Source organism: Niallia sp. 01092 (genome assembly GCF_052318935.1).
In the GTDB taxonomy this organism is placed as follows: domain Bacteria; phylum Bacillota; class Bacilli; order Bacillales; family Cytobacillaceae; genus Niallia.
Genome location: NZ_JBQRKO010000021.1, coordinates 1 through 57,671, shown reverse-complemented (window position 1 = coordinate 57,671; position 57,671 = coordinate 1). Strand labels below are relative to the sequence as shown.

Below are 57,671 nucleotides of genomic sequence, written 5' to 3'. Positions count from 1 at the left end.
TTAATTTTGCAAGCTGTTCACTAGTCAAATTCAATTGTGCTGCTGCTAAATTTCCTTTCACTGCTTGAATATTCGTCATCAAATCATCTGAGACCGAAGAATCAGCAATATTCATTGAATAATAAGTAGCAGTTGGAAGCTTTTCCTTATTATAATCGATTACTAATAATCCTTCATATTTTTCATTTTCGACTGCTTTTTTCCCGTTCTCTACACTATTTTTATATTTTACGAGCTCCATATCACTGTTTGATGCTTTTGATGCTTGTTTAACCTGTGAAAATAATTCATTTGTCTGATCAATGACTGCAACTTTTGTGCTATCTTCTCCGTCAAAGGTTTTGATAATCGTTTGCATATTCGATAATGCTACAATAAGCACAAGGGTGATCGCAGTTGTAATAATAAAGGACTTTGTTTTCAGCTTTGTTGCATACGTATGAAATAGAATCGTCCAAAAGTTATTCAAGAGAAGCACCTACCTTTTCAATAAAAATATCATTAAGCGACGGCTCTTCTAGTGCAAACTTTCGAATAAATCCTTTATTAACGATATCCTTCAAAATCTTCTCTGCAATTTCCTCTCCTTCTATTTGCAAAGAGACACCTTCTGTTGTTTGTTTTAATTTAACGACGCCAGGATAGTCAGCTAAAAAAGCAAGGTCAAAATCAGCATGTATCGTTACATTCTTTTTTCCAAAGCTTCTTTTTACTTCTTTTAAGGAGCCATGTACTACCGGTTTTCCTTTATGCATAATACAAAGATGTTCACACATTTCTTCCACATGCTCCATGCGGTGACTCGAAAACACGATCGTGGTCCCAGCATTTTTTAAATCGATAACCGCACTTTTTAACTGCTCTACATTTACAGGATCAAGACCGCTGAAAGGCTCATCGAGAATTAACAACTGCGGCTTATGCAACACAGCACTAATAAACTGAATCTTTTGCTGATTCCCTTTTGAAAGCTCCTCTACCTTTTTATTCAAATAATCGGGAACTTTAAAGCGGTTAAGCCAATATTCCAGCTCTTGCAATGCTTTCTTCTTGTCCATACCTCTTAACCTTGCTAAGTAGACAAGCTGATCTTTTACTTTCAGTTTTGGATACAATCCTCTTTCTTCCGGAAGATATCCGATATAAGGACTTGTTTCATAATCAATCTTTTTATTGTTCCATGTAATTTCCCCTTCACTGTTTCCTAAAATCCCAAGAATCATACGAAAGGTAGTCGTCTTTCCTGCCCCGTTTCCACCTAAAAATCCAAACATCTCTTTTTCAGGGATGGAAAGAGATAAGTTGTCAACAGCAAGAAAAGACCCAAATTTTTTCGAAACATTTTTTAATTCCAACGTCATGCCGCTCTCCTCCTCACTCTTTTTTTACGAAAAAACATAGAAAAGGTTTCAAGGTTTTGGAAACTATTGCGAAAAAGATGTTTTCTACTCCCATCACGCAGTTTTCCTTATTGCCGGATAGATTATTTAATCATAAAAAATGGGAATAAATCCACAATAAGTCTTATTATATGTTAGAGTTGCAGTATAGAAATATGATTATTTATATTTCTAACTCAAACTTCGCACCTTCAAATTCGTTTGCAAATCTTGATAGGACTTGGTTTAGAACAATAAAAAGTAAGGCTTGGTTTTTATTGTTGAGGTTGCTTTCCACTACGGGTTGCTTCGCTTTCCGCGGGGTGGGAGCTGAGCCTCCTCGGCTTTGCCTTGCGGGGTCTCAGCCTTCCCACATTTCCCGCAGGAGTCTTCGCACCCTCCGTTACAAGCAACTTGTTTTAAAATAAGTTCTTGTTTTCGAATTTTATTACAAGGTATTATTGCTAAACAATAGTAGCGTTGATTTTTTTCATGTTATTATTCAACGTTGTTCTACCAAAATGTGCCGCTTGAGTCTATTTCTATAAGGTGGGTGTTTTCACCAGTTCAGCGACAGCAACTAATTGATCAAACGGCTTGATTGGAGTGGAAGGTGCGAGACTCCTGTGGGATTAGCGGGTTAGATGAGACCCCGCAGGCGCAAGCGCCGAGGAGGCTCATCGCACGCCCCACGGAAAGCGAGCATCCTGAAACGGAAAGCAAGCCCCTATTTGTAAGGAATAATGTTTGCAAAAAAACACCCTAGAAGACTAATCAATCACCCTTTTTTAATTGCCCTAAACCAAGTTATAGCAATACATGAAGAGGAATTTATAACTGCGAAGTTTGAGTTATAATTATTAGATTAATGAAGAAATAGGAGAATAATAGACGATTAATGAAAGAAATTTACTGAATAAAATAAAAATAGCACCAACTTCTATTAAATTAGAAATCGGCACTTCGTTTATTCGCTATACGTTTAGCGTGACGCTTTTGGCGGTTGGCACACGTCACATTTACGTTGGTGATTATTTTTAAATTTCGTAAATGTTCTTTCAAAACTGCTACCACATGCACATTTAAAAAGTAACTTTTGAGAAAAACCGTGATATTCCGTCGTTAGCAACTTACTTTCCGAATTGTTCTCAACAAATTCTTTAATTTTACCTATTGTCCATCGTTTATTCATTCTCTTACACCTCCATATTTTATCGCTAGGCGGAGGCTTCTCTTGGCATCCGTTCAATTATGAGCAAAAGTCGTAATTATCCTAAGTTTTTCATTATAACATGAGCTGGCACACAATTAAACAGATCGTTATTTTCTTTATTGCTCAAGTAAGTTAAGTGAAATCATATAAAATGAAAGGATTCTTGACTATATTTATGATCCGCTAGTAATTTTCTACTCAAATAAAACGGTATTACTTTCAGATTTTCCGAATGTGAGAGTACTTCCTTTAGGGAGGAACCTTAACACTTCTTGTCTTCCTTATGAATACTTTTGATATGAAATTTAACTTCTTTTACTTCCTAAAAAAGAATCAATTTCTTTGAGTGCTAGTTCTACCCCTCCACAATCATGGAAACTATCATTAATTTTTTTGATTCCTTCTTTATATTCATTTTTTAATAGAACTTCATTTACTGCATCTTTCAAAGACTGAACCTGAATATTATCTTTTGATAGTCTGTAACCAGCACTAAGCTCTGTTAATCGCTGAGCTACCATTGGCTGATCTTTGTCGTGAGGTATTACAACTAGAGGGACATTATAATGGATGCCTTCATTGACACTATTCATTCCGCCATGTGTAATAAAAACGTCTGATTCACTTAACACTTCTAATTGAGGGACATAGGAAGAAATAATAAAGTTGTCAGGTGCTTTTTTGATTTTAGAGAAATCAGCCCTTTCTCCAGCTGCTATGACAACCTTTCCTTGGAAATCCGAAAAGGCATCGATGCAAATGTTAAAAAATTCTTCCACTTGATCTAGAATCGTTCCCATTGAAATATAAAGTACTTTTTTATCTTTTAACTCTTCAAGAGGGAATTGATTCGTTTCCATTCTCTTTGGAAAGCTTGGCCCTATAAAAATATAGTTATCACCGAAAAGTTCGTTGTTAGGCTGAAAATATCTACTTGTGTATACAATCGTTAATTCCCCATCATTATTCATGAATTGAAGCATGTTCTCTGGTGAAACACCGAACCTTTTTTGGATTTGATCCAATAATTTTTCAGCATGTTGATCAGGATGGAATGGAGTTTCGGAATCTGGATGAAAAGGATGCTTTTTGAAAAATTCATTTGGCACTAAAAATGAAGGAGATGAAGATATACCCGGAACATTTAAATAATCTCGCACTAATTTACCCGCTCCAAATCTATCATAAAAAATAAAATCAAACTGAATGCTTTCTGATAATTGTTTCGTGATTTCTAGTGTGTCTAAGGAAGTTTGAATATGAATGTTCAAAAATGTTTGCACCCCTGAAAGAGTGGAAGCGTTAATGGAGGTTTTTCTAAGTAGATCTGGATGAAGATGAACTTTCGCTCCAACACCTTCAAGTCTTTCCTTAAATTTTTCAGTAGTAATATAGTGTACATTGTCTCCTCGTTCAGCAAATGCTTTTACAATGCCGAGAGTAGGGTTCACATGCCCTTCTGCTGGAAAATTAATAAACAATATATTTGACATTACCGATCACTCCTCCAAGTTTTTTCTATCTATAGTCCCATTGTTGCTGGTTTTCTATTTTGCTTCATCCTTTCTTATATTTTTGATAATTAAATCATATCTAGTTATTTTCCAAGATGCAAACCTATTGATCAATACTCTGTAATTTTCTTACATCAATTGTCAAGTCAATATATTTAAATCATGAACGTTAATTGAAATATCATAAAAACCTTTTAATAAATGGAATATCTATAAAAAGAAAGGAATCCATTTTGATCAATCTTTTTTCAAAATGGATTCCCTTTATATCCCTTATTATAAGGATTTGTGGGCTATTTTTGACCAAACTTTACTCAATTGCTATATCAAGGGCTGTCATCATAATCAATTATACTTTGTCTACAATTTAGTTTACTTCTTCCATAAAAAAATGTTCATTTAACAAGTTAATTTTTCTGTCTGTATATTCTTTAAAGCTATCATTGTATGTTTTTGGATCTTTTGGATTGGAAAACTGTGTGATTTTCCCTGTTACAGGGTGAATAAATTTGCTGGAAGCTCCACAGCCAATGCCGATGACTGTTTGCAATTCTTCCATCATCATAATATTGTAAATACTTTCTTGATTGCGTTTTGAGTAGCCGACATTTTCTAAATTTCCTAAAATATTTTTTTGGCGATATAAATAATACGGAACATAGTCGAATTGTTCTGTCCAATCTTCTGCCATTTTCATCATCTGTTCGATTTCGCTTCTTTCTGCCACTTTGTACTTTGCTTTATTTCGTGTCATTTCAGAAGCACGTTTAAACGATAACGTATGAACCGTTAATGATTCTGGCATCAGTTCTTCTGTTTTGTCTAATGTGTGCTGAAACTCCTTAATCCCTTCTCCTGGCAGACCGATAATTAAATCCATATTAATATTATTCATTCCATGCTCTCGCGCTAAATAATATTTATCGATCGTCTCTTCTACCGTATGATGTCTGCCAATTGCTTTTAGCGTTTCTTGCGTATAAGACTGTGGATTAATGCTTATGCGATCAATCTTATATTTGTTTAAAACAGCGAGTTTTTCCGGGGTAATTGTATCCGGCCGTCCTGCTTCAACCGTTATCTCGCGAATATTTTCTACGTGTGGAAAAGATGCATGCATTTGTTCATACAACATATCCATTTCTTCCGCTGTTATACTTGTTGGTGTTCCTCCGCCATAATAAACGGTTGTAATAGCGATATTTTTTTCTTTTAGCCATTCACCTATTTTTTGCATTTCATAATGAAGTCCCCCTAAAAAAGAGGTAACGGAACCTTGTCTACCATTAATCGCATAAGCGGGAAATGTACAATACGCACATTTAGTTGGGCAAAAAGGAATGCCGATATAAATGCTTACTTCTTTTTTTAAGTCGTATAAATCTGGAATAACCGCCAATTGACGATCAATAATTTTTTGCATTAACGTTATTTTTTCATCGGACATTAAATATTCTTCTTTTAATAACTGATGTGCCACATCCATTGGAACATCGTTCTGTATATGACGATGCAATAATTTGGTAGGGCGAATTCCAGTTAGAATTCCCCATTTCTGCACCATTCCTGTATATTCTTGCAGCACCTTTAAATACACTTGAGAGATTGCATTTTTTTCTTGCTTAAAACGTTCTTTCTCTGTCAGCTGCTGTGTATTTTTTGTACTCTTAAAAGAGCTGGTTCCTTTATGGTTTATTGCTTGCCCACTAATTGTATACAAGGAGTCAGAAGAGCTTACAATAAATTCGATTTGAATCTCAGCTTCTTCTTCTTTATTAAAAGTCACTTTTGTATCTTCAAAAAATAAGTTTCCTATATGTTCTAACGGTCTAATTAAACGCTCATCTGTTAAACCACTTATTAAAATTACCTTCATTTTATATTCACCTTTTATTATTTTGGAGTCATTAAATCTTCATTATACTTTATGTTTTAAAAAAAATCCTCAGTTTTACAAAACTAAGGATTTCAAACTATCTGCTTACTTTATAATATTCATTTTACGAAGAAATTCAATTGGCTGCTGTTTGCGGAAATGTTCTTTTACCATATAGGCTACACCATGTTGATTATTCGATCTTGTTACCCAATTTGCTGCCCTTTTTAACTCATTTGATGCATTGCCCATTGCAACGCCAAGACCTGCCGCTTTAATCATTTCTAAATCATCCATGCTGTCTCCAATGACTACCATTTCTCTGCTTTTTATACCGAGTTGTTCTCCAAGGTATAATAAACCGTTTAATTTAGAAACGGCTGCCGGCAATATTTCCAAACGCCATTCATTCATCTGGACAATATTAATATCATCAAACATTTTTTCCAACACCACTTTTGCATCTGTACAGTCTTTTTTATCTTCAAAATACACTTCAATTTTTGGGGGACTAACTGGTTCTTCTAATAAAACATCGCTAAGCACATCAACGAATTGATGAGAATAAAAGACAGGGTCTCCAGATGACAGCACCGTTTTTGCTAACATATTATGATTCAACTTTGACTTATTAGCTAGAGAAAATTTCTCATGCACTAATCGAATTTGACACATAAACCCTTCTAAGAAGCGAACAATTTCATAAGCAAGATCATCTGCAATTCTTTTTACATAAATCGGTTTTTCTAAGTTAGTAGCAATAAGTGCGCCTTGATGGGTCACAATATGATTATTTAGTTTTAATGCTTTTGCGACTTTTTTTGCAGACGGGAAACTTCTCGATGTAACTAATGTCACATAAATCCCTTTTTGCTGCACATATTCAATTGCATCTTTTGTTGATTTGTTTAAACGGCCATTTGATTGAAGGAGAGTACCATCAATATTTAAAGCTAATAAGCGATAAATCATATATTTATCCCCCGTTTCTAGGTTGTATTTTCTTTATATATCATGTATGTCTAAAACAAGCATAATAGAACCTAGCTAATAAATAATGGCAACTTCCTTTTCGGTAGGCTACCCTGAAAAAAGTTCCGCAGCGTGAATACACTACGCTTTCCGCGGGCGAGCGCCGAGCCGCTTCGTCGCTACGCTCCTGCAGGGTCTCGTCTGTCTCGCTTTCCCGCAGGAGTCTTCGTGTATTCACACTGCTCTGCGCTATAAATGTGGAGACTGTTCGTTCCATGCACCATGGTGCAAATTTTGTTGCATGGGTGTCTCCCCTGAAAATAAGCTCTGTTAAAAGGAGATTTCCGAAGCTTATCGCCCGCTTTCCGCTCCAATCAACTAAGTATCAAAATCAACAATTAGCTTTAACACAGCCTTTTGGTAAAAACCCTTGAGATTAAATTGGAAATATTTTTATAAAAAAATATACGCATAAAATGTGACAATTTTTTTAAACTAATAAATGTAACACAAAAACACACTTCAAGGAGGAAACATTCATCATGGCAACTAGTAATCAACTTGTAGTACCAGGAGTATCTCAAGCATTAGATCAAATGAAATATGAAATTGCAACTGAGTTTGGAGTAAGCCTAGGAGCTGAAACTACTTCTCGCGCTAACGGATCTGTTGGGGGAGAAATTACAAAAAGGTTAGTTCAAATGGCTGAACAGCAACTTGGTGGAAGTAAATTCTAATAAATATGGCTAAAACACTGCCCGTTCCTTTTTAGGAGCGGGTTACTTTATTGTACTACGAAGGAATTTTTCGCTTTTTTATCACGACTATCTTAGACAAAACTCCTCCTTTTCTTTCGTTTATTTTCTTCAAGCCTCGCTCATTCTCCATAACAAAAAGAGCGAACCACCTAAAGGATTCACTCTCTTTTCTTATTGAGCTGGACCATATAATTCTTCTAATGGTTTCATAATAATCTGGTTTAATTCACCGATTATCATGCTCATACGTTGCTCTGCTTCCATCAGCTTTGCAATTTTTTCATGTTGTTGTACTAGTGCTACTGTTTTTTGAGCTTGTTCTACTTCTTCTTGTGTAATTTCTTGACCTGTCATTTGTTTTTGCTGTAATTGCAGTTGAATGTTGCGGAAGTTATCAAACATTGCTTTAGCAGATGGATCTCCGTTCACTTCATCATACATTTTCTTCAAATTATTATATTCATTACTTTGACGGATGGCCTTTTCAAGTGAATAAGCAGAATCATGTAAATTAATCGTCATTTTAACCACTCCTTTTTTTGCAATTGCCTCCACTATAACAAACTATCCGTCATATTGCCAGAATGAAGGCTAATAAGAAAAGCGGAAGCGCCTTGTTCAGCACCGAAGAAAAATGTTCTCATGACTCGAAAAGTGTTTTTTTACTTTTAGAGGCATGAGGTTATCTTTCACAGGGGCTAGGCGCTGGAGCTAGACATCTATTTAACTTCAGAAAATTTATGCTTATTACCTTGATGGTAAACCCAGTTGAAAACTTTCATTTGCATATTTTTCTGGTATGTAGGATCGTAATCACCATTTTTCATTTTTTTCATAGGATACCGTATCAGCATTCGCCTAGATTTGCATCTATTATTTATTAAGGCTGTTTTCGTATAGATTGTTGCTTTGAGATTCGCAGCCTGAATACACTTCGTCCGTTTAGCGAACGTCGAGCCTCCTCGTCGCATTCGCTCCTGTGGGGTCTCGTCTTTCTCGCATTCCCACAGGAGTCTACGTGTATTCAGTCTGCTGAGTACTTCTTCTCCCATTTTTTTTACGTAAATAACAACAAACTTTGAGAAAATAGTCTTTATTAAAAATGAGGAATTATCATGGCCAATCATTTTTTGCAGCTTTCCATTAAAGAGGATTCCTCTCTTTCAGGATTCACTATTACAATGAGTCCTTCTTTGCTTCATTACTGGGGAATTAACGAAAATAAAAAGGTGTTTATTCAGATTGGAATAACGACTGTAACTGTTGTCGTACAAGAACATCGGCATGAAAAGCAAACGGTTTTCTTTAGTAAAGATGTAATGGAACAACTTAAATTGCCTGAACAAAACTTATATTTTCTTGCCCAATTTTTCAGGCAGACAGAAACAATATTTTTAGGTCCCATTGTTGCTATTCTAACCGAGATAAAAGAAAACAATGATATTACTCCCGATTTTCGTTCTCTTCGTCAGCTTTGTGAAGAATTAAAAAATGAAATTTCAGATATTGGCGGCCTTATATACGTTTGTGGATTACAGGATTTTTATACTGATTCTATAACAGGCTACTCTTATCAGCACAATAAATGGGAAAAGACTACTTTACCATATCCAACTGTTGTTTATAATCGTCTTCATTCCAGGAAACTAGATGCCAGTGTCCATTTTCAACACTTGAAGAAATCATTAGGAGAAAAAGCAATCCCATTATTTAACTCACAGTTTTTTTCTAAATACGATACACATCTTCTTTTGGAAAAAGATGCTCGTATTCAAAAGCATTTACCAGAAACAAAAAGACTATCAAAAGAAGCAGTAGAAATGATGGTTAAAAGCTACACTTCCATTTATATTAAGCCAGTACATGGCAGTCAAGGACGCAACATCATCCATCTAACTACAATAGACAATAAGTATTGTGCTACTGCCTCGTCTGGAAAACAGAAAGGCAAAAAACACTTCTTTTTTTCTACGGAAGAACTTTGGAAATGGATTCAACGTTTTACGAAAGATAAAATCTATCTTATTCAAGAAGGGATAGATTTTCAGCCATTCCAGCGGCGTTCCTTAGATTTCCGTGTGCTTTGTCATAAAAATTATGATAATCATTGGAAAGCAACTTCCATTGTCGCACGTGCCGCAAACAATGATGCATTTGTCGCAAATTTAGCACAAGGAGCAGAACTTCTGCAGGCGAAAACTGTTTTACCTCTATTGTTCGGAAAAGAACACGCTCAAGCGTTATTAATAGAATTAAAAAAATTAGCTGCAGACGTGGCAGAAATTATTAGTGAAAATACGGATGGTTATTTAGGAGAAATGGGAATTGACATAGGAGTCGATACAAATGGAGCGTTATGGATTATTGAAGCAAACTCCAAACCTTCTAAAAGTCTTGACGAACCTTCTACTAAAGTAAGACCTTCTACAAAAGCCCTATTAGAATATTTTATAAGACTTTCTTTTCCAAATTAGAAAAGCGCAAGCGCATTGTTCAGCCCTGAAGAAAAATGTTCACTTGGCTCAAAAAGTGTTTTTTACTTTTAGAGACAAGAGGTTATCTTTCACAGGGGCTAGGTGCTGGAGCTAGACAAAGAAAAGCGGAACCGCCTTGTTCTTCCCGAAAAAAATGTTCTAATCTTTTAATGACAAAGGAGATAGATAAAATGAATCGTTTCGGTATTATGACGCTTTCCCTTGACAGTGAATCTAGTTATATAAATGGAATTGCTAATTATTGTGATCCATCTGCCTTTCAAATTTTTCATTTTGTTCCATCCACTTTTGATCCTTTTACAGAAAAGGTAAAGGGTCGTATGTATAACCATGAAAACAACACTTGGGTTACAGGAGAATTCCCTATTCCTACCATTCTTTATGACCGTTGTTTCTATCATGAGAGCAGCCATTCTCATCAATGCAAAAATATCGTCTCCTGGTTAAAAAACAGAGAAGATATTAAGTTTATTGGCAATGGGTTGCCGAATAAATTAACCCTTTATGATGTTTTAAAAGAATCAAGATTAAAAGCATACATTCCGAGAACAAAAACGCTGCGCAATGCTGAACAATTACTTGCTGAATTATCTACTGCTCAACCTGTCATCATCAAACCAATTAACGGTTCACAAGGTAATGGCATTTATTTTATCCAAAAGAGAAACAAAGAAATTTTTGTAAAAACAGACAAAAAAAACAAACAGGTAGAACATAGCTTTTCTGATTCCGAAAAATTTATTGCCTGGTTAAACGGTTTATTAGCGAAAAACGCTTATTTAAGCCAAGCATATTTACCTTTATATAATCAAAGCAAGCAGCCATTTGACATTCGTTCCCTCTTACAAAAAAAACCTTCTGGAAAATGGGAAATAGTCGAAAAAGGAATTCGTTTAGGGGAGCCTAACCGAATCATTTCCAACTTAAGTGCTGGAGCTGATGTTATCCCCTTTCGTGATTGGTTAAAACACACTTCCTTTCGTATGAAAAACTTTTTAGAAAATGAGGTGAATGATATCCTTTCCACTATTCCTCCTGTTTTAGAAAAATCATTTCCTTCTCTGTTTGAACTTGGAGTGGATATCGGTGTAACAGCAAATGGCTCATTATGGATTCTTGATGTTAATTCTAAACCAGGAAGGAAAGTTATCTTAAACGCTTATCCTCATTTAGAAGAACAATTATATAAAGCTCCCACACTTTATGCAGCATCTATACTTGCTGAAAAAGGAGGAAAAATGAATGCAAAAACAGTATCCGATTGAGATTATTTCACAGGAACGCAACACGATTTTTATCCCAAATGAAAGTGAAATAGCACTTCCTTTACAAAAAATATCATTTGGCTCCATAAAAATGGATAGCATCGTAAAAAAACAATCTAAAAATATCATCAGCATTAGTCAAGACCTTGCACAAGCACTTCACATTCCTGTAGAATCTTCTGCTGTTCATCTTTTTTTTGATCATGATACCCTTTATATTGGTCCGTTAATCGGCATTTTCACTTCTGGTTTTTCTCCCATTAAAGTAAGACCCATTGGTGATCGGACACTTATCTTCTCTAAGCTGTTGTCTGTTCAAAAAACAGTTGGCGTGATTGCCTTTTTATTTGGCGAACAGCATATTAATTGGGATAATTCTACCATTAATGGTTTATTTTATAGCGATGGCGGTTGGAAGACAATAGAAGTGCCTTTCCCAAACATCGTGTATGATCGGATTCCAAATCGTAAAAGTGAAAAACAAGCACGGATAAAAATGGCGAAAAACCGGTTGCAAAAGGACTATTTAATCCCTTGGTATAATCCTGGATTTTTTAATAAGCTAGATATTTATGAACGCTTGCTGCAAGAAAACAGCATTGCTGATTATTTACCTGAAACGCACCTGTTCACCTCGTTTTCCACTGTAGAAAGAATGCTCAGCAGCTTTGGGCATGTTTATATAAAACCGAAAAATGGCAGTTTAGGTAAAGGCATTTATCAAGTAATTTATGATAAAAAAGAAAATTATTATTTTGTCCGTTTTCAAGATAGCACTGGACAAAATCGTCTGCAAAAATTTGAATCCCTTGAAAAATTGATCAATCACACTTTTCGCAACAAAAACATCACCAATTTTATTATTCAACAAGGAATTTATTTAATTCGATCTGATAAAAAGCCAATTGATTTTCGTATTCATACAAATAAAAATAGATTGGGTCAATGGGAGGTTACTGCCATTTCCGCAAAAATTGCCGGATCAGGAAGCGTTACAACCCATATTAATAACGGCGGAATGATTAAAAGTATAGAGGAATTAGAAGAAATAGATATTGAAACAAAGGAACTACAAAATAAATTAAGCGCTGCTTCCTTAAAGATAAGCGCCGCGTTGGAAAAACAATTAGAAGGAATTATTGGAGAAATTGGTTTTGATATTGGAATCGACCGAAAAGGAAAAGTATGGCTATTTGAAGCAAACTCTAAACCAGGGAGAAGTATTTTTAAAGACCCTTCCTTAAAAAAATATGATGTATTAACAAGAAGACTTTCTTTAGAATACGCCATTTTCCTGATGGAAAAAAGTATAAAAAAACCTGAGGATATGTACCGATGAATGTTTATTATGACTCCAAAAAAAGGTGTTGGAGTATAGTAAACAAAGAAGATAGAACAATCGGAAGCAATAAGATAAAGCTTGCTGCCATTAAAACAGTTGAAAATCATCATTACCCGTTTCCTATTGTGGAAACAGAAAAAAACGCTGGGCCGATTGTTGGAATTCTCACTTCCTATAATAATAAGAAGAAACTAGTCGGCAATGGTCCACTATTTATTAGGCTGCAAACAGAGTTGCGAGCTTTAGGTGGAATCATCGTTGTCTTTGCTCCCGAAGATGTCGAAGAAAACGGTATAAGCGGCTTTGCATACGTCCATGATGAAAATCGCTGGATATATGTAAAAAGTCCGCTTCCACATATCGTATATAATAGAATTCCATTTCGAAAAACAGAAAAAGATTCGTCTTTTCATCGTGCTATCGCTATTTTTTCCAATAATTCGATTCCCTATTTTAACCCTTCCTTTATTAATAAGTTTGATCTGTACCAAGTTTTAAAAATGGATAAAGTATTAAAAAAATTCTTACCAGAAACAATCTTAATCACACAAAAAAAGGAATTAGGCACCTTCCTACTTAAACATAAAAATATATATATTAAAGCAGTACAAGGATATAAAGGAAAAAATATTTTTAATATTTATTTTAATGAAGATTCTTCCATCATATGCAACAGTTCGTTTACGACATCCACTTTTCCATCCTTCGATTCATTTTGGCAAAGTTTCGAGCAATCACAAAAAAACACGATTTTTATTGCTCAACAAACGATTGATGCCGCTCTATTTCATGATCATCGCTATGATTTCCGCATTCTCATCACCTATAATCATGATAAGTATACGTTAACAGGTGTAGGAATAAGACAGTCTGTTTCCCAAGAAATTACTACTCATATACCAAATGGCGGTCAACTGCTTTCCTATGATCTCGTTCAAACTGCAGAACATGATGACTTTATTCACTTATTAGTGGAAAATTGCGGACCTGTTTTATCGGAGCACTTTGGGTTTTTTGGAGAATTTTCGATAGATGCCTGTGTAGATAAAGATGGAAATTATTATATATTTGAAATCAACAGCAAACCAATGCTGTTTGATGAAGAAGAAATTGAAACAAAACGCTGCAGGCAGCTGATTAATCTTTTTTATCAGCTTTCCCATACAATGATTAAAGACTGAACAAAATAGAGAGAATATTTGCCGTTGAATCTATCCATCCTAATCAGAGGAGGGATATTAATGAAGAAAAAAGATTTGCTATACGAAGGGAAAGAAGCTGCCTATCTAGATATTGACCGTATGATTAATGAAGGGATGGGCGGCGGTTATGTTGTTCATCGAGCCGATACTACTAATATCGAGGAAGCAAGGGATCTCCCCGAAGAAGACCCTCCACACACTGTTTAAGTTTTGTCTATGGAGAGAATCAGAGAGAATAGTACTAACTTCTGATTCTCTTTTATTTATTGCCGGCACCCTTTTTCTATTATAAAATTAAAACAAAAAATTAATCGCTTTCTTTAATGGCTATAGGAGGCATTATGAAACATAAATTACTCTCTTACTTCCAACATGCAATTGAACAAACATCTCCCCCTTCATCATCGCAACTAGAAACATATCATTGGTTTATACTTTCTGCTCAGAAAGAATGGTTTGGGATCCCTAAAAAGGAAATCAATGATTCACAGCTTGATTTACTTAAAAACTTATTTGATTATTTTATACTAGAGGAAAAAAATCACAAAGAAGAATTAGTATGGAAACAATTTCTTTTTTTGCAAGGTAAAATTCCTTCCGATATAGAAGCAACATCCATTCGTTTGATTCAGTTTCATATTCAAGGGAAAGAATGGGAAAAAAAACTAATGAACGACGCATTTACAGACTTTATTGGCAAAAATAATTTATTGATTTGGAAAAATCATCATGAAGGGGTGATAGTGGAGAAAAATCAACACAATCTACAAGAAGAGGCATTCGCTTCTTTTTCCAAAGCGATACAATCAGATTTTTATGCAACTATTACTTTTTTTATCGGAAAAGAAGTAAAATTAAATACAACATTACCAGTAATTTTCACCCAAGAAAGAGAGTTATTTTCAAAAGGTTTAGAGATTATTCCGTCCCAAAATGTTTTATCGTTTGAAAAAATTCTCCCTACACTATTTATCCATAGATTATTAGAAAATGAATTAGAGCTTTTTTATCATTGCTTTTCTATTTTTAAAGAAGATAAAGAAATACTACATACCATACAAACATTTATAGAAAATAATGGTCATAGCACCAATACAGCAAAGCAGCTTTTTATCCATCGAAATACGCTGCAATATCGTTTAGATCGATTTACCGAAAAAACTGGCTTTCACTTAAAAGATTTTAACAGTTTATTTACGATTTATCTTGCCTGTTTATTATTTCATCCTGGGCACAAGCAATAATGCAACATTATAATTAACTAGGCTACCCTGAAAAGAAGTTCCGCAGCGTGAATACACTACGCTTCTTGCTTAGCGAGCGCCGAGCCGCTTCGTCGCTACGCTCCTGCAGGGTCTCGTCTGTCTCGCTTTCCCGCAGGAGTCTTCGTGTATTCACGCTGCTCTGCGCTATAAATGTGGAGACTGCTTCTTTCCATGCACCATGGTGCGAATTTTATTAGCATGGGTGTCTACCTTGAAAATAAGCTCTGTTTACATAAAAAAGGGTTGCTATTTTACTAGTTTCGCCTATAATGAGAAAAGCGCAAGCGCCTTGGTCGTCTATTTTCACTGCTTCAAAGCATTTAAAGACCAATGGTTTAATACATAATCAGAAAAAGGTGAACAAAGCTTGAAAGGAACATCACATGCAGTAGTGGGAGCGGCAACTGGCTTTATCGTTGCAAATTATGTTCAGGCAAATCCTACAGACACACTTTTATTAGTCGGATTTGGAGGAATTTCTGGCTTAATGCCTGATATGGATATTGATGGAAAGCTAAGCAATAAAATTACGCTATCACACAAAGTATTTCAGACTATAGCACAAGTCATTGGTTTAATGATGATTATGTACAGCTTTTATAAAGGTTCTGTAAATGAGATGATATATGGCATTGGCTTAGGCGGGATGATTATTTTTATTTCTTATCGACTAAAGCAAAGACATATGTTAACAGTAACTGGAATCGGTGTTTTATTAGGAGGGATTTCTTTAGATGAAAAATGGCTGATGCTTTTAGGCGTTTATATCATCATATCTTCCTTTATTTCACATAGAACTTACACTCACTCTATCCTTGGCATTATTTTTTACGGATTTATAGCTTTTCAGTTTGAACAATCGATTAAAATCGAGGGTGTATACTATACTTGTTTACTGGCATATATTAGTCATTTATTTTGTGACTTTCGCTTTTTACCATTTAATAAACGTGGAGTTAAATTATTTTTACCTATTTCATCAAAGGAAATATAATAAGAAAAGAATCTTTACAAATATAAAAAAGTTCGTATTTTAAAAGCACTCTTAAGAACAAAGCTTAGTGCTTTTTCTTTGGTTTTGTCCTTCATAAGCCGTCTCAAAGACAAAACTTAGTGCTTTTTCTTTGGTTTTGTCCTTCATAGGCCGTCTCAAGGACAAAGCTTAGTGCTTTTTCTTTGGTTTTGTCCTTCATAAGCCGTCTCAAAGACAAAACTTAGTGCTTTTTCTTTGGTTTTGTCCTTCATAGGCCGTCTCAAGGACAAAGCTTAGTGCTTTTTCTTTGGTTTTGTCCTTCATAAGCCGTCTCAAAGACAAAACTTAGTGCTTTTTCTTTGGTTTTGTCCTTCATAAGTAGTCTCAAGGACAAAACTTAGTGCTTTTTCTTTGGTTTTGTCTTTCATAAGCCGTCTCAAGGACAAAACTTAGTGCTTTTCTTTGGTTTTGTCTTTCATAAGCTGTCTCAAAGACAAAACTTAGTGCTTTTTCTTTGGTTTTGTCTTTCATAAGCTGTCTCAAGGACAAAACTTAGTGCTTTTCATTGGTTTTGTCTTTCATAAGCCGTCTCAAGGACAAAACTTAGTGCTTTTTCTTTGGTTTTGTCTTTCATAAGGCTAGAAGGTGATCACGAGGGACGAGTACTATGAAAGTTTTATAAAATGTAAGCGTTTTAGTCATTTTGCTGAATAAATAATTGCTTCTTTTATGCATTCTGCCAATATGAAAGCGTATTCAAAAATGATACATTATATATATAAAGAAAAGGAGGAACAAAAAAATGGCAGAATTAAAATTAGAGAACATATATAAAATTTATGATGAAAAAGTAACAGCGGTTGAAGATTTTAATTTACACATTCAAGATAAAGAATTTATTGTTTTTGTCGGTCCTTCTGGGTGCGGAAAATCGACTACACTAAGAATGATTGCGGGTTTAGAAGATATTTCAAAAGGTGATTTTTATATTGATGACGTGCGCGTTAATGATGTTGCGCCAAAGGACCGCGATATTGCAATGGTTTTCCAAAACTATGCCCTATACCCTCATATGACAGTATATGATAATATGGCATTTGGCTTAAAGCTTCGCAAGTTTCCTAAAGCAGAAATTGATGAAAGAGTTCGAAATGCTGCTAAAATTCTAGGACTGGAAGAGTATTTAAAAAGAAAACCAAAAGCGCTATCTGGAGGACAGCGCCAAAGGGTTGCATTAGGTCGTGCAATTGTCCGCGACGCCAAAGTGTTTTTAATGGATGAACCATTATCTAACTTAGATGCAAAATTACGTGTTCAAATGCGAGCGGAAATATCAAAGCTTCATCAAAGACTGCAAACTACAACGATATATGTAACACATGACCAAACAGAAGCAATGACAATGGCTTCTAGACTTGTTGTAATGAAAGATGGAATCATTCAGCAAGTAGGATCCCCAAAAGATGTATACGAAAAACCAGAAAACGTTTTTGTAGGTGGGTTTATTGGATCCCCCGCGATGAACTTCTTTGATGGAAAAATAGTAGGGGATAACCTGTTGATTGGAGAAACTTCTTTCGCTATTCCTGAAGGAAAATTAAAAATATTAAGAAAGCAAGGCTATATTGGCAAAGAAGTGATCTTTGGCATTAGACCAGAAGATATTCATGATGAATTGTTGTTTATATCAAGTTCAGAAAATACAGTCTTTAATGCAAAAGTGGATGTATTTGAATTAACTGGTGCAGAAAGTTTAGTCTATTCAACCCTTGCTGGCAAAGAATTTGTCGCACGTCTAGACTCAAGAGCAGATGTATTTGCTGGAGCTAAAATACAATTAGCATTTGATATGAATAAAGCCCATTTCTTTAATAAAGAAACAGAAAGCAGAATTCGTTAATAAGTATCTGACATCGCTGCCTATTTAGTAAACAAATAAGCAGTGATGTCTTTTTCTATTATTCACGTACAAATTCTATCCCTTCATATCCACACTCTTTGCAAAATACTAAATGTGGACAAAGATGTTCCGCTAAATCACTAAACCCATCTTCCAGTTTCATTTGATCGATTGGCATATAAGCACTATAGTCATCATAGTAGTCCATAATTCTTCCTTTGTCCTCCACTGTTTGATGACAATTTGGACAAGATTGAACTAATTGTTTCCATCCGTTGCAAACTGGGCAAATAGTCGCCATAATCCACCTCTGCTTCTTTCATTTCCTTACCTTATTTTTTTTAAAACATAAGAATCTATTCCCCTTATAAGAAGGAAAGATACTTACTTATTAGGAATGAATTCCCTATTAATAAAAAGGAATAGAAATAAACATTCCACCCATACTATTAGTACAAGCAGCATATTATTGGGTGATGCCAAGCGGCAGTAAGATATTCTTATTTGCTGGTGTAATTCCAGCTAACCCAACCAAAACAATATTTTATGAGGAGATAAAACATTATGACAACAAGTAAAAGCAATTCCTCAAATCAACTTTTAGTACCAGGAGTATCTCAAGCTTTGGACCAAATGAAATACGAAATTGCAACCGAATTTGGTGTAAGTTTAGGTGCAGAAACAACTTCTCGCGCTAACGGATCAGTTGGTGGAGAAATTACAAAACGTCTTGTACAAATGGCTGAGAGCCAACTTGGCGGAACACAAGCTTAATTAAACAATTTCATATAATTGGCTAAAGCCCCCAAAATTTTTTGGGGGCTTACTTGGTCAACTTTGCTTAATTAATTATTTTTTATCCGACTAATGACGACCCTTGCTGAAGCTGGTACATCTGATAGTATCTTCCTTTTTTCTTCATCAATTCCTCATGATTTCCTTTTTCTACAATTTCTCCATGGTCTAAGACGATTATTTGATCTGCATTTCGAATCGTTGATAATCGGTGGGCAATGATAAATGTTGTTCTTCCTTTTTTAAGGACTTCCATCGCTTTTTGGATAATTTGTTCTGTTTCTGTATCAATGCTGCTCGTTGCTTCATCCAAAATTAAAATCGCGGGATCAGAGGCTAATGCTCTTGCAAAAGATATGAGCTGTCTTTGACCGCTTGATAATGTACTTCCTTTTTCAATAACAGGTTCATCATAGCCTTGTTCTAGATGTTTCAGAACACGGTCTGCTCCTACGTCTTTTAACGCATTTTCCATCTTTTCTTTTGTTATTGATGGATCATGAAGGGTCACATTGGTGGCTATCGTCCCTTTAAAGAGAAATGGGTCTTGCAACACAATGCCCATATGCTTTCGTAAATCCTGTCTGGACATATCTTTAATGTTTTTTCCATCAATCATTATTTTCCCTGATTGAATATCATAAAAACGGAATAATACATTCATAATCGAACTTTTTCCTGAACCTGTATGTCCTACTAGTGCAATCGTTTCTCCATGTTTCGCTTCAAACGTAATGTCTTTTAATACATACTCCTTGTCTTTATAGGCGAAGTTCACATGTTCAAACACGACATTTCCTTTATAACGTTCCATTGTAGCCGTTTCAACATCTATTCCGTCTTCATCCAACAGTTCAAATACTCGCTCAGCTGCAACAAGTGCCTGCTCTAAATTTGCTAACTGGTTAACAATTCCGACTATCGGATGAAACATACGGTTAATATAGTCGACAAATGCATATAGAACACCTAATGAGATCGCTGTTGCAATAGACAATGATTGCCCAGCTACATACCAAATAAATACAACAAAGATAATATTTCTTAACACATTGACAAGGTTATGAGAAGTTAAGCTATTTAAATGTAACAGCTTATTTTGATAACGAAAATGTTCTTCATTTAATATCTCAAACTCTTCTTGTGTTTGTTTCTCTTTTCCGAATGCTTGAATAATATTCATACCTTGAATCGATTCATTGACCATTCCATTGATATCACTATTTCGCGCCCTAATAACATGATTATATCGGGCAGCAAATTTCCTATATCCTATCATCCATATAAATAGTACAGGAATTAAAAATAAACAAATCGCTGCAAGCTTAGCATTTAAAATGAACAAGGCTACATATATCCCTATGATATAAATACCGCTTGAAAAAAAATTAGAAAGGACCGTTACATATAATTCTCTAATTGCTTCCGTGTCATTCGTTACCCTTGCCACTACCTTTCCGGCTGGGAGATTATCAAAATATTTTACGGGAAGTCGCTGAATTTGTGCAAATACATCTTTCCGCATTTTTTGAATAATACGATTGGATGATTTTTTCAGAAAGAAATGTTGCCCAAATTGAAAGACTGCTGCAATAATTACTAAAGCAAAATAGAATAGCAGCTTCTTGATAATAAAGGGGATTTCCGGCTTATAAAAGGCAAATACCTCTGTTCTTGACAACCGTTCTCCTTTATATTTAGCAGCATTCCCGTCCTTGCTTATCGTTAGTTCACCGTTTTGAAAGGTTCTTTCTCCATCAAAAGAAATAGAACCTTCTACAAAAACAAATTGTCTGCCAACTTGCAATATTCTTGCAGGATTCATTTTCTGTTCTTTATTTGAAAAATAACTTTCTTTTTTATACCATCTCCCATTATAGGGAACTGCTTGACTCGAAGATGTTGTTTCATACCAATTTGCCTCAATTCCCATGATATGCTCATCAATTACTTTTTTCGCAATAAATGGTCCGGCCAAATCTGCAGCAACGGCAATCGTTAACATCATTAGTGCTGCAAAAATAATACTTTTGAATGCAAATGCATACTTTAAAAGTCGTTTTCCTGTACTCAAGTTTGCACCTCCTGCTGTTGTTCAGATTTTGCTTTTGTTTGCTGAATGAAATACTGTTCTTTATACCATCCGTTATTTTTCATTAACTGCTCATGTGTTCCATGCTCTACTATTTGTCCATCTTCTAACACAATAATTTGATCAGCATGTTGAATGGCCGTTAATCGGTGGGTTGTAATAATCGTTGTTTTTCCTTGTCGCTCTGTTTTTATATTTTGAATAATACGTTGTTCTGTTTTTGCATCGACTGCAGATAAAGAATCATCTAACATCAATATTTCTGGCTTTCTTATCAGTGCCCTTGCAATAGAGATTCGCTGTTTTTGTCCCCCTGAAAGTGCTACTCCTTTTTCTCCTACAAGCGTATCGAGCCCTTCTGGAAGCATATCAAGGTCTTGTTGAAATGAAGCCAGTTTAATTGCTTCCTCCAGCTGTTCATCTGTTGAATTTTCATGTCCAAACATAATATTTTCTTTTACCGTTTTGGAAAACAATACGTGATCCTGAGGAACATAACCGATCCAGCTGCGCACCTTCTCTAGCCGCTGCTTGTCGATTTCTACCCCATTAATGCTAAGTTCTCCTTCTCCTGTTGGATACTCTCTAAGCAATTGCTTGATTAATGTCGTTTTTCCACTTCCCGTTTTCCCAACTACCCCAATTGTTTCTCCTTGTTTAATTGTAAAATGAATATTCTTTAAATTGTTTATTTTAGAAGAGGGATATTGAAACGCAACGGAATTAAATACAATATTTTTTGGTGTATGAACGTCTTTTGGAGAGATTGGATCGGTGACATCCGCTTTGTAATTTAACGTTTCTTGTACTCTATCTAAAGAAGCATTGCCTCTTTGCATAATATTCATCAGCTCACCAACAGCAAACATCGGCCAAACAATCATTCCTAAATACACATTAAACGTGACAAGCTGGCCAATCGAAATCTCCTGCTGAAAAACTAAATAAGCACCGTAGCCCAACCCAATTAAATAACTTAATCCGACTAGAATTCGTATAGTAGGTTCAAATAAGGAATCAATTTTTGCAACAGCAATATTTTTATCATAAACCTCTTCTGTTAACTCGTGAAACTGCTGTTCATCCGCTTTCTCCAAAACAAATGCTCGGATTACACGCACCCCTGAAACAGACTGCAAAACACGATCATTTAATTCGCCAAAAGCATCTTGCGCTTCTGTAAACCGCTTATGAATACGATCACCGTATACTTGCATGATGAAAGCCATTATCGGCAGCGGCAAAATCGCTGCTAGCGTTAGCTTCCAACTAACTAATACACACATCGTAGCTAAAATGGTAACCATAAAAATACTGGAATCAATTAAAGTAAGTATTCCGAATCCTGCGGTAGTGGAGATTGCCTTTAAATCATTCGTTGCTCTTGCCATTAAATCTCCTGTGCGATTTTTTTCGAAAAAAGTCGGTGTCATTTTTAATAAATGACCCATAAAATTACTTCGTAGTTTTCTTTCTAAAAGAAATGCACCGCCAAAAAGTTTATACATCCAAATATAAGTAATCAAATAGGTACCCAATGTAATACCTGCAACAACTAGGATATAATAAACCGACTTTTGTGCTGTCAGCGTTCCAAGCGCAATTTCATCAATAAACCTGCCTATTAGCTGCGGTGGAATGATCTCAACAAAACCGATAAGGATAAGCAAAACAATCGCAATCGTATATCTTTTCCAATGCTCTTTAAAAAACCACTTTAACTTAAATAATATCGAAAACATTTCATCTGTCCTTTCTTTATCGAACTATTCTTTTAAACTAGCCACTTTCTAAATCCTTTAATTTCATTCCGTTTTGTTTATTGCTTACAATCATCTTCATCTTCATCTTCCTTCTCCAGAATTTTTTATTAGGCTCTGTTAAACTTGCCTGTTGATTTCCGCTCAAGAAGTTCGCTTTCCGCGGGCGGTTCGGGAGCCTCCTCGGCGCTGTGCGGAGGTCACTAAAAAAGTGAATGCTATAAAATATAGGTAGTGACAATCCAAGCAACGCAGAGGTTTTCGTTCGGTTTTCCGAGGCTTACCACACGCTTTCCGCGGGGCGAGCGCCGAGCCGCTTCGTCGCTATGCTCCTGCAGGGTCTCGCCTGTCTCGCTAATCCCGCAGGAGTCGTGCGGACGCCTCTCCTAACCAACATGATGATCGTTTTCAAACTCTCTATACCATTTTTACCCTAATAAATTTAAGTGTTTCACCTATAATTTATCTAATAAAACACTTTTTCAGTTCCGTCGCTGTACGCCTGTGGTGTCTCCTTTTGACTCGCTTTTCCCGCAGGAGTCTCACTCCTTCCGCTCCAAATCAACAAAGTATCAAAATCAACAATTAGCTTTAACACAGCCTTTTATTAAAAAGGGAATGACCCCTGTTTAACCCACAGAAAATTATTGCAGCAAAATAAAAAGGGGACAGACCGCAACCATGCGATCTATCCCCTTTCTAATAGGTGCATATGCTACATTTTATATGCAGCCAATACATACCTAACTATGCTATCAGTGAATGGTATGGATAGGCTACATGAATATTCAGTTATAATCCCATTCATTATCATTACTGTATTCATCGTAAACCCTCCATTCTTTTTTGATTAATTTTCCAATCTAACTGAAGATTACCATATTAGAATAATAAAGTCAATTGTAAATATTCTGACAAACTATCTGTTCAAATGAACTTTCTATGTATAAATGCAGTATTATTAAGGCTGTTTTCTTATAGATTGTTGCTTTTAAACGCGCATCCTGCATACACTTCGCTTTCCGTGGGCGAGCGCCGAGCCTCCTCGTCGCATACGCTCCTGTGGGGTCTCGTCTTTCTCGCATTCCCACAGGAGTCTACGTGTATGCAGGCTGCTAAGAAACGCTTTTCCAAATGTATTATGTAAAAAACAACAAACTTTGAGAAAACAGCATTTATTAAAGAACGTTACCTCGCTAAGTCTTTTGTTAATTCTCGAAACCTTTCTTTTGATTCTTGTTCATCAAAGCTGCTGAAAATACGAAAATGATCTTCGTCTATAATTCTATAATGTTGACTGATTATGTTTTGTTGAAGAATAAAACCATTTATTCTTTCTACTTCACGCCACCATACTTTTCCGCCAAGGGTTTTTTCTTTTCGATAATCCATGCCATCACGAGCAACTGTTTCTAATACTTCTAAAGGTTCATTACCAAATAAGAAACGGACTGTTTCTGTTTCTCTAAAAAGGGCACATACTGCTACAACGGTTGACCATCCAGCATACAATCTTCCTTTTTCAATTTGCACAAGCGTTTTCTTTGATAACCCAATTACCTCGGCCATTTTATCTTGAGTGTAGCCTGCTTCTGTACGAATCAACCTCATTTTTTCCGAAACATTAAAAATGATCTCTTCTCTAGTCAAAATGCATTCATTCCCTTATTAGTTATGTGTAATTTTACACCATTATACATATTATAAGCTTCTCCATTAGAAATTTCAATTTTTTCTGCTATTATAACAAAAAAGGCTAAGAAAAGGGATACTTCTTCCTTTCTTCTCAGCCTTTTTTGCTGTTATTTACTTGTTTCCGTTAAATTACTGCAGCAGCTTTTTGTCCCACAAGATTTACTAATAGAGCAGCTTGCACATTTTCCTTCTTTAGATTTTTTTATAAACCGGTAAAGGGAAAAACCTGCGAACAGAAAGATTAATGCACCAATTAGTATATTAATAAACATACTTACATCTCCCCATTAAGATAGTCCTAATAATTTTCCACCTTGATAAATTAACAAAGATATGACATAGGCAATTAATAAGGAATAACCTACTGAAAAAGCAGACCATTTTTTAGAACCGGTTTCTTTATATATAGTTGCCAATGTTGCTAAACAAGGAATATAAAGTAAAATAAATACCATAAAACTATAAGAAGCTAAAGGTGTAAATACCGTGCTCATTAAATGCTGCAAAGATTCTGTATCTGGAACAGCATAAATAATATTCATAGCCGAGACAACCGCTTCTTTTGCCAAAAATCCTGTAAGCAAGGATGCTCCTGCCTGCCAAGTTCCAAAGCCTATTGGCATAAGAATTGGGGCTAAAACTTTACCAATGACAGCTAAATAACTCTCATTCATATCTACATTAACACCAGTAGGACCAAGATAGGATAGAGTCCAAATAACGACCGATCCAGCAAAAATAAACGTTCCTGCTTTTTTCAAAAATCCTTTTCCTTTATCCCATGTACTTTTCCATAAAATTTTTACACTAGGCATTCTATATGGAGGAAGTTCAATAAAAAATAAGGAATTTTCCCCTTTTAAAACGGTTGCGGAAAGTATTTTTGCTAGTATAAGAACCAACACAATACTTAGTACATAAATCGATAAAACAATTAACGCACCGTGTTTAGCAAAAAAAGCGCCAATAAATAATGCATAAACTGGAAAGCGAGCAGAACAAGACATAAATGGCAATAATAATATTGTTAATAACCGTTCTTTTTTAGTTTCAATTGTTCTTGCGGCCATTATTCCAGGTACGTTGCAGCCAAAACCGATAATCATTGGGATAAATGCTTTGCCGTTTAAACCTGCTCGTTCCATAATCTTATCCATAACTAAGGCGACTCTTGACATATAACCGGAATCCTCTAAAAACGATAAACAAAAGAATAGAATAAAAATTTGTGGTACAAAGACTAATACGCCTCCTACTCCAGCAATAACCCCTTCTATTACCAAGGCCTTAATAAAAACAGAAGCATGTAATGAAGTTAAAAGATTGGAGATCGTATCTGCCAAAAATCCAGAGATAAAACCATCTACTAGATCAGAAAGTGGTACGCCAAGCCAATCAAATGTCAGCATAAACATACAATACATCAGCAGAATAAAAATAGGCATTCCTAAGTATTTATTGGTGACAATCCGATCCACCTTACTAGTAAATGTAGTACGATTATGCTCTTCAATCACTTCCACTTGTTGAAGTATTTGATCTACTACCGCTTTTCTAGCCTCAAATACTATTTGCTCTAAGCTTTTTCCTGAACCTTTTACCTCTGATTCCAACTCATTTAAAAACTGTTGAACCTGCTCTTCCCCTATTAAAGAACATACATTTTGATAGACTGTAGAATTCCCTTCTAAAAGCTGTAATGTTAGCCATCTAACAGAAATAGTCGTTTTATTTTCTATTAATGATTCCATTACACTAATGCCTTCTTCAATCGAATCGCCATATTCTACTCTCATCAGAGAATCATTTTTATTTTGTTGTGTCGCTGCATCTGCAAGATCCGTACAACCATGACCATTTCTTGCACTAATAGGAATAGTAGGAAAGCCTATTATCTTCGCTAACTCTTCGGCTTTAATTTTTTTGCCATAATCTTTTGCAACATCAAGCATATTTAACCCAATAATCATCGGTTTTCCGTAATCAATGAGTTGAAGTGTTAAATGGAGGTTTCGGCTTAATTGGGAAGCATCAATAATATTGACAATTTTTTCGGCATGCCCTTGCAGAAAGTATTCTGTCACAACTGCTTCATCTGCAGATAATGGGTTTAAGGAATAAATTCCCGGCAAATCGACTAAATTTGCTTTTTTATTCTTAAATAGTCCAACCTTTTTCTCAATGGTAACGCCACTCCAGTTGCCAACATATTCATACGATCCGGTTAAATGATTAAATAATGAGGTTTTCCCCGTATTTGGATTTCCTAATAATGCTACCTCCATTTATATGATCTCCACTTCTATATTTTGTACTTCCTTTCTTCTAATCCCAACTTTAGAACCTTCATACTCTAGTATATAAGGACCACTAAACGGCATAATATTTTGAATAGATACAATCGTACCTTCCGTGATGCCGAAATCAAGCAATCTTCTTTTTACAAGTGAATTCACTTGTGACAAACTTTTAATTTTTATTTTTTCTCCGATCTGCATTTTCCCTTCCCCCTTTAAATGAGAATGATTATCTTTATTTATTAATATAGTTATATCATGAACAGAAAAGGACAACAATTGAAAATCTGGTGAATATTTGACAATTTTCCGAACTTTTAAATGACTAATCAAAAAATAATGATTAAAAACCTTTCCATTGGAAAGAAAAAGCATTTTCCTTAAATACATCTCATTAAGCCTCCTTTTTTCTTATTCTCCATAATCCAGATTTAAACATTTCGCATAAACTACATCAAAACGCAGCTTCTTATTTTTCCCCTAGTAATTATCCGTCTAGAGAAAGGACGTTTATTATGTTTCATTTAAATGTAGATAACAACATTAACCTTCGTTTACTTGAAATACAAGATGCCTCTGCTGCATTTCAACTTGTAGATGAGAATAGAATGTTCTTAAAAGAGTGGCTTCCATGGGTGGATCAAATCATTGATCCATACCAATATCATTCCATTATCCCCCAATGGCATAAGAAATTTTTTGACAATAATGGATTCGAAGCAGGGATTTTTTTTAATAAAAAATTAGTAGGTATGATTTCCCTTCAACAAGTTGATTGGATAAACCGCCAAGCAAGCATCGGCTATTTTTTAGAAGAGGCCTCACAAGGAAAAGGAATCATGCTAAAAACAGTTATCGCTGTTTTAAATTATGCTTTTTATTATTTGAAATTAAATCGAATAGAGATACGTTGTGGTTTAAAAAATACAAAAAGCATCGCCATTCCTGAACGATTGATTTTTAAAAAAGAAGGAATTCTTCGAGACGGTGAATTTCTTTATGATCATTTTCATGATTTGATTTTGTATAGTATGCTGCGGAAAGAGTGGAAGGAAATAAAAAATCTTTCCTATTAAAATAAGTAGTGTTCATTCAGCGTGAAGATAGAAGGAGTTAGAGCTAAGAATGATGTTGGTTTGGAGAAGCGTTCGCTCGACTCCTGCGGGATTAGCGAGACAGGCGAGACCCCGCAGGAGCAAAGTGACGAGGAGGCTCGGCGCTCGCCCCGCGGAAAGCGAGCGATAAGCTTCGGAAAACCCATTTTAACTATTTTCAGGCTAGCCAAAGTTAAATATTCGTTTTCAATTGGATAAATTGTTAGAATAACCTCTAATACGTTTCTTATCTTTTAAAAAAGGCTCTAAAATTAACCTTACTTCTTCATATTTAGATGCTTTTAACATACAATATGAAAAAGAAAAGGTAATAAAGAGAATAGATACGAGTTAAGCTGCAAAAAACCTTAAATAATTACTGAAAATTGCAAAAATCCAAGGTTTGACGGCATAGTTTGGCTTAACGTATAATTATTGGTAATCATTATGAAAGTTCGAGGTGGTTCAATGGGGTTGCGTATGTAATAAATGAAAGAATAAACTTATTATCTTTCAATAAAACGATTAATTATTATACTAAACTCAAAAATAGCAACCACCTGTGTGTAAATAAAGTATAATTTGTCTATTATTAATCAGTTTTGTTGAGAAAAAGGAACATGAATTTTTACTCATGTACCTAGCTAAACTGCATCATGTTTAACTGAATGAAAAAACTTAATAGATGTATTTATCAGGAGGTGACTCCTTACTCGTATTAACGGGATAAGGAAACTTATTGGACATATTTAACTTGGTTTTAATAGCCATTTTGATTGCTTGCACTGCTTTTTTTGTAGCTTCAGAGTTTGCAATTATTAGAGTTCGCAGCTCGAAAATTGATCAGCTTATAGAGGAAGGAAGTAAAAGTGCGGTTGCTGCTAAAAGAGTCATTAGTAATTTAGATGAATACTTATCTGCTTGTCAATTAGGTATTACTATTACAGCACTTGGTATTGGCTGGATTGGTGAAGAAACGATTCAGCATATCATTAGACCCTTTCTTGAATTGGTTTATGTACCAGAAACAGCTATTAAAATCCTATCATTCTCTTTAGCGTTTGCGATTATCACTTTCTTACATGTGGTTGTCGGCGAACTAGCGCCAAAAACATTGGCTATTCAAAAAGCAGAAACGATTGCACTTTTAACCGCTCGGCCTTTAATTGGCTTCTATAAAATACTCTATCCGTTTATTTGGCTGCTAAATGGTTCAGCAAGAGTTATTGCAGGCATATTTGGATTAAAACCTGTTTCAGAACATGAACTGGCTCATTCTGAAGAAGAACTTCGAATCATCTTTTCTGAGAGTTACAAAAGCGGTGAAATTAATCAATCAGAGTTTAAGTATGTAAATAAAATCTTTGAATTTGACAACCGGATTGCCAAAGAAATAATGGTTCCACGTACGGAAATTATCTCCTTGGAACAAACAAGCACGTTGGAAGACTTATTAGAAATTATTCATGAAGAAAAATTCACAAGATATCCCATTACCGATGGAGATAAAGACCATATTATCGGCATGATTAATGTCAAAGAAATTATGGTAGAATTACTTCGTACAAAGGATTTAACTTCTCAAAAACTTGAGCCGTATATAAGGCCTGTCATTCGAGTTATTGAGACATTTCCTATTCAAGATCTACTTGTTAAAATGCAAAAGGAAAGAATTCATATGGCTATATTAATGGATGAGTATGGCGGAACTTCAGGACTTGTAACGGTTGAAGATATTATAGAAGAAATTGTCGGCGAAATTCGCGATGAATTTGACAGTGATGAAATCCCAAGTATCCAACAAGTCAAAGAAGATCATTATATTATTGACGCAAAAGTTTTAATTACCCAAGTAAACAAATTATTAAATATTGAAATAAACGATGAAAGCATTGATACGCTAGGAGGATGGATTTTAACCTCTAACTTTGAAGTTGCGGAAGGAGATACGCTAACTTTTGATTCTTATTCATTTAAAATTATCGAAATGGAAGAACATCATATTCATTATGTCGAAGTGACAAAAATCCCAGCTTTAAATTTAGAACATAATAAATCAAAAGAACTAGCGCTGCAAAATTCAACTGTTTCTGCTGCATCAAAGGCTGAAATCGTCTCCTAACCTTTATTTTTTCATCAAATAAATAAGGTGTCTTTCTAAACCAATGAATTCCGAAAGTCTATCGGATCGGTTAGAGAGACACCTTTATGTTTTATTCTTCATTATCTTTCGTCTCATCAAACTTATACCCTACACCCCAAACAGTGTGAATAAACGGCTGCTCTTTTGTTCCAATTTTATTGCGTAATCTTTTAATATGAACATCTACTGTTCTTTCATCCCCATAAAATTGATATCCCCACACTCGATCAAGCAATTGCTCTCTTGTAAAAACTTGTCTAGGATTACTAATTAAAAAATATAGCAGATCAAATTCTTTTGGAGTTAAGTTGGAAAGAAGATGGCCGTTATAACGCACTTCTCTTGTTTCTTTGCTAATTTTAAAATACTCGCTTGTTAAAGAGTTTTGGTCTGATTTCGTTTGGACATCTTTATTGTATCGACGGGTTACCGCTTTTATTCTAGCCATTAATGTTAACGGACTAAATGGCTTTGTTACGTAATCATCTGCACCCATTTCAAGTCCTAGAACTTGATCAGATTCACTGTCTTTGGCTGTTAACATAATAATTGGAACAGAGCTTACTTCTCTTATTTTTCTGCAAATCATTACCCCTTCCATGCCTGGAAGCATCCAATCTACGATCACTATATCCCATTGCTGGTTCTCCATAAAAAAATCTAAAGCTTCTTTTCCATTATGGATAAACTTCCCCTCATAATGTTCCTTGAGAAAAAACATTTCCAACATGGAACAGACACTTTCATTATCTTCTATAACAAGTATTTTCATCTTATTCATCCTCACTAATTCTAAAAACCATTAATCTCGCAGCTTCTATATATTTTTATTATAGCAAATATAATGTAAAACTGAGCATTTCATCAGTATTAAGTCCAACAGATTTCGAAATGAGTGCATTAAAAAACAAGCAAATCGGGTGAGATTTCCGGTTTGCTTGTTTTTTAAAAGAAATCATATCATTTTGAAGCTAACTTCCTTCGGTTACAGCGCAATATCGTGTGCTTCCTCTATTTTTATATCCAAGTTGTTGTTTTATCTAATGAAAGACGATCTGTTTCGCGTCCTGGTGCTGCTGCTTTTCCTACTGTAATCAGCATTACTGGCAAATATCTTTCAGAAATCTGAAACTCTTTAATAAAAGCATCCCGATTATATCCACCAATAGCACAAGTGTCCAATCCTTTTCCTTTTGCTGCAAGCATTAATTGCATAGCTGCCAATGACGCATTGCTGATTGCTGCTTCTTTTTTATATTGATCATTTTGGTAGGCGCCATTAATTTGCCCTTTTATTGTTTCTGCAATTTCAGGAGTCATCCTTGCTTTTTCTACGTCATTTGCAAAAATTTCTTCTGCATTTTTATTTGCTTCTAAATCACCTAAAATAGCAATAACAGCAGATGATTGTGTTATTTGTGCTTGATTATAAGCAATAGGCAGCAAACGTTGTTGTGCTTCTTCTCCTTGAAATACAACAAAATGCCACTGTTGTAAATTCCATGCGGAAGGTGCTCTTCCTGCAAGCGTTAGAAGTTCTTCAACCTCTTCTTTTGATAATGTGTATGATTCATCATAAACTTTTACTGCTCTACGCTCTGTAAGAACATCTAAAAAGCTAGCATTCGATAAATTTGCAGTCATTTTTTTCCCTCCTGATAATACTTACTTTTGGTAACTTACACTAGAATGATAATTTCAATCCAAAAAATAGTCAAGCGAGACGCTTCGAGGTGCTGAGAGTTAAAATATTTACAAATTCCCCCTCACCTTGCATAATAATAACTAATCACGGTAAATTAGTCATAAAGAAGCGGTTATTGAAGTATGGAAAAGGGATCGGAGCCAATGTCATTAACTTAAGATTCCATAAATTTCAAACTGTGAAATATCATGGAATTAGATACCCTTTATGTAAAAGAAGTACCCAATTTGTTTGGAGAGGCGTCCGCTCGACTCCTACGGGATTAGCGAGAAAGACGAGACCCCACAGGAGCAAAGCGACGAGGAGGCTCGGCGCTCGCCCCGTGGAAAGCGAGCGGTAAGCCTCGGAGAACAGAACGGAAACCCTTACTTCCTATTTAGTTGCTTATTTTCCTGTTTTTTTGAAATTTAACTTGATGACATTGGGAACGAGCCTCCATGTGAGTTTTGTATGAAAAAGGAGTTTTCTATGATCAATATAATGCTGATTACAAATGAAAAAAAAATCTTAACAGACATTCCTATAGAAGACTTGCATCGTCATTCTTATGAATGGTTTTGGGTTGATTTTAATGAACCTACTGATGAAGAGATCAAACATTTAGCGGATACTTTTCAATTTCATCCTCTTGCTATTGAAGATTGTATACATAAACTTCAAAGACCAAAATTAGATTATTACGATGACCATACTTTTTATGTTACACATATCGTTAGAGAAGAAGAAAAAGAAATCTTGAAAGAAGAGTTAAATTTTTTTGTAGGAGAAAATTTCATTGTAACTTTCCACCTTATGCCAACAAAGGAAGTTTCTCGAGTATGGGATAGATTACTTTCTCAAAAAAACATAGAGAAATCAGATACCTTCTATGTATTTTATCAAATTTTAGACGAAATCGTAGATAATTACTTCCCGATTATTTACAAAATTGAAGATAAATTAGATGAAATTGAAGATAACACACAGAATAAGGCAATGAGCCATTTAATGAACGAATTGTTTGATACAAGAAATATGTTATTGAATCTAATGCATACAGTTCATCCAATGCGTGATTTACTTTACCGTATGTTAAACTCTCACCGTTTGAACGGCATTAAAGAAAGAAAAGAATATTTTTCTGACATTTACGACCACCTTTTAAAACTATCGGAAAATGTGATGTCTAATAGAGAGGTAACTGCTGACATAAGAGATAATTATCTTTCGTTAAATTCACACCAAACAAATAATGTGATGAAAGTTCTTACCATTATAACTTCTATATTTGCCCCTTTAACCCTCATTGCTGGGATTTTTGGGATGAACTTTGAAAATATGCCCGAATTAAATTGGAAATATGGTTATTACTATTCACTTGGATTAATGGGAATCATTGGATTATCGATGTATCTTTGGTTTAAGAAAAAGGGTTGGTTTTAATTCTAGATGCTAGTAAACAATCATGTCGATAACATGAACAAGCCCACGTCGAATATAGTCTCATTTTCCTGGCAATTTTCCTTTATCTGTCTTTCATAAGTAGTCTCAAAGACATTTCTTTGCTTTTCCGCTTAGTTTTATCCTTGATAAGCTGGCTCAAGGACATTTTTTCGCTTTTTTCCTTGGTTTTGTCCTTGATAAGCCGGCTCAAGGACATTTTTTCGCTTTTTTCTTTGGTTTTGTCCTTGATAAGCCGGCTCAAGGACATTTTTTCGCTTTTTTCCTTGGTTTTGTCCTTGATAAGCTGGCTCAAAGACATTTTTTCGCTTTTTTCCTTGGTTTTGTCCTTGATAAGCCGGCTCAAGGACATTTTTTCGCTTTTTCCCTTGATTTTGTCCTTTAAAAAAACATTTTACAAATAGCATTGGTATAACTCCGATTCGTTTTATAAAAATAGCATTCTTGAACTTTTTTCAGAACGTATTTCTAGGTAGTCATCTTCCACTTATGATAAAATGTAATTAGTGTTTCTCCATTAAGTATTATACTTTCAGGCTTCCTTCTTCAAAGCCTTCAATTTACTACCCTTTATTAAGCTTTATTTTATCATCTCCTCATTCATGATGTTTTACAATAGTTTAAAAGTTCAAAATATTCATAATAAACAGGAGGTATTTAGATGGAATCAACAAGTTTTGATTCGAGTTTTCCTTTGCAGCAGCCCCAGCATAAAGTGTTACCGAAAAAAGTTCTAGCAAGACGTATTTTTTTTATTATTATCGGCAGTATGTTAATGGGCATAGGTATTGAAGAATTTCTTGTTCCTAATCAAATTTTAGATGGAGGCATTGTCGGCATTTCGATTATTTTATCCCACCTTTTAGATTTAAAATTAGGCTATTTTATCTTCCTTTTAAACATTCCTTTTTTTTACATCGGTTATAAACAAATTGGAAAAACTTTTGCATTTTCTACTTTATTAGGTATTTCTGTTCTTTCCGCTACGACCATATTGCTTCATGATTTTCCTGTTTTCACAAATGATTTACTTCTTGCCACCGTTTTTGGCGGCATTATTCTTGGTATAGGTGTAGGTGTTGTGCTTCGTTTTGGCGGCTCATTAGATGGGACAGAGATTCTTGCCCTGCTGTTTAGTAAAAAATGTCCCTTCTCTGTCGGAGAAATTATTATGTTTTTTAATGTGTTTATTTTTATTTCCGCTGGTTTTGTTTTTTCATGGAACCGCGCCATGTATTCTCTTATTGCCTATTTTATTGCTTTTAAAGTAATTGATATTGTAATTGCCGGACTAGATGAGTCAAAGTCGATTTGGATTATTAGCGAGCGTGCTGAAGTGATTGGGGAAACCATTTTAGCAAGACTTGGCCGAGGGGTAACCTACTTGAAAGGAGAAGGAGCTTACACCGGTGATCATAAAAAAGTCATTTTTTGTGTCATCAATAGATTGGAAGAAGCAAAAATGAAAACAATAATTGAAGAATTAGACCCAACTGCATTCCTTGCTGTTGCCAATATAGCAGAAGTTCGTGGTGGAAGGTTTAAGAAAAAAGATATTCATTAACAAAAAAGAAAAGCGCAGGCGCCGGAGCTAGACAGCTATCTAAGTTGAAAAATCTTATCTTTCTTTCTTATCTATTATAAAAATTAAGTGCTGAAATGATGTCTTAATAGGACATCTTTTTTGTTTATATTTATAAAAAGGTTTACTATCTATATTAAATCATCTCTTAAAAAAATTTCTTTTTTCTTCTAGGTTAGGTTTAATTCTATTTTTAATAGTAAATGATTCTTTTGTCAGGAGGGTGTACATTGAAAAAAAACTGGACAATTATCACACTGTTATGTTCTATCCTTTTTTGTTTTACTTGGATGTTTGGATTAGGATGGACTGTAATAGACTATTTTACTGGAAGCACAAATAAAGAGCCTGTTCCTGCAAAATCAACGATTGATAACAAAGAAAAAAATGGAGTACAGCTGCTTGCCCTTGGTGATTCATTAACACGAGGAACTGGTGATGATGCAGGAAAAGGGTATATTGGCTATTTAAAAGAACAGCTTCAAGCAAAAACAAAAGAAACAATTACCCTTTCTAATTACGGCATAAAAGGACTTACTTCCACACAACTCGCAGACCAGGTAAAGCAAAAAGAAATCCAACGACAAGCAAGTAATGCAAATATCTTATTCCTTACTATTGGCGGGAATGATTTATTTCAAGGAGGCCAAACGTTAAACAATACGAATGAAGACTCTATTGCATCATTTAGGAAAACATATATAAATAATTTGCAGACTACGCTTACGACACTTCGTTCTGTAAATAAAGAAGCTCCTATTTATATAGTAGGCCTTTATAATCCTTTTAGTGATTTAGACAATCATGATACTACTTCTAAAGTTGTGCGGGACTGGAATACTGAAACAGCAGAAATCTGTGCTTCTTATTCCGCCGTTATCTTTGTTCCTACATACGATATTTTTCAGCAGAACGTTCAATCCATTTTATATTCGGACCATTTTCACCCAAATACGAAAGGATATCAATTAATGGCAGAAAGGGTGGCATCCTTGATTACATGGGAGGTAGAGGAGAAATGAGCGAAATTACTTTATCGGTTCAACATTTAATAAAAAAGATTGGCAAAAAAGAAATTATCAAAAATATAAGCTTTGAATTAAAAAGCGGAGAAGTATTTGGTTTTCTTGGACCTAATGGAGCTGGGAAAACGACTACGATTCGCATGTTAGTTGGCCTTATTAAACCGAGCTCCGGCACGATTCATATTTGTGGATATAATGTGAAAAGCCATTTTTCAAAAGCAATGGAGCGCTTAGGATGCATCGTTGAAAATCCAGAGCTTTACCCTTATTTAACAGGCTGGGAAAACTTAAAGTTTTTTGCCCGCATGTTAGCAAATGTGGATGATGCCAGAATAAAAGAAATTGTCGAATTAATCGGTTTACAAGAACGCATTCATGATAAAGTGAAAACTTACTCTTTAGGTATGCGGCAGAGACTAGGAATTGGACAAGCACTTCTAAGCAGACCAAAGGTATTGATTTTAGACGAACCTACTAACGGATTAGATCCATCTGGCATAAGAGAAATGAGACAATTTATTCGTTATTTGGCAAAAGAAGAAGGATTAAGTGTATTAGTGTCCAGTCATCTATTAAGTGAAATTCAGCTCTTATGTGATCGTGTATCGATTATTTTAAATGGAAAGATCATTCATACAGAGTATGTGCATACTTTATTGGCAGAACAAGAAAAACTTATTTGGCGTTTTACTCCATTAGATCTCGGCTTAAAAGTCCTTAAAGAAGTAATCCCTGCTGTTAAAGTAAATGGAGAAAACGTCATAACCCCTTACATAGAAGAGGAGGTCAGCAGTTGGAGCAAACTGCTCTTTGAAGCAGGTGTAGACATAAAAGAAATGAACAGGCAAATTCCTTCGTTAGAGAATCTTTTCTTAGAGTTAACAGGAGGTGAATCGATTGAGTAAACTAATTTATAATGAAATGCTAAAATTGGTGAAAAGCAAAAGATTAATGGTGATTACGCTTATTATCGTCGTGATGATTTCTATGTTTACATATGCTCAGTTCCGAGAAATAGAAAATGTAAAAAAACGAATGGGTGATACAGATTGGCGTACTACTTTGCAGCAGACGATTATCGATATGCAAAATCGAATCGGATCAAGTGGAATTTCTGACGAATGGAGAAATCAAATAAAAGTCCGCATCAGTCAATCACAATATTATTTAGATCATAATATTAACCCACAATATCCTGGTGCACCTACTTTTTTACGTATATTTCTTGATAATTCCATGCAATTGCTTCTCCCGCTTATGGTGATGATTGTTGCATCCGATCTTGTTTCATCAGAAAGAAGCATCGGAACAATCAAGCTGTTGCTGACAAGGCCTGTTAAACGGTGGAAAATTTTATTAAGCAAATATATGACGCTTGTTTTATCTGTCTCGTTGATTTTATTTCTATTTGGATTGTTTTCTTACATTATTTCCGGATTATTTTTTGGTTATGCAGGCTGGACCGTACCTGTATTAACAGGCTTTACAGTACACGCAGGAGAATTAAACACGGAAGGCGTCCATCTTATTCCTCAATGGCAGTATATTTTAATGGCATTTGGACTTGCATGGTTTGTCTCCTTAATTGTTGGTACATTATCGTTTATGTTATCTGTCCTTATAAGAGGTACCGCTGCAGGAATGGGGGTTATGCTTGCATTTTTAATAGCTGGCACCATCATTAGCGCCATTGCTTCTTCATGGGAATCAGCTAAATACTTATTTATGGTGAACTTGCGTTTAACCGATTATTTACAAGGAAATATACCGCCCATTGACGGAATGTCACTTCCTTTTTCTTTAACAGTTTTATCTATTTGGGGAGCTGCTGGCTTACTTGTGTCTTTTCTAGCCTTTACAAAGAGAGATGTTTACTAAATAAAAGTTTGTTGTTTTTAGAATAAAATAATAAACATGGTTGACGCACTGAGCAGCGTGAATACACGAAGACTCCTGCGGGAAAGCGAGACAGACGAGACCCTGCAGGAGCGTAGCGACGAAGCGGCTCGGCGGTCGCTAAGCAAGAAGCGTAGTGTATTCACGCTGCGGAACTTCTTTTCAGGGTAGCTTAAGAACAAAAGCGCAAGCGCCTTGAACAGCTCTGAAGAAAAATGTTCACATGACTCAAAAAGTGCTTTTTACTTTTAGAGGCATGGGGTTATTTTTCACAAGAGCTAGGCGCTGGAGCTAGATGCGGACACAACCGCCGAGTTATCCACAATCCCATTTCGTTTATAATTTCCTGGTAGACGATAAAAAAGGCTCGTTCCTAGTCATTCAAGTTCCTGTCCATATCGACAGGAACTTGAATGATAAACGTGCCCTTTATTATTTCTAATTATCTTGTTCTTCCACTATTAAAGATAAGAACTTATCTTTTTTAATATTATGGTTAATCGTCACAATTACTACTTTTTCTTGACCATTTTCTTTTACTTGAAACTTAAAGGAATCTTGGACTTCCATTGCGGATATTTGTTTTCTTCCTAAGTATTCATAATCTGTTACATTTACTTGTGGATAATCTGCTTTCACCACTGCAATAGCAATATTTCCATACTTTTCGTAATCTAACTTTTCTACGGCAATATTATGGGATGGAAACATAATTGCCATTAATAAAATAGTTGCAACTAATATAGGAAAACTGCGATTTTTCATAATTACCTCCCACCTGCTTTTTTCCTATTATTTGTGTTTGTTTCGTTTTTATGTGCTTGATTCACTTTTTTTGCTTCATTTACTAATATTCCCACAACCATTTTATTCCTTTCCCATTCTTCCGCAAAAGTGGACAAAGGAGGATTAGCGTCTTCAATAAGAGGGCAAATTTCGATTGTTAATGCTGGCAAATGATGCGTGTCAATAAACCAGTCTGTATACCCTCCGCCAATTGCCTCTTTTTTTGGCATACCAAGCTTATAGCCTGTTGCCTCTGCAACTTTTTCAGCTATTTGCTTATCTCTTATCCTATTTCCCCCATTTTTATATTGCCAAAAAATCTCTTGTCCTGAAGAATGATAAGAAACAGCAATCGTTGGCTTAATTTCCTCAGTAAACTGAACAAGTGCCTTCACCTCTTTTGATTCTAACGGTTGAGTACCTTTGTAGTTTTTATAAGATGGAGTGTTGCTTGTTTCCTTCAATTCATTCCATCCACTCGGGTATTGCCTGTTTAAATCAATCCCCATTGCATTACTTTTCCAACGGGAAAAATCGGAGGATTGATGATTCATGCTTTTTATTTTCTTTTTTGCAAAAAAAGGAAATTTATATAAATCACCTTGTTGAATCGTTACACCATCAGGATTTAGCATTGGCACAAACCAAACCGATACTTCCTTTAACTGTTCATTTGGAGTGGAAGCACTCGCATACTTTTCAATCATTTTCATCAACATTAATGTAGTAATCCACTCTCTGCCATGATGTGCCCCTGTCATTAACACATTCTTTCTTCCATTGCCCACCTTTATCGCATAAAGTTTTCGTCCATATTCTGAAGTTCCGATTGTTTGAACTTGGATATTGTATTTATATTTGTTTTTTAATTGCCAAACATCATTCTGAAATGCATCAAACGAATACGGTTCTCCTGTATTAATAATGCTTGCTTGTGCATAAGCTACAGTTGGAATAAAAATTATGAAAGAAAATAACCCTAGAATTACCATTAATTTTTTCATTATACACACCTTTTTTTCCTTATCTTGTGAAAAAGAAAAAATCTTATACATATGAAATATACAGGTAAAAGATGATAATCCACTTGTATCAACATAGCCAAGTTTTAGGGTGCAACGTTTTATATTTCTTTCATATACTATAATCATCTCCTTCAAATAAAGGAGGCAATAAATTGAATAAAGTGGATTATGATCGCGCCCTGTACTATACTCATCGTTCCGAATGGGACAATTTACTAATATTGATGGTACGCACAAATGACAATTTTTTATCCAAAAAAATAGAGCTTTTCCTGCATGCCTATAACTTCGAACATGATTACGCTGTTATCGAAGAACATTTGTATTCATTATTGCGCTATATCGAACACGCCAACGAATCAGCAATGGATGAATTTATTCACACAGCCTTACATTAAAAAGCAGAATTCCACCAAAAAAAGGGGCCTATTATGGGCACCCTTTTTTAATTGGATATTTAGTTATTTTGTCGCTCTTTTCGTATTTATTTCCCCCGCAGCCTGAATACACTTCGCTTTCCGCGGACGAGTTGCCGAGCCTCCTCGTCGCTATGCTCCTGCACAAGTCTCGTCTTTCTCGCTTTTCCCGCAGGAGTCTACGTGTATTCAGGCTGCTCAGTGCTTCAGCCATGTTTTTTTTTATTCAAAAACAACAAACTTTTAGATAACAGCCTATTTTTTATATTGGACTTTATATATATCCGTCCTCCTATCTTTTAGCTGCCTAACAGTTCCATCCTGACGCTGCCTTCTTAAAATTTCTAAATCAACATCGCCAATCATCACCATTTCGATATTTGGATTCGTTTCTCCTACAATGCCATCTCGTGCAAATTCAAAATCTGAAGGTGAAAAGATCGCCGATTGAGCATATTGTATATCCATATTTTCCGTTTGTGGAAGGTTTCCAACGGTCCCTGCAATAACGGTATAGATTTGATTTTCTACTGCTCGTGCTTGTGCACAGTAACGCACTCGTAAATAACCTTGCCGATCTTCTGTACAAAACGGCGTAAAAATAATTTTCGCACCCATATCTGTTGCAATTCTTGCCAGTTCGGGAAACTCAATATCATAACAAATAAGAATAGCAATTTTTCCACAATCTGTATCAAATACTTTTATTTGATCTCCTTGGCTAATCCCCCACCATTTTTGTTCATTCGGTGTGATATGCAATTTATATTGCTTTTCAATGGTTCCATCCCTTCTAAAAAGATACGAAATATTATAAATCTCCTCATCGTCTTCTTTCACAAAATGAGAACCACCGATAATATTTATATTGTACCTAATTGCCAAATTCGTAAATTGTGAAATATATTGCTCTGTATATTCTGTTACCTTTCTAATCGCGTTGCTCGGGATTTTTTCATCTAAAAATGACATAAGCTGTGTTGTAAAAATTTCGGGAAACACAACAAAATCCGATTCCGCATCTGACGCAACATCTGTGTAATACTCCACTTGATTAGCAAAATCATCAAAGCTTTCGATTTGTCTCATCATGTATTGCACGACACATATTCTAACTGGATAACTGCTTTTGAAGATACGTTTTGATTTTGGCAAATAATCAACATTATTCCATTCCATCAAAGTCGCATATTTTTTTGATTGCACATCATCCGGTAAATAATCTGGATTAATCCGCATTAGCGTAAAACCATTGATTAACTGAAAAGAAAGGACAGGATCATATATTTTATGGTGAGATACTTCCTGTACATATTCTTTTGCACTCATTTTATTTTCATATTTACAATAGTTAGGAATTCTTCCTCCAATAATAATACTTTTTAAATTTAATCTACGAACTAATTCTTTTCGGGCTTCATATAAACGATGACCAATTTTCATTCTTCTGAACTTTGGATGAACCATCACTTCAATTCCATACAAATTATAACCGTCAGGATTATGATTCGTAATATACCCACTGTCCGTCACATCATCCCATGTATGCCTATCATCATATTCATCAAAATTGATAATTAAACTAGAGCAGGAGCCGATTACTTCCCCATCATATTCTGCTACAATTTGTCCTTCTTGGAATAAATGGATATGGCTTTCCAACTGCTGTTTTTTCCATGGGTCCATTCCGGGAAAACAGATAGCTTGTAACGTTAAAATATTGTCAATATCACGATATTCCATGTTGCGAATCATTAATTTTTTTTCAAATCTAGATAAATCTAACTTGGACATATCCTTTTACTCCCCTTATTCTAAATATTTTCATTACAATTCCCTTTTTCCTCCATTTTTATAGTAACTCTTTTAGCATTCCACATCAAACAACCTATATTATTTACAGCATCTAAAAATTTCTTTATACTTTTTGTAAGAGAAAGGCTCTTTTCGTTTAGATTGTTGTTATTTAACCCGCAGCCTGAATACACTTCACTTTCCGCGGGGTGACTTGTGGGCCTCCTCGCTCGTACCTCGCTGTGGGGTCTCACATTGCTCACTTTTCCCGCAGGAGTCTACGTGTATTCAGGCTGCTCAGTACTTCCAAAATGTTTCTCATCTTATTTCAAAAACAACAAACTTTTAGAAAACAGCCAAGAGAAAAGACGAAGGAGAACACAATGGATAAGAAAAAAAAGCAAACAGATCCTCGTGAGAATCTACTTTTTCTTGCATGGATAGCAGCTGTTATCAGTATGTTCGGGAGTTTATATTTTTCCGAAATACAAGAATTTGAACCATGTACCCTTTGCTGGTATCAACGAATTCTTATGTATCCTTTTGCGATTATTTTAGGACTCGCTGTTATTCGCAAAGATTATCGGATTACTTTTTATTCCATGATTTTGGCAGCAATCGGAGCATGCACCTCTTTGTATCATTACTCGCTCCAAAAATTTAGTTTTTTATCCGATGCTGCTCCTGCATGTGGACGAATCCCTTGCACAGGAGAATATATCAATTGGTTTGGATTTATTACCATTCCATTTCTAGCACTAATAGGTTTTACGATTATTTTTATATGCAGTTTAATTGTTTGGAAAAAAACGAAGGAGAATCATAACGAATGAAAAAAGTACTTTTCTTTCTTCTATTCATTATTTTATTATTTGCAGGTGTCGCTTATTTATCTCATCTAAAAAAAGAAAAAGCAGCAGATGACAATCCCTACGGCAAAAGTGCTTTAAATGCATCTACCGTTGATCAACTAGATGATCCAAATTATCAAAATATTATCCAACCGAAGGACTTAAAGGATAATATAGAGGCAAAAAAAGATGTAACCGTTTATTTTTATAGTCCTACATGTGGATACTGTCAAAAAACTACTCCTATTGTTAACCCAGTTGCAAAAGATTTAGGAATTGATCTTGTGCAATATAATTTACTGGAGTATGAACAAGGCTGGGATGATTACCGTATCGAATCCACTCCAACTATTATTCAATTTAAAGATGGAAAAGAAACAAACAGAATAGTCGGCTACCAAAAGGGAGAAGCATTTAAACAATGGTTTGAAGATAATACCCTTAAATAAAGGCTAGATTTCGTATAGATTGCGCTTTTAAACTCGCAGCCAGAATACAACTTCGTCCGTTTAGCGAGCGTCGAGCCTCCTCGTCGCATTCGCTCCTGTGGGGTCTCGTCTTTCTCGCATTCCCACAGGAGTCTACGTGAATTCAGTCTGCTGAGTACTTCTTCTCCCATTTTTTTACGTAAAAAACAACAAACTTTGAGAAAACAGCCTAAATAAAAGAACAGGGCTTTGACAAAAATATTGTCGGGGCTCTGTTCTTTTTAGAAACCACTTCATTAATTTAATAGGGAATTATTGGATTCAGGAAAAATATCAACGTTTTTTCCAATTAAATATGCTTCTTCTTTAAAATTTTCCAATTGGAAAGGAAAAAACAATTCAAATTCCTCTAATATATTTACATTTTTTTCGAAAATTTGTTTGTATTTGTTTTTATTTTGGGGAACTTCCAAAATAGAAATGATTGTTTGCAAGCTCGTAATGACTTGATAAGATGTCTTTAATGTACCTATTCTATCCATTTGCTCCGGTGTTGGATGCAAAACCTTTAAGCTTGAAAAATGTTGTACTTCATCATCAGAGAAATAATAAGGAAAAACCGCGGAATAAAACGTTTGTATTAGTTCGTCAATTTTTTCTGCCTGGGTAGGCGTTGATGCATAAACTACCTTCATGTAAACAGACCACCCTCTACTTATTGTTGCTTGTTTTTTATTAATATCAATAGGATAACATACAGAGAAACTGTTTTCCGTGGTAATTAAAACCATGATATGTGGATAATTCTAATTTTAATTTTTCATCTAATGTAAAGGAGAAAAACATGCTAAAAACAGAACGAAAAGGAGAATGGCTTTTTATTCATATTCCTCATAAATGGAGTGGCCTGACAATAGAAGAAATCTTTCGAGAGTTTTTTTTCGCTTCAAAAAAACAGATCCATTTATATAAAATGGAGAAAAAAGTAATGGTAAATGATTACTATGCAGACTGGAAAAATGCTCTGCAAAAAAATGATCTACTAAAGATTAAATTATTTACCAATACACAAGCGGCCATTCAACCTACTTATATGGATTTGTCAGTTCTTTATGAAGATGACTATTTGTTGATCGTTAATAAACCAGCCAATATTGATACCCATCCAAACACTCCCGATGACTCTTCTACCTTGCTAAATGGAGTAGCGTTTCATGTGTTAATGAATGGGGAGGAAAGACAAATTAAACATATTCATCGCCTTGATAAAAATACTTCAGGCTGCATTTTATTCGCCAAACATGAATTAATAGGAAGTATGCTCGATCAAATGTTAAGAGAAAGAAACATAAAACGAACTTATATTGCTATTGCACAAGGCTTCTTGCCAGTCAAATCCGGAACGATTAATAAGCCGATTGGGCGCGATCGCCATCATGCGACTAGAAGAAGAGTCTCTCCAAACGGCCAGACGGCAATAACACATTATAAGGTACTTAAACATTTAAAAAAAGAAAATTTATCTTTGCTGACATGTACACTTGATACCGGAAGAACACATCAAATTCGTGTCCATTTAAGTTCTATAAACCATCCTCTTGCAGGTGATATGTTATACGGGGGGAAACCAATTTTTCCAAGACAAGCGCTGCACGCAGTAAAAATTGAGTTTACACATCCTATAACAGAAGAAAAAGTGGAATGTTTCGCTCCCTTTTTAGATGAGCCAGCGATTTTTCCTGAAGTTGATATATACTCAATTTAAAAGTTTCAACATCCTGAGGGACGAAGCATTAATGTCCCTCTTCTTATATTTTTTAGCCTGTTTTCATATAGATTGTTGCTTTTAAACACTCGCAGCCTGAATACACTTCGTCCGTTTAGCGAGCGTCAAGCCTCCTCGTCGCATACGCTCCTGTGCGCCCGAGTCTTTCTCGTATTCCCACAGAAGTCTACGTGTATTCAGTCTGCTGAGTACTTCATCTCCCATTTTTTATGATTACCTAATACCTTTCCTGATGAAGCTTATTACAAATACAACAATTATGGAACCGATGATGCTTGGAATAATCGCAAAATCAGCGATAAAAGGCCCCCAAGTTCCAAATAACCGTGATCCTAGCCAAGCTCCAACAAAACCAGCAATAATATTGCCAATTACTCCACCAGGAATATCTTTCCCTACAATTAATCCAGCAATCCAACCGATAATGCCTCCAATGATTAATGACCATAAAAGTCCCATATATAGCACTCCTTCGTTTTAGAATAAGGTGTAACTCATTTATCGCTGCAACATACCAATCATCATTTATTTATCACTATGTATTTTTTAAACGAATCGTGCAGGCTGATCATTAATGACTGAAGATATTATTTTCCAAAGAGAAAAAAGTGTTGAAAGTATAATAAAAATTAAGAAGTACTCTTTCTACTCTATTTCGTCTATTATTGTTTTTAAAACAATGTATCCAGACTGAATATACCCGCTCCTGTAAATGCTATACTTATTACAACAATTAAATATAATAAATTTAACTCATAACCATTTGACGAAGCCCAAAACCCATTGGATCCATGAACTTTTATAATTGCCATAATCATTGTAATACTAATAAGGATGGAGCCAATCGGTGTTAATAAACCGAATAAAAACAACAATCCGCCGATAAATTCGCCTAAGCCTGCAACTAACGCCATGATTTTTCCAGGTTTTATTCCGATTGATTCAAAAAAATCTGCAGTCCCTTCTAAGCCATAACCGCCAAACCAACCAAATAATTTTTGTGCACCATGCCCTATAAACGATAATCCTATCATAAGACGAATAAGTAAAATTCCGAAACTCGCTAAAATTTCCATCATCATTTCACTCCTTTTATTTTATTTCGATCTCAAGACATATAACTTTAAAAATGTATGCAAAAAAAATCTAACCATGCTTTTTTAAATAAAAAACATGGTTAGATTTTATGATTTATCTTTTTAGTATCTAAAATAGTAATTCATCAGGATTTTTTCCTGTTCTTTCGTTCATATTTAATTGATCTATCTGGTTCATTTCATCCATACTTAATTGAAAATCAAATATATCTGCATTTTCCTTTAATCTAGTTGGAGAAACTGATTTTGGGATGACAATGATGTCATTTTGCAAATGCCATCTTAAAATAATTTGTGCAGGTGATTTTCCATGTTTATTGGCAATATATTTAATCGTTGGTTCGTTTAGCAGCTGCCCTCTAGCAAGAGGAGACCATGCTTCCACCTTAATATCTTTCTCTTTACAGTATTGTCTTAATTCTTCTTGTGCTAATCTAGGATGCAGCTCTACTTGATTGACGGTTGGCTTTTCATTTGCATTTGCCATTAATCGCTCTAAATGGTGTTCATGAAAATTACTTACGCCAATCGCCTTAACAAGTCCTTCTTCATACAATCTTTCAAATGCTTTCCATGATTCAATATACTTGTCTTTTCCAGGCCAATGTATTAAATATAAATCTATATACTCTAAATCTAGCTTTTTTAAACTCGTTTCAAACGCGTTAAGGGTTGCATCATAACCATGGTCGTCATTCCAAAGCTTCGTTGTTATAAACAGCTCTTCTCTTGCGATCGCGCTTTCTTTAATAGCTTGCCCTACACCTTCTTCGTTGGCGTAAAAAGCTGCCGTATCAATGGAACGATAGCCTAATTGAATAGCTGTTTTTACCGTATCCACTATTGTTTTTCCTTCTTCTACTAAGTAAACCCCTAATCCAAGCTGAGGAATTTGTACGCCATTATGTAGCTTCACTTTATGTTCGATGCTTTTAATCACAAAAAGACACCTCCAAATTTTGAATTATCTATATTTTAACATTTTCCTCAGAAGATAATCCAATAAAAAACGCTCTGCAACCTACTATGCAGAACACTTCGAGTTGACTATATTTGTTAATCAATGTAAAATTTCGGCTGTTTTCTCAGTATTTGTTGTTTTTTTACGTAAAAAAATGGGAGAAGAAGTACTCAGCAGACTGAATACACGTAGACTCCTGTGGGAATGCGAGAAAGACGAGACCCCACAGGAGCGTATGCGACGAGGAGGCTCGACGCTCGCTAAACGGACGAAGTGTATTCAGGCTGCGCATTTAAAAGCAACAATCTATACGAAAACAGCCAAAATTATAAATCGTTTTTTAACAGCAACAGCATCATTTTTTCCCACCATTTCCATGGCAGAAGCGCTTTTAACAACATGGTTTGTTTTACTCCTTTTCCAATAGCATAACGAAAGGAAGGATTTTTTTTATTGGCGATTGCCACCACTTTTTTTGCTACCTCTAATGGATCTCTATAACTTTTACTGCTCATATGTAGATACGCTTCGAGTCTCTTCATATATAAATAATAAGGGGATGTTTCTGATTGAGATTTTTTAGTTACTTTTTTTCCAGTGCTCCATATATTTGTTTGATATGAACCTGGCTCTACTATCGAAACATCAATAGAAAATGGTCGTAATTCCAACCTTAATGACTCACTCCATCCTTCCAATGCAAACTTAGATGAAACGTACGGAGAAAGGCCTGGAAATCCAACCTTTCCACTGATGCTGCTCATCATAATAATTTTTCCAAACCCTTGTCTTCTCATTAATGGTAAAACCATTTGGGTAACAGCTATCGTTCCAAAATAATTTGTTTCCAACTGGTTTTTATACTCTTCCAGCGGAACATCTTCCACAAACCCTGCCACAGCATATCCTGCATTATTAATAAGAACCTCAACACTGCCAATTTCGTCTATATAATCCTTGAAATTTTTTATACTTTCTTTGCAAGTAACATCAAGAGGAAATGGGGTTATAAGAGAATCTACTCCTTTTATTTTTGCTTTTTCCAGCAGCAATGAACCCTTATTTACATCTCTCATTGCTGCAATGACATGATAACCTTCTACTGCAAATTCTAATGCCATTAATAAACCAAACCCGCTATTCGCTCCCGTTATTACAGCTACTTTTTTCACCAGTTTTCTCCTTTATGCTATTGATTAAAATATTCTTTTTTCAACATCGACATTAAGTAGATGGATTCAAATTGATTATTAATTTTTACGGCTTCTCTTTGCAATCCTTCTTCGATAAATCCTTCTGACTCATACAATGCTTTTGCTTTTTGATTATGATCCACTACATCTAACCAAAAACGATTTGCCTTTTTTTCTGTAAAAACCCATTTTTTCATTAATTGCAGCATTTGACGACCGTATCCTTTTCCTTTATCCGAAAAAGCTGTTCTTTTTAATTCAATGCTTTCATTGCTGTCGTTTAATCCGTTAATTAATAAATATCCTACGGGTTTATTTTCTTTTTTTTCGATGACAATTAAATGCATTAAATTAGTATCTTGTTGGATTGCATGCAAATGTTCATCCCTTGACCACTGCATGATATATGGCAGGTTGTCTTTATTCGATTCTGTGGTAATGATATAAGAAAGATCACTTTCAATCGTCTTTCTAATTAAAATAGTGCTGTTTTCTATCATTACTTTCACCTCTGCATTTAGCTTTTATTATTAATTTATTCTATTATAGAAAATTAGACACAACAATGATTAATTACTAATTACTTTTCAAGAAGGCTCTGTTAAACTTGCCTGTTGATTGCAGCGAGCGATAAGCTTCGGAAACCCCCTTTTAACAGAGCTTATTTTCAGGGTAGACACCCATGCAACAAAATTTGCATCATGGTACATGGAAAGAAGCAGTCTCCATATTTATAGCACAGAGCAGCGTGAATACACGAAGACTCCTGCGGGAAAGCGAGAAAGACGAGACCCTGCAGGAGCGTAGCGACGAAGCGGCTCGGCGCTCGCCCGCGGAAAGCGTAGTGTATTCACGCTGCGGAACTTCTTTTCAGGGTAGCCTATCCTTTAATACACAAGCTAAATATTAAGAATTTTTAAACTTTATAAAAAATACAAGGGGGTAATTTAAAAATTATGTAAACAAAATATTAATTTTTTGTAAAGATTTCGATAAAAAGCTACCCACTTCGACAAACTTTCGCTACAATATGAAAGGCTTAGCTTATAAAATGGGGGTAACAATAATGGTTTTCAAAAGACAGGATAAATTCGCAGTACTTTTAAATAATATTGCTTCTAATTTAAAAGAAGGCGCTGATTATTTTGCAGATTTTAAAATTAAAAATGTCAGTGATTTAAAAACATTTTCTGAAACAGTCAAAGAAATTGAAACGAAAGGCGATACGTATGTTCATGACGTGATTACTGAATTGAACAAAGCCTTTATTACACCGATTGAACGCGAAGATATTCTTGCATTAACAATGAGCATGGATGATGTATTAGATAGCTTAGAGCACTGCTCTGCATTGCTTGAAATGTACAACATCATTAGTGCAGATGAGTATATGCTTCGTTTTGTTGAAGCAATTAAAAAATGCGGCCTTGAAATTCAAAAATCCGTAGAGCTTTTATCAACAAAGAAATTGCCAAAAATCAGAGAATATGCAATTCGCATCAAAGATTTAGAATCAAAGTGCGACGGTATTCTTCGCCAATCTATCAAGCATTTATTTTCTGTTGAAAAAGATCCAATCCGTATTATTCAATATAAAGAAGTGTATGAAAATCTAGAAGAAGTTGCTGATAACTGCCAAAGTGTTGCAAACACACTTGAAAGTATTATAATGAAGAATGCTTAAGGAGTTTACCTATGGATACAATTTTAATCATTACCATTTTAATTGTGGTTTGCGCCTTAGCATTTGATTTTATCAATGGATTTCATGATACGGCCAATGCTATTGCAACTGCAGTCTCTACAAAAGCGTTAAAACCTAGACATGCCATCATTTTGGCAGCCGTTATGAATTTTATTGGGGCAATGACTTTTACTGGTGTTGCTAAAACCATTACTAAAGATATTGTAAACCCATTTACTTTAAATAATGGTTCTCTTGTTATTTTAGCAGCACTTATTGCAGCTATTTTCTGGAATCTATTAACATGGTATTATGGCATACCAAGCAGTTCCTCCCATGCCATTATTGGTTCGATAGCAGGTGCTGCAATTGCTGCTTCTGGATTCAGTTCTTTAAATTATAGTGGATTTACTAAAATCATTGAAGCGCTTATTTTATCTCCAATTATTGCATTTAGTATTGGATTTATAGTTTATACGATTTTTAAATTTATTTTTAGAGATTTAAATTTAACAAAAACAAACCGCAGATTCCGTATATTCCAAATTTTCACGGCAGCTCTGCAAGCTTACACACATGGTACAAACGATGCACAAAAAGCAATGGGGATCATTACAATGGCATTAATCGCCAATAAATATGTTACTACAGATGATGTTCCTTTTTGGGTGCAGCTTTCCTGTGCGCTGGCAATGGGACTTGGTACTTCTGTTGGTGGCTGGAAAATTATCAAAACCGTCGGCGGTAATATTATGAAGATTCGTCCTGTTAATGGTGTAGCAGCTGATATTACTGGAGCGATGATTATATTCGGAGCAACATTTATTCACCTGCCAGTAAGTACGACACATGTTATTTCTTCCTCTATTTTAGGGGTAGGTGCTTCTCACCGCCTAAAAGGCGTAAAATGGGGAACGGCACAAAGAATGTTAATTACTTGGGTGATTACATTGCCTATTTCTGCAGCTTGTGCAGCGATCTGCTATTATATTTTAAATTTTATTTTCTAAAACAAAGAAGGCCTTCTTTCAAACAGAAGGTCTTTTTTGTTTAGGCTGTTTTCTCAAAGTTAGTTGTTTTTTCTATGTAAAAAAATAGGAGAAGAAGTACTCAGCAGACTGAATACACGTAGACTCCTGTGGGAATGCGAGAAAGACGAGACCCCACAGGAGCGTATGCGACGAGGAGGCTCGACGCTCGCTAAACGGACGAAGTGTATTCGGGCTGCGAGTTTAAAAGCAATAATCTATACGAACACAGCCTTGTTTTATTACCTGTCAACTGTTAATAACTTTTCCGTCACTTCTCTTATAATAAGAGGCAATGTATGAAAAGAGTATGGTTTGTATACTCTTTCAGTCCATTTATGTCCGCCTTTCCCGTACACCCCAATATTTAATGCTGGAATATTTAATTCCTTCATTTCTTCTAATGCTAACGGAAATAATTGGTCCATGCCTGGAAAATTAGCTTTTATTGTTTCTATTTCTGCAGCATTGCCATGAAAAGCTAAAAAACTGCCATCACATAAATAAGGGAAATAGTTTCTCAAAGAAAAACTTTCTTTGTATTTTTCCCCACTGCTTTCCAATACATTTGCAATGATCTGTTTTAATTCAATAGATCGTTCATCGTTTTGCAGCGTATTAGATGGCAAAAAAGGTGGTGCAAAAAAGATAATAACCCTTGGTTTCTTTTCTGGATCTAAATTCTGCAATGCTTCCACCATTTCAAAGGCAATCATACGATCATCCGTTATTTCTTTTCTCGTTTTAGCAAGTACTTCTATTATCCTTTTTTCCGGATCTACCTGCTTTTCTTTTAGCTGGTCTATATATTCTTGCAATGTTAGAACTTCTGTTTTCCAATCTAATACACGTTCTGGAAGATTATTTGCCAACCGGTATGCTTGATAATGATCAGCAAGCTCTTTTTCAATTTTTCCAGAAGCTTTTACTGCAATTTCTTTCAATTTCTCCAACACTTCAGCCGGAGTTGCTTTATAAATAAAATAGTTAAAATACATTCTTAAACTTACAGGTGTTTGCACATCATAGCTGCTTTTATTCTCTTTAAAATACAAACAGCTAGGCGGCAACACAAGTTCACCTTCCAATGCTTCAGCAAGAGAAAAATTTTGATTCATCACACGGTTTATTTCTGAACCAATTAATGTAGGATCCAGTCCTACAAGGCTTTCTCCTACATGCGCTTCTCTTCCAAATATAGAAAAACACGGAAGAAGCTTCCCAGCACCTCCACAATAAATATACTTATTTGAATCTCCTTCATATAGCGGGGAAATAAAATCATTATTAATCGCAGCAATAAATTGTAAATTCTTTTCTGCTTTTAATCTCGATAATTCATATAATGCCCCTCTTATTCCGATATGCTGATTTTCCTCATCCATATTAAAAAGAACTAATATATTACCTTCCAATTGTACTCTATTGCTAGAATAATATAAAAGATTTGCTAAATGAATGCTGATGCCGCTTTGCATATCAAGAGCTCCTCTGCCAAACATCCACTCTCCAGATAAAGCATCCTGCTGCGCTTCAGCATCCGCTTTATAAGTAGAAAAATACGTTTGCAGCTTATCTGGACTATGCGCTATTTCTTTGATGCTTCCATAATCATCAATTCCTACCGTATCAATATGAGCATGAAAAATAATGGTTTTATTTGATTTTTTTATGCTTTCTACAAAAGCAAATACATTTACTCGCTTTCCTTCTTCCAATGTTTGTTTCCAAATATTTATTGGATTTTCTTTAAAATATGGAAACGATTGAATTGCTTTATAAAGAAAGTCTCCTTTTTCCTTTTCACCTTCTGTTCCATTATGACTTTTCATTTGTACTAGTATTTTTGTTAAATATTCAATTTGATTATGTAGTGGTAAATCTTTTAATTGATCATACATTGTTCTTCATCCCCTACCCTATTGCTAATATATTAAGTTTAGCGGTTATACAACAAGTCTTACAATACATTTTAAAAAATTGAAAATTAATATTGAAAAAAAAACTAATGATTTCAGAGTGAGACAAAAGTGATTTTAGCAGAAACTTCAGGCTGATCGAAAACGTTTGTCTTTCGAGGCGTGAAGCCTTGGGAGGAGCGGAGTTACCGTGGTTGGGTAATGAGCATCCGAGTAAGGCGAACAACGAAGAAAGCGAGCGTTTGTCGACAGCCTGGATTTTCTTGATTCTAATTTTTTATTACTGACATAGATATGTACTAGAATGGACAAGGTAGGATGATACGATAATGGCAGAAAAAATAGCAGTTGTTTTCATCGGGAGCATGCTTGTCGGAATCGGAGTTAACGGTTTTTTAGTTCCACATCACCTTTTAGACGGCGGATTAATCGGAATTGGTTTAATACTGCATTATCATTATGATATTCCAACTGGCATGACAATGATTATTATTAGTGTTCCGTTATATCTATTTGTATGGTTTTATAATAAACAATATTTTTTCTACGGCATATTTGGCTTTGTTATTTCCTCTTTGATGATTGATCTTCTTTCCTTTTTACGAGACTCTTTTTCTTTGTCAATGCTTTTCAGCTCCTTTATTGGAGGGATGATTATTGGGATCGGAATAGGCATAATGCTGCGATTTGAAACAAGCACAGGAGGCACCGATTTACTGGCACAAATTATTGCCAACTACTCTACCCTCCATGTAGGAATCATTATTTTTATTATTGACGGATTCATCTTATTAAGCGGCATCCCTATTGTCGGATTGGATAAACTCGCTGCATCCTTTGTGGCAATTGTATTTGTTGCCATATTTACGACATTAATGACTGGAAAAAGCTAAAAAGTTGCCGATTATAAAATTAGAAAAAAAACAAGAAGGTCTATTCCCAATGTCATCAAGCTAGGATTTAAATAAAAGGAAAATAAGCAACTAAATAGGAAGTAAGGGTTTCCGTTCTGTTCTCCGAGGCTTACCGCTCGCTTTCCACGGGGCGAGCGCCGAGCCTCCTCGTCGCTTTGCTCCTGTGGGGTCTCGTCTTTCTCGCTAATCCCGTAGGAGTCGAGCGGACACCTCTCCAAACAAATGAGGTATTTCTTTTAAATAAAGGGTATCCCATAAATAGGATCCATAAAAAAGGCAATAGGATGCCCAGGCGGATGAAATGTAATTTTTTTCACCCTCCTTTGGCATCCTATTTTCATGAATCAAAACTTTAAAAAGCGGACTTTTGAATCAATCCATTTCTATTAGCTCGTAATCCTTTTACACGGTTAAAACACTTTTCTCCATAAAAAAATCACCACACATCGTTGATATAACCAAAAAAAAGGTATCCAAATCGATTATTGTGGTGTTCTTAAAAAGTCAAGTGATTTGTTGGTTTAATATAACAATTTTATGACGGTTTAATCTAATAACATTTTATGGAACCTTAAGTTGATGACATTGGGTCTATTCCCTCTTGGTTTATCAGAAATTTTAATGATCTCCTGAATTTGAATCTTTTTCTGGAATGAGCACTTGCCCGATTTTTCCCATTTTTAATAAGGTTTGCATAATCGTTCTTGATAACTCACTTGGTCGATACGGCTTCACTAAATAGTCCATTGCTCCTAATGAATAGCCCTTTTCTTTTTCATCTAATGCAGTTGAAATCACAATCGGTATATCTTTTATTGTGTCTTTCTTTTTCAACTTCTGCATCATATCCCATCCGTTCAGATTATCATTCTCTAGCATAATATCTAAAACGATGGCATCTGGTGTATTTTGTTCAATTGCTTGTAATGCTTCTTGACCATTCTTAAAGTATTGCACCTGAAATCCATAATCTCTTAGCTCATGAATCATCAGTTCAGCTAAACTATAATCATCTTCAATTACCATAATTTTATAAGCGATTATTTTATTTGAATCAACATCATTATTGAAATCCTTTAAGTGAACAGCAACGCATGGAAATGATAGGGTAAAGGTACTGCCTTGGCCTAATTGTGATGTTACGGTAACTTCCCCATCATGAGCGTTCATAATTTCTTGGACAATCGCTAAACCTAGTCCTGTTCCACCTATCTTCCGTCTATCTGTATTATCGACACGATAAAATTTAGTAAAAAGCTTACTTATTTCTTCTGCTGGTATTCCTAATCCTCTATCCTTTACCGAAACATTTATTTTTCCATGTTCTTCAAATATGGCTATTTCAATTAGACCACCTTCTGGAGAATATTTAATGGCATTGCTGATAATATTCGTAAATGCTTGCTCTATTTTCAATTTATCTCCAAGAATATACGTATTTTCTAATGAAGAAAGTATAGTTATATCATGTTTTGGCGCATTTATTTGTTGCTTCTCTACTATTCCTTCAACAATCGGTAAAATCTCAATATATTTCTTTTCATATGTCTGCTTTCCAGCTTCCATTCTTTGAACATCTAAAAAATCATTTATGAGCGCAGTTAATCTTTTCGCTTCTCCATATATGGTCGATAAATATTTTTTCTGTCTTTCCTCTTTTAATTCACGGTTGATCATTAACTCTGTAAATCCTAATATACTCGCCAAAGGGGTTCGAAGTTCATGGCTTACTGTACTGACAAATTCTGATTTCATTTTATCTACTTCAAATTCTTTTGTTATATCTCGATAAACAAAAACCGTTCCAAACTTTTCTTCCCCACGAAATAAACCTTCTGCATACACGTTAATTACTTTATTTTCCTTCTTGATAGGAAAAGTAAAAGAGCTATTCGATGAAGTTTGCAGAGAATTTTCTATAAAAGTAATTAAGGCATCGTCCCCATCTAGAAATTGTGCTAAATACGTTGTCCAGTCACGCCAGCATTGTCCAACTAATAACTCTAACTTTTGATAATATCCCATCATTTCACAAAATTTACTATTGACTTGAATGATTTCTCCACTTGTGCCAACTAGCTGAATCCCTTCTTGCACATTGTTTAATATATCTTGATTTAATACTTTATCTTTTTCCGTTTGTTCAAATAAATGAATTTTGTCTAAGGAAATCCCTATTTGTTTAGCTAATGTAACAAATTCATCCATTTTAAATTCAGTAAAACGGTCGCTAAAACGGCTATACATCATAATAGCAACTATATCTTCATTTGCTGAAAATACAGGAATATATAAGTCATATACATAGCCTGTTTCTTCATGATAGCCTTTCTCCGGTATGACGAGTTTTCGTTTAATAATAAATGGTTTGCGCTGTTCTTCTAAGCGGAAATACATACCAGTATATAAATAATCTTTAAACTGTTTAGCACCTTTCACCGATATGCCGAATGCTGCATATGAATCTTCTTCCACCATCACAATAATCCCTCTATCTGCCTTAATCAGATCACACATATTTTCAATGATGCTATTTAAAACTTTTTGCTTATTAAGTGAATTGGATAGATTATTTATTAAGCGATTTCTGCGAAATAATGTTTCTTCATTGTTTTTTACTGTTTTTAATACCTCTTCTAACTGTGTTTGCTGTGCATATAATTCATCTTGTTGAGCAATTAGCTCTTCATTTTGTGTCAACAAATCCTGTTCTTTTTCTTGAATACTTTGATACATACGAGAAAAAGCAACAGATAATATTGCCAACTCGTCATTCCTTTTTGTTTCGACTTTTATTTCCGCCTCATTGCCTTTTGCTATTTCATTTGCAGCAACTGCAAAATCAGACAGTGGCTTTCCAATTCGTTTCACCATTATTCTTCCAATAATAATGACAATTGTTAATAATACAATCGTATAAACAAGAAACGATAACTGTAAATTCGCAATAGAATTGGAAAGTTTTGTTACTTCCTGATTCAGGGTTTTATTTATCTCGACTAAATACGAGTTTAATTCTTTTTGATAGGCTTCAACCTTTGCCGTTCCCCCATCATTGGCAAGTTTCATTAATTCTTTATCCTTGCCTTGTTCATAATAGGCTAGTGCTTTTGGCAGTATTTCTTCAAAATAAAAAGTATAAAATTCTTTCATCTCTTTTAATGCCAAGTGATCATCATCTGTTTTTGCTAATTGATTAAACTGTTGAATCAATACTTTGATCTCTTGTTGTTCATTTTGAGCACTTTCCTTTAACTTTTTATTATTAAAAGCATAATAACCTCGTGCATTAGACATCGCTTTTAGAAAATGAGCTTCTATGTCCTGAACTAATTTGCGTTTTTCAATTAGTTTTTCGCGATTTTCCACATAATTTTCGTTTACAGATTTTTGAAAATAAACCAGTATGCTAGCTCCTACAACAAATAATAGAATGAAAAAGCATATTAAGGCTACAAATTGCCTTGATATGCTTTGTTTAATATAGGAATTAATCATGTACAATTTCCTCAACTTTTTTTAACAATTCTAATGGACTGAAAGGTTTTGCCATAAAATAATCTGCTCCAGCATGTAATATATGTTCTTGTTCAAAAGCTTGACTTTTAGCGGTAAGCATTAAAATTTTCAAGTGTTGATGAGCTGTATCTTTGCGTACTTGTTCAATGACTTCCAACCCTGTTAAAATGGGCATCATATAATCTAAAATGAGGAGATCGTACTTATTTTGGCTAATTAACCGAAGTGCCTCTTCGCCATCTTGTGCTTCATCAACAATAAATTCTTCCTCTTCAAGGGTATCCATAATTAACATTCTTAAAATATCTTCATCGTCTGCTAATAATATTCTTTTCATTTTTTCTCCCAAGAGTCGTTTATTTAATAGTTTAAACAGTTTTTATGTTGTTAGTACTATTACTTATATCGGTTAGACTACTATATTTTTTACTCAAAGAAAGAAAAAGAATGTTTATAGATTATTACTTTTAACTCGCAGCCTTAATACACTTCGTCCGTTTAGCGAGCGTCGAGCCTCCTCGTCACATTGCTGAGGTCACTGAAAAAGTGGATGCTATGAAATATAGATAGTGAAAATCAAGCATTTAGAGGG

The 57,671-nt window shown here is 35.0% G+C and carries 54 protein-coding genes (1 of these 54 running past the window's edge); 24 read left to right on the top strand and 30 right to left on the bottom strand.

Annotated features, from left to right (window positions below):
• From ACTXGU_RS17830 to ACTXGU_RS17805, 6 genes are all read right to left on the bottom strand, one after another.
• On the bottom strand, positions 1-469 hold the start of the coding sequence (locus ACTXGU_RS17830; RefSeq protein ID WP_443482882.1) for an ABC transporter permease. 776 nt of this gene lie to the left of the window's left edge; the window shows 469 of its 1,245 coding nt (coding positions 1-469); its start codon is at positions 467-469; its stop codon lies off the left edge, out of view.
• Positions 462-1,361: an ABC transporter ATP-binding protein gene (locus ACTXGU_RS17825; protein ID WP_443482881.1), complete on the bottom strand. Its 900-nt coding sequence runs from the start codon at positions 1,359-1,361 to the stop codon at positions 462-464. The genes ACTXGU_RS17830 and ACTXGU_RS17825 overlap by 8 nt, the downstream gene beginning before the upstream one ends.
• 1,000 nt (positions 1,362-2,361) lie before the next feature.
• Positions 2,362-2,571 carry a hypothetical protein gene (locus ACTXGU_RS17820; protein WP_443482880.1) on the bottom strand — a complete coding sequence of 70 codons (210 nt, stop codon included), beginning with the start codon at positions 2,569-2,571 and terminating at the stop codon, positions 2,362-2,364.
• Positions 2,572-2,897: 326 nt separating this feature from the next.
• Positions 2,898-4,085, bottom strand: a complete 1,188-nt coding sequence (locus tag ACTXGU_RS17815) for a macrolide family glycosyltransferase (protein ID WP_443482879.1) — start codon at positions 4,083-4,085, stop codon at positions 2,898-2,900.
• Positions 4,086-4,473: 388 nt separating this feature from the next.
• Positions 4,474-5,982 carry a coproporphyrinogen III oxidase gene (locus ACTXGU_RS17810; protein WP_443482878.1) on the bottom strand — a complete coding sequence of 503 codons (1,509 nt, stop codon included), beginning with the start codon at positions 5,980-5,982 and terminating at the stop codon, positions 4,474-4,476.
• Positions 5,983-6,087: 105 nt separating this feature from the next.
• The gene (locus ACTXGU_RS17805) at positions 6,088-6,954 is read right to left on the bottom strand and encodes a Cof-type HAD-IIB family hydrolase (protein ID WP_443482877.1); all 867 of its coding nucleotides are present in this window, start codon (positions 6,952-6,954) and stop codon (positions 6,088-6,090) included.
• 542 nt (positions 6,955-7,496) lie between these two features.
• Between ACTXGU_RS17805 and ACTXGU_RS17800 the strand changes: the two genes are divergently transcribed.
• Positions 7,497-7,691: a small, acid-soluble spore protein, alpha/beta type gene (locus ACTXGU_RS17800; protein WP_443482876.1), complete on the top strand. Its 195-nt coding sequence runs from the start codon at positions 7,497-7,499 to the stop codon at positions 7,689-7,691.
• A 192-nt stretch (positions 7,692-7,883) separates the two neighbouring features.
• On the opposite strand, the gene ACTXGU_RS17795 is transcribed toward ACTXGU_RS17800, so the two are convergent.
• Positions 7,884-8,234: a YlbF family regulator gene (locus ACTXGU_RS17795; protein ID WP_443482875.1), complete on the bottom strand. Its 351-nt coding sequence runs from the start codon at positions 8,232-8,234 to the stop codon at positions 7,884-7,886.
• Between the two features lie 593 nt (positions 8,235-8,827).
• Here ACTXGU_RS17795 and ACTXGU_RS17790 point away from each other — a divergent pair.
• From ACTXGU_RS17790 to ACTXGU_RS17755, 8 genes are all read left to right on the top strand, one after another.
• Entirely contained in the window at positions 8,828-10,186 is a 1,359-nt protein-coding gene (locus ACTXGU_RS17790) for a YheC/YheD family endospore coat-associated protein (RefSeq protein ID WP_443482874.1), read from the top strand.
• Between the two features lie 191 nt (positions 10,187-10,377).
• The gene (locus ACTXGU_RS17785; protein WP_443482873.1) at positions 10,378-11,472 is read left to right on the top strand and encodes a YheC/YheD family endospore coat-associated protein; all 1,095 of its coding nucleotides are present in this window, start codon (positions 10,378-10,380) and stop codon (positions 11,470-11,472) included.
• Positions 11,450-12,811, top strand: coding sequence for a YheC/YheD family endospore coat-associated protein (locus ACTXGU_RS17780; protein WP_443482872.1), 1,362 nt, complete (start codon positions 11,450-11,452; stop codon positions 12,809-12,811). Before ACTXGU_RS17785 ends, ACTXGU_RS17780 begins: the two co-directional genes overlap by 23 nt.
• A complete protein-coding gene (locus tag ACTXGU_RS17775) occupies positions 12,808-13,995 on the top strand; it encodes a YheC/YheD family endospore coat-associated protein (protein ID WP_443482871.1) in 1,188 nt (395 codons plus the stop codon). The genes ACTXGU_RS17780 and ACTXGU_RS17775 overlap by 4 nt, the downstream gene beginning before the upstream one ends.
• A 60-nt stretch (positions 13,996-14,055) precedes the next feature.
• Positions 14,056-14,223: a hypothetical protein gene (locus ACTXGU_RS17770; RefSeq protein WP_443482870.1), complete on the top strand. Its 168-nt coding sequence runs from the start codon at positions 14,056-14,058 to the stop codon at positions 14,221-14,223.
• A gap of 134 nt (positions 14,224-14,357) precedes the next feature.
• The gene (locus ACTXGU_RS17765; protein WP_443482869.1) at positions 14,358-15,260 is read left to right on the top strand and encodes a PucR family transcriptional regulator; all 903 of its coding nucleotides are present in this window, start codon (positions 14,358-14,360) and stop codon (positions 15,258-15,260) included.
• Between the two features lie 388 nt (positions 15,261-15,648).
• Positions 15,649-16,275: a metal-dependent hydrolase gene (locus ACTXGU_RS17760; protein ID WP_443482868.1), complete on the top strand. Its 627-nt coding sequence runs from the start codon at positions 15,649-15,651 to the stop codon at positions 16,273-16,275.
• A 781-nt stretch (positions 16,276-17,056) separates the two neighbouring features.
• A complete protein-coding gene (locus ACTXGU_RS17755; RefSeq protein ID WP_443482867.1) occupies positions 17,057-18,154 on the top strand; it encodes an ABC transporter ATP-binding protein in 1,098 nt (365 codons plus the stop codon).
• 58 nt (positions 18,155-18,212) lie between these two features.
• Here ACTXGU_RS17755 and ACTXGU_RS17750 read toward each other — a convergent pair whose 3' ends face one another.
• Positions 18,213-18,455: a hypothetical protein gene (locus ACTXGU_RS17750; protein WP_443482866.1), complete on the bottom strand. Its 243-nt coding sequence runs from the start codon at positions 18,453-18,455 to the stop codon at positions 18,213-18,215.
• 263 nt (positions 18,456-18,718) lie between these two features.
• Here ACTXGU_RS17750 and ACTXGU_RS17745 point away from each other — a divergent pair, with 263 nt between their 5' ends.
• Complete coding sequence (locus ACTXGU_RS17745; RefSeq protein ID WP_443482865.1) at positions 18,719-18,928, top strand: small, acid-soluble spore protein, alpha/beta type; 210 nt, start codon at positions 18,719-18,721, stop codon at positions 18,926-18,928.
• An 82-nt stretch (positions 18,929-19,010) separates the two neighbouring features.
• Here ACTXGU_RS17745 and ACTXGU_RS17740 read toward each other — a convergent pair whose 3' ends face one another.
• The 7 genes from ACTXGU_RS17740 to ACTXGU_RS17710 all read right to left on the bottom strand — a co-directional run bounded on the left by ACTXGU_RS17740 (position 19,011) and on the right by ACTXGU_RS17710 (position 27,183).
• On the bottom strand, positions 19,011-21,023 hold the full coding sequence (locus tag ACTXGU_RS17740; RefSeq protein WP_443482864.1) for an ABC transporter ATP-binding protein: 2,013 nt from the start codon (positions 21,021-21,023) through the stop codon (positions 19,011-19,013).
• On the bottom strand, positions 21,020-22,783 hold the full coding sequence (locus ACTXGU_RS17735) for an ABC transporter ATP-binding protein (RefSeq protein WP_443482863.1): 1,764 nt from the start codon (positions 22,781-22,783) through the stop codon (positions 21,020-21,022). Before ACTXGU_RS17735 ends, ACTXGU_RS17740 begins: the two co-directional genes overlap by 4 nt.
• Positions 22,784-22,820: 37 nt before the next feature.
• A complete protein-coding gene (locus ACTXGU_RS17730) occupies positions 22,821-22,949 on the bottom strand; it encodes a hypothetical protein (RefSeq protein ID WP_443482862.1) in 129 nt (42 codons plus the stop codon).
• Between the two features lie 1,040 nt (positions 22,950-23,989).
• Positions 23,990-24,451 (bottom strand): helix-turn-helix transcriptional regulator, encoded by a 462-nt coding sequence (locus ACTXGU_RS17725; RefSeq protein WP_443482861.1) that lies wholly within the window; start codon positions 24,449-24,451, stop codon positions 23,990-23,992.
• 152 nt (positions 24,452-24,603) lie between these two features.
• A complete protein-coding gene (locus tag ACTXGU_RS17720; RefSeq protein WP_443482860.1) occupies positions 24,604-24,768 on the bottom strand; it encodes a FeoB-associated Cys-rich membrane protein in 165 nt (54 codons plus the stop codon).
• 15 nt (positions 24,769-24,783) lie between these two features.
• A complete protein-coding gene (gene feoB, locus ACTXGU_RS17715) occupies positions 24,784-26,781 on the bottom strand; it encodes a ferrous iron transport protein B (protein WP_443482859.1) in 1,998 nt (665 codons plus the stop codon).
• Complete coding sequence (locus tag ACTXGU_RS17710; protein WP_443482858.1) at positions 26,782-27,183, bottom strand: FeoA family protein; 402 nt, start codon at positions 27,181-27,183, stop codon at positions 26,782-26,784.
• A 125-nt stretch (positions 27,184-27,308) separates the two neighbouring features.
• On the opposite strand from ACTXGU_RS17710, the gene ACTXGU_RS17705 reads away from it, so the two are divergent.
• Both ACTXGU_RS17705 and ACTXGU_RS17700 read left to right on the top strand, forming a co-directional pair.
• On the top strand, positions 27,309-27,869 hold the full coding sequence (locus tag ACTXGU_RS17705) for a GNAT family N-acetyltransferase (RefSeq protein ID WP_443482857.1): 561 nt from the start codon (positions 27,309-27,311) through the stop codon (positions 27,867-27,869).
• Positions 27,870-28,626: 757 nt separating this feature from the next.
• Complete coding sequence (locus ACTXGU_RS17700) at positions 28,627-30,009, top strand: hemolysin family protein (protein ID WP_443482856.1); 1,383 nt, start codon at positions 28,627-28,629, stop codon at positions 30,007-30,009.
• Between the two features lie 91 nt (positions 30,010-30,100).
• On the opposite strand, the gene ACTXGU_RS17695 is transcribed toward ACTXGU_RS17700, so the two are convergent.
• Positions 30,101-30,802 (bottom strand): winged helix-turn-helix domain-containing protein, encoded by a 702-nt coding sequence (locus tag ACTXGU_RS17695; RefSeq protein WP_443482855.1) that lies wholly within the window; start codon positions 30,800-30,802, stop codon positions 30,101-30,103.
• A gap of 245 nt (positions 30,803-31,047) precedes the next feature.
• Positions 31,048-31,674 carry a nitroreductase family protein gene (locus ACTXGU_RS17690; RefSeq protein ID WP_443482854.1) on the bottom strand — a complete coding sequence of 209 codons (627 nt, stop codon included), beginning with the start codon at positions 31,672-31,674 and terminating at the stop codon, positions 31,048-31,050.
• Between the two features lie 529 nt (positions 31,675-32,203).
• Between ACTXGU_RS17690 and corA the strand changes: the two genes are divergently transcribed.
• Entirely contained in the window at positions 32,204-33,157 is a 954-nt protein-coding gene (gene corA, locus ACTXGU_RS17685; RefSeq protein WP_443482853.1) for a magnesium/cobalt transporter CorA, read from the top strand.
• A 137-nt stretch (positions 33,158-33,294) separates the two neighbouring features.
• On the opposite strand, the gene ACTXGU_RS17680 is transcribed toward corA, so the two are convergent.
• Positions 33,295-33,582 (bottom strand): hypothetical protein, encoded by a 288-nt coding sequence (locus tag ACTXGU_RS17680; RefSeq protein ID WP_443482852.1) that lies wholly within the window; start codon positions 33,580-33,582, stop codon positions 33,295-33,297.
• 254 nt (positions 33,583-33,836) lie between these two features.
• Between ACTXGU_RS17680 and ACTXGU_RS17675 the strand changes: the two genes are divergently transcribed.
• The 4 genes from ACTXGU_RS17675 (at position 33,837) to ACTXGU_RS17660 (ending at position 37,660) form a co-directional block, all read left to right on the top strand.
• On the top strand, positions 33,837-34,739 hold the full coding sequence (locus tag ACTXGU_RS17675; protein WP_443482851.1) for a YitT family protein: 903 nt from the start codon (positions 33,837-33,839) through the stop codon (positions 34,737-34,739).
• Positions 34,740-34,987: 248 nt separating this feature from the next.
• Positions 34,988-35,779 (top strand): SGNH/GDSL hydrolase family protein, encoded by a 792-nt coding sequence (locus tag ACTXGU_RS17670; protein ID WP_443482850.1) that lies wholly within the window; start codon positions 34,988-34,990, stop codon positions 35,777-35,779.
• Positions 35,776-36,687 (top strand): ABC transporter ATP-binding protein, encoded by a 912-nt coding sequence (locus ACTXGU_RS17665; RefSeq protein ID WP_443482849.1) that lies wholly within the window; start codon positions 35,776-35,778, stop codon positions 36,685-36,687. The genes ACTXGU_RS17670 and ACTXGU_RS17665 overlap by 4 nt, the downstream gene beginning before the upstream one ends.
• Entirely contained in the window at positions 36,680-37,660 is a 981-nt protein-coding gene (locus ACTXGU_RS17660) for an ABC transporter permease (protein WP_443482848.1), read from the top strand. The genes ACTXGU_RS17665 and ACTXGU_RS17660 overlap by 8 nt, the downstream gene beginning before the upstream one ends.
• 456 nt (positions 37,661-38,116) lie before the next feature.
• On the opposite strand, the gene ACTXGU_RS17655 is transcribed toward ACTXGU_RS17660, so the two are convergent.
• On the bottom strand, positions 38,117-38,443 hold the full coding sequence (locus tag ACTXGU_RS17655) for a DUF3889 domain-containing protein (RefSeq protein ID WP_443482847.1): 327 nt from the start codon (positions 38,441-38,443) through the stop codon (positions 38,117-38,119).
• 2 nt (positions 38,444-38,445) lie between these two features.
• Positions 38,446-39,468, bottom strand: a complete 1,023-nt coding sequence (locus tag ACTXGU_RS17650; RefSeq protein ID WP_443482846.1) for a M14 family zinc carboxypeptidase — start codon at positions 39,466-39,468, stop codon at positions 38,446-38,448.
• A gap of 173 nt (positions 39,469-39,641) precedes the next feature.
• Here ACTXGU_RS17650 and ACTXGU_RS17645 point away from each other — a divergent pair, with 173 nt between their 5' ends.
• A complete protein-coding gene (locus ACTXGU_RS17645; RefSeq protein ID WP_443482845.1) occupies positions 39,642-39,887 on the top strand; it encodes a YhdB family protein in 246 nt (81 codons plus the stop codon).
• A gap of 273 nt (positions 39,888-40,160) precedes the next feature.
• Here ACTXGU_RS17645 and ACTXGU_RS17640 read toward each other — a convergent pair whose 3' ends face one another.
• Positions 40,161-41,699 carry a GNAT family N-acetyltransferase gene (locus ACTXGU_RS17640; RefSeq protein WP_443482844.1) on the bottom strand — a complete coding sequence of 513 codons (1,539 nt, stop codon included), beginning with the start codon at positions 41,697-41,699 and terminating at the stop codon, positions 40,161-40,163.
• Between the two features lie 383 nt (positions 41,700-42,082).
• On the opposite strand from ACTXGU_RS17640, the gene ACTXGU_RS17635 reads away from it, so the two are divergent.
• Complete coding sequence (locus ACTXGU_RS17635) at positions 42,083-42,532, top strand: disulfide oxidoreductase (RefSeq protein ID WP_443482843.1); 450 nt, start codon at positions 42,083-42,085, stop codon at positions 42,530-42,532.
• Positions 42,529-42,999: a thioredoxin family protein gene (locus ACTXGU_RS17630; protein ID WP_443482842.1), complete on the top strand. Its 471-nt coding sequence runs from the start codon at positions 42,529-42,531 to the stop codon at positions 42,997-42,999. The genes ACTXGU_RS17635 and ACTXGU_RS17630 overlap by 4 nt, the downstream gene beginning before the upstream one ends.
• Before the next feature lie 275 nt (positions 43,000-43,274).
• Here ACTXGU_RS17630 and ACTXGU_RS17625 read toward each other — a convergent pair whose 3' ends face one another.
• Positions 43,275-43,673, bottom strand: coding sequence for a DUF5365 family protein (locus tag ACTXGU_RS17625; protein WP_443482841.1), 399 nt, complete (start codon positions 43,671-43,673; stop codon positions 43,275-43,277).
• Positions 43,674-43,822: 149 nt separating this feature from the next.
• Here ACTXGU_RS17625 and ACTXGU_RS17620 point away from each other — a divergent pair, with 149 nt between their 5' ends.
• Complete coding sequence (locus ACTXGU_RS17620; protein ID WP_443482840.1) at positions 43,823-44,743, top strand: RluA family pseudouridine synthase; 921 nt, start codon at positions 43,823-43,825, stop codon at positions 44,741-44,743.
• 234 nt (positions 44,744-44,977) lie between these two features.
• Here the strand turns inward: ACTXGU_RS17620 and ACTXGU_RS17615 are convergent, their stop codons facing one another.
• The 5 genes from ACTXGU_RS17615 to ACTXGU_RS17595 form a co-directional block, all read right to left on the bottom strand.
• Entirely contained in the window at positions 44,978-45,223 is a 246-nt protein-coding gene (locus ACTXGU_RS17615) for a GlsB/YeaQ/YmgE family stress response membrane protein (RefSeq protein ID WP_443482839.1), read from the bottom strand.
• 212 nt (positions 45,224-45,435) lie between these two features.
• Positions 45,436-45,840 carry a DoxX family protein gene (locus ACTXGU_RS17610; protein WP_443482899.1) on the bottom strand — a complete coding sequence of 135 codons (405 nt, stop codon included), beginning with the start codon at positions 45,838-45,840 and terminating at the stop codon, positions 45,436-45,438.
• A 130-nt stretch (positions 45,841-45,970) separates the two neighbouring features.
• The gene (locus ACTXGU_RS17605) at positions 45,971-46,798 is read right to left on the bottom strand and encodes an aldo/keto reductase (protein WP_443482898.1); all 828 of its coding nucleotides are present in this window, start codon (positions 46,796-46,798) and stop codon (positions 45,971-45,973) included.
• 350 nt (positions 46,799-47,148) lie between these two features.
• A complete protein-coding gene (locus ACTXGU_RS17600; protein ID WP_443482897.1) occupies positions 47,149-47,997 on the bottom strand; it encodes an SDR family oxidoreductase in 849 nt (282 codons plus the stop codon).
• 14 nt (positions 47,998-48,011) lie between these two features.
• Positions 48,012-48,515: a GNAT family N-acetyltransferase gene (locus tag ACTXGU_RS17595; RefSeq protein WP_443482838.1), complete on the bottom strand. Its 504-nt coding sequence runs from the start codon at positions 48,513-48,515 to the stop codon at positions 48,012-48,014.
• A 566-nt stretch (positions 48,516-49,081) separates the two neighbouring features.
• On the opposite strand from ACTXGU_RS17595, the gene ACTXGU_RS17590 reads away from it, so the two are divergent.
• A complete protein-coding gene (locus ACTXGU_RS17590; protein WP_443482837.1) occupies positions 49,082-49,699 on the top strand; it encodes a DUF47 domain-containing protein in 618 nt (205 codons plus the stop codon).
• Between the two features lie 11 nt (positions 49,700-49,710).
• Complete coding sequence (locus ACTXGU_RS17585; RefSeq protein ID WP_443482836.1) at positions 49,711-50,709, top strand: inorganic phosphate transporter; 999 nt, start codon at positions 49,711-49,713, stop codon at positions 50,707-50,709.
• Positions 50,710-50,969: 260 nt separating this feature from the next.
• Here ACTXGU_RS17585 and ACTXGU_RS17580 read toward each other — a convergent pair whose 3' ends face one another.
• Complete coding sequence (locus ACTXGU_RS17580) at positions 50,970-52,628, bottom strand: M20/M25/M40 family metallo-hydrolase (RefSeq protein WP_443482835.1); 1,659 nt, start codon at positions 52,626-52,628, stop codon at positions 50,970-50,972.
• 347 nt (positions 52,629-52,975) lie between these two features.
• On the opposite strand from ACTXGU_RS17580, the gene ACTXGU_RS17575 reads away from it, so the two are divergent.
• Positions 52,976-53,539, top strand: coding sequence for a YitT family protein (locus ACTXGU_RS17575; RefSeq protein WP_443482834.1), 564 nt, complete (start codon positions 52,976-52,978; stop codon positions 53,537-53,539).
• A gap of 639 nt (positions 53,540-54,178) precedes the next feature.
• On the opposite strand, the gene ACTXGU_RS17570 is transcribed toward ACTXGU_RS17575, so the two are convergent.
• Both ACTXGU_RS17570 and ACTXGU_RS17565 read right to left on the bottom strand, forming a co-directional pair.
• Positions 54,179-57,058, bottom strand: coding sequence for an ATP-binding protein (locus ACTXGU_RS17570; RefSeq protein WP_443482833.1), 2,880 nt, complete (start codon positions 57,056-57,058; stop codon positions 54,179-54,181).
• A complete protein-coding gene (locus ACTXGU_RS17565; protein WP_443482832.1) occupies positions 57,051-57,416 on the bottom strand; it encodes a response regulator in 366 nt (121 codons plus the stop codon). Before ACTXGU_RS17565 ends, ACTXGU_RS17570 begins: the two co-directional genes overlap by 8 nt.
• Positions 57,417-57,671: the final 255 nt, after the last annotated feature.

Coding starts and splice junctions, on each gene's coding strand:
- ACTXGU_RS17565 (WP_443482832.1), bottom strand. CDS start 57,416: ATGAAAAGAATATTATTAGCAGACGATGAAGATATTTTAAGAATGTTA.
- ACTXGU_RS17735 (WP_443482863.1), bottom strand. CDS start 22,783: ATGTTTTCGATATTATTTAAGTTAAAGTGGTTTTTTAAAGAGCATTGG.
- ACTXGU_RS17695 (WP_443482855.1), bottom strand. CDS start 30,802: ATGAAAATACTTGTTATAGAAGATAATGAAAGTGTCTGTTCCATGTTG.
- ACTXGU_RS17800 (WP_443482876.1), top strand. CDS start 7,497: ATGGCAACTAGTAATCAACTTGTAGTACCAGGAGTATCTCAAGCATTA.
- ACTXGU_RS17625 (WP_443482841.1), bottom strand. CDS start 43,673: ATGAAGGTAGTTTATGCATCAACGCCTACCCAGGCAGAAAAAATTGAC.
- corA (WP_443482853.1), top strand. CDS start 32,204: ATGATCAATATAATGCTGATTACAAATGAAAAAAAAATCTTAACAGAC.
- ACTXGU_RS17795 (WP_443482875.1), bottom strand. CDS start 8,234: ATGACGATTAATTTACATGATTCTGCTTATTCACTTGAAAAGGCCATC.
- ACTXGU_RS17595 (WP_443482838.1), bottom strand. CDS start 48,515: ATGATAGAAAACAGCACTATTTTAATTAGAAAGACGATTGAAAGTGAT.
- ACTXGU_RS17710 (WP_443482858.1), bottom strand. CDS start 27,183: ATGTATTTAAGGAAAATGCTTTTTCTTTCCAATGGAAAGGTTTTTAAT.
- ACTXGU_RS17570 (WP_443482833.1), bottom strand. CDS start 57,058: ATGATTAATTCCTATATTAAACAAAGCATATCAAGGCAATTTGTAGCC.
- ACTXGU_RS17765 (WP_443482869.1), top strand. CDS start 14,358: ATGAAACATAAATTACTCTCTTACTTCCAACATGCAATTGAACAAACA.
- ACTXGU_RS17650 (WP_443482846.1), bottom strand. CDS start 39,468: ATGAAAAAATTAATGGTAATTCTAGGGTTATTTTCTTTCATAATTTTT.
- ACTXGU_RS17590 (WP_443482837.1), top strand. CDS start 49,082: ATGGTTTTCAAAAGACAGGATAAATTCGCAGTACTTTTAAATAATATT.
- ACTXGU_RS17815 (WP_443482879.1), bottom strand. CDS start 4,085: ATGTCAAATATATTGTTTATTAATTTTCCAGCAGAAGGGCATGTGAAC.
- ACTXGU_RS17680 (WP_443482852.1), bottom strand. CDS start 33,582: ATGCTATTTGTAAAATGTTTTTTTAAAGGACAAAATCAAGGGAAAAAG.
- feoB (WP_443482859.1), bottom strand. CDS start 26,781: ATGGAGGTAGCATTATTAGGAAATCCAAATACGGGGAAAACCTCATTA.
- ACTXGU_RS17825 (WP_443482881.1), bottom strand. CDS start 1,361: ATGACGTTGGAATTAAAAAATGTTTCGAAAAAATTTGGGTCTTTTCTT.
- ACTXGU_RS17640 (WP_443482844.1), bottom strand. CDS start 41,699: ATGTCCAAGTTAGATTTATCTAGATTTGAAAAAAAATTAATGATTCGC.
- ACTXGU_RS17705 (WP_443482857.1), top strand. CDS start 27,309: ATGTTTCATTTAAATGTAGATAACAACATTAACCTTCGTTTACTTGAA.
- ACTXGU_RS17630 (WP_443482842.1), top strand. CDS start 42,529: ATGAAAAAAGTACTTTTCTTTCTTCTATTCATTATTTTATTATTTGCA.
- ACTXGU_RS17775 (WP_443482871.1), top strand. CDS start 12,808: ATGAATGTTTATTATGACTCCAAAAAAAGGTGTTGGAGTATAGTAAAC.
- ACTXGU_RS17675 (WP_443482851.1), top strand. CDS start 33,837: ATGGAATCAACAAGTTTTGATTCGAGTTTTCCTTTGCAGCAGCCCCAG.
- ACTXGU_RS17810 (WP_443482878.1), bottom strand. CDS start 5,982: ATGAAGGTAATTTTAATAAGTGGTTTAACAGATGAGCGTTTAATTAGA.
- ACTXGU_RS17755 (WP_443482867.1), top strand. CDS start 17,057: ATGGCAGAATTAAAATTAGAGAACATATATAAAATTTATGATGAAAAA.
- ACTXGU_RS17635 (WP_443482843.1), top strand. CDS start 42,083: ATGGATAAGAAAAAAAAGCAAACAGATCCTCGTGAGAATCTACTTTTT.
- ACTXGU_RS17690 (WP_443482854.1), bottom strand. CDS start 31,674: ATGACTGCAAATTTATCGAATGCTAGCTTTTTAGATGTTCTTACAGAG.
- ACTXGU_RS17820 (WP_443482880.1), bottom strand. CDS start 2,571: ATGAATAAACGATGGACAATAGGTAAAATTAAAGAATTTGTTGAGAAC.
- ACTXGU_RS17770 (WP_443482870.1), top strand. CDS start 14,056: ATGAAGAAAAAAGATTTGCTATACGAAGGGAAAGAAGCTGCCTATCTA.
- ACTXGU_RS17580 (WP_443482835.1), bottom strand. CDS start 52,628: ATGTATGATCAATTAAAAGATTTACCACTACATAATCAAATTGAATAT.
- ACTXGU_RS17575 (WP_443482834.1), top strand. CDS start 52,976: ATGGCAGAAAAAATAGCAGTTGTTTTCATCGGGAGCATGCTTGTCGGA.
- ACTXGU_RS17610 (WP_443482899.1), bottom strand. CDS start 45,840: ATGGAAATTTTAGCGAGTTTCGGAATTTTACTTATTCGTCTTATGATA.
- ACTXGU_RS17750 (WP_443482866.1), bottom strand. CDS start 18,455: ATGGCGACTATTTGCCCAGTTTGCAACGGATGGAAACAATTAGTTCAA.
- ACTXGU_RS17790 (WP_443482874.1), top strand. CDS start 8,828: ATGGCCAATCATTTTTTGCAGCTTTCCATTAAAGAGGATTCCTCTCTT.
- ACTXGU_RS17665 (WP_443482849.1), top strand. CDS start 35,776: ATGAGCGAAATTACTTTATCGGTTCAACATTTAATAAAAAAGATTGGC.
- ACTXGU_RS17620 (WP_443482840.1), top strand. CDS start 43,823: ATGCTAAAAACAGAACGAAAAGGAGAATGGCTTTTTATTCATATTCCT.
- ACTXGU_RS17745 (WP_443482865.1), top strand. CDS start 18,719: ATGACAACAAGTAAAAGCAATTCCTCAAATCAACTTTTAGTACCAGGA.
- ACTXGU_RS17780 (WP_443482872.1), top strand. CDS start 11,450: ATGCAAAAACAGTATCCGATTGAGATTATTTCACAGGAACGCAACACG.
- ACTXGU_RS17615 (WP_443482839.1), bottom strand. CDS start 45,223: ATGGGACTTTTATGGTCATTAATCATTGGAGGCATTATCGGTTGGATT.
- ACTXGU_RS17655 (WP_443482847.1), bottom strand. CDS start 38,443: ATGAAAAATCGCAGTTTTCCTATATTAGTTGCAACTATTTTATTAATG.
- ACTXGU_RS17720 (WP_443482860.1), bottom strand. CDS start 24,768: ATGTTTATTAATATACTAATTGGTGCATTAATCTTTCTGTTCGCAGGT.
- ACTXGU_RS17585 (WP_443482836.1), top strand. CDS start 49,711: ATGGATACAATTTTAATCATTACCATTTTAATTGTGGTTTGCGCCTTA.
- ACTXGU_RS17785 (WP_443482873.1), top strand. CDS start 10,378: ATGAATCGTTTCGGTATTATGACGCTTTCCCTTGACAGTGAATCTAGT.
- ACTXGU_RS17805 (WP_443482877.1), bottom strand. CDS start 6,954: ATGATTTATCGCTTATTAGCTTTAAATATTGATGGTACTCTCCTTCAA.